The following is a 57,671-nucleotide window of genomic DNA, read 5'->3' as shown; positions in this document are numbered from 1 at the left end:
ATGAGCATATCCTGTTCACTGAAACGCCATTCATCAACATTCTGAATGTCTGCCCTGAGCTGTATGATCGCACCATCGTGCTCAATGGCGTATCTAAAGCCTACTCGATGACCGGCTGGCGGATTGGTTACGCCGCAGGCCCGGCTCAGTTGATTGGCGCGATGAAGAAGATTCAGTCTCAGAGCACCTCCAACCCGACGTCGATCTCTCAGGTTGCCGCGCAGGTTGCACTGGATGGTGATCAGGAGTGTGTGAAAGAGATGGTTAAGGCGTTCAAACAGCGTCATGACTTCGTGGTTGAAAAACTCAACGAGATCGACGGGGTCGATTGTATTCCGGCTGACGGGACATTCTACGCCTTCCCAAGTTTTCAACAGATCATCGATAAAGATGATCGCTTTGCAAACGACATTGATCTGGCTGAGTTCCTGCTTCTTGAAGCCGGTGTTGCACTGGTACCGGGATCAGCGTTTGGCGCACCGGGAAATATGCGCCTCTCTTTCGCCACCTCAATGGAAATACTGGCCGATGCCATCAGCCGGATCAAAGCCGCGCTGGAAAAATAAAGCTATCGCTAAACAAAAAGCCGGGCAAAGCCCGGTTTTTTTTATGCTGATCACAGATACCCTGAGCAACAGCAACACCGGTCATGCTCCGGTAAGCAAAAAACTTTAATCTAAACGACATTGCATTTCATTCAGTGGGAACTATAATTGCTTTTCCACTCATGAGACGACCGGTCTAATTAACATGAACCGCCCGAAGCGCAATGAACACAACCGAGAAAGGATTCTGCAAACAGGCATGGAGCTATTCAATCGGAAAGGCTATCACGGCACCGGCCTGAAAGAGATTCTCGATACCTGCCAGGTGCCGAAAGGCTCTTTTTATAACTACTTCGAAAGTAAAGAGCAGTTTGCTGTAGAAGTGCTGGAATACAGCCATCAGCTTGAAGATGCAAAATGGGAAAAACGGACCAACGCCATCGAAGGTAATCTTCTTGAGCGATTCCGCCTTGCGATCGACCAGTTCATCGCTGATTATGAGAATGACCCTGATTCGACAGGCTGTTTATTAACCAACCTGATGGGTGAGGTAGGTAACGCCAGTAACTCATTTCGCGAGATTATCAGTCTGTCCTGTAACCGCGTGATCGACTGCATCGAAGAGAGTTTTAAGGAGGGCCAGTTACAGGGCTGCTTCCGCAATGACCTTTCCGCGAGGGCACTGGCACAACTGTTCTGGGATAGCTGGCAAGGCGCACTGCTACGCACCAAAGTTGAAGCTTCAACCACCCCTCTGCGAGAAGTGGCCGACGTTATTTATACACTGTATGCACCATTGGATAATCCTGAGACTAAGGATGGAGATAATAATGAAATTTAAACAGTTCTTGCCCCCTACACTCCTCAGCCTGATATTGACCTGTACACCTGCTGTACATGCTCAGGGACTTCCCGCTGAGGTAATCCACGTACAGAGCAAATCACTCACCCATATGATCGAAGCGGTCGGTGGTCTGAGTGGCAACGAATCAATTATCCTGCGACCAGAACAGAGCGGCAGTGTTGAGAAGGTTCTTTTCACCGAGGGTTCCACCGTTAAGTCGGGTGAGACGCTGATCGTACTTGAGTCATCCCTGTACAAAGCTCAGCTTCAGGAAAGTAAGGCCCGTGTTAATCTGAGCCGTATCGCCTACAACCGGGCAGCCAGTCTGGTTAAGAAAAAAGTAGGTTCACAACAGGATATGGATTCCTCCCTGGCTCAGCTTCAGGTGGATCAGGCGCAACAGCAGGTGGCTCAGACTCAGCTGGATAAAATGACTATCAAGGCCCCGTTTGACGGCGTTATCGGACTGCGAAAATTCAGCCCTGGGGACTATGTCACCGTTGGCCAGGATCTGGTGGAGCTGACCGATATCGCAACCATGAAAGTGGACTTTAAGGTGCCGGAAAATCAGTTGGCTAATATCCATAACGGGCAGCAGATTAAGGTACAGGTTGACGCACTGCCGGGTGAAACATTCAATGGTGCCATCTACGCCATCGCCCCCAGCATCGACGAGCGCAGCCACAATATCGCTATCCGCGCCAGAATCGAGAACCGTGACAACCTGCTGCGTCCGGGCCTGTTCGCCCGCATTCAGATTATCACCAGCACCAATGACAACGCGGTGATGGTGCCTGAAGAGGCGATTATCCCCCAGAACAACAGCTTCTTCGTTATGACTGTCAACGATGGAAAAATAGCGATGTCCCCGGTTAAACTGGGCCTGCGTCGCGAAGGTGAGGTGAATATTCTCGAGGGTCTTGAAACAGGCCAGGTGATCGTAACGGCCGGGCAGATCAAGCTATTCCCAGGCTCGCCTGTCACACCTGTTTTTGTTGATGGTACAGAACAACCCGCGCAGCCTTCGGCTGAACAACCGGGAGCCTGAATATGATCCTTTCTGAAATCAGTATCAAACGACCGGTACTGGCGACTGTTATGAGTCTGCTGATATTACTGGTCGGCGCAGTATCTTACGATCGCCTGACGGTTCGGGAATATCCGAAGATTGATGTACCGGTGGTGACCGTTGAAACCAACTACCCGGGTGCCAGCTCATCGATTATAGAAACGCAGGTAACTCAGATTATTGAGGATTCACTGTCAGGCATCGAAGGGGTCGATTACATCAGTTCGGTTAGCCGCTCGGGGAAAAGCCAGATCACGGTCACCTTTAAGCTGACCCGTGACCCTGACGATGCGGCCAGTGATGTCCGTGACCGGGTTGGCCGGGTGCGGGGCGCCCTGCCCGATGATGTAGAAGAACCCATCACAGCGAAAACCGAAGCGGACGCGCAACCGGTGTTCTGGCTGGCACTCTCCTCCGACAATCACAGTATGATGGAGATCTCACAGATTGCCGATAAGATGGTTAAAGACCCTTTGCAAACGGTAGATGGCGTTGCCAACGTTATGCTGTTCGGTGACCGCCGCTTTGCCATGCGCATCTGGCTGGACCCTGCACGTATGGCGGCTTATCAGGTTATTCCACAGGATATTGAGAACGCTTTGCGCAGTCAGAACGTAGAGATTCCTGCCGGTCGTATTGAGAGCGATCAACGGGAGTTCAGTGTCCTGGCGAAAACCGACCTGAACACCGTCGGACAGTTTGAAGATATCATCATCCGTAATGACAACAACTATGCGGTCAGAGTCCGTGATGTTGCCCGGGTGGAGATCGCCCCGGAGGATGAACGTCGCAAATCACGTTTCAAAGGCAAATCAGCTGTCGCCCTCGGGGTGGTGAAGCAATCAACCGCCAACCCGCTGGATGTATCAAACGGTATTCAGGAGCGTCTGCCGCAGATTACAGCCGCGCTGCCGGAAGGGGTGAATGTCGAAATCGCTTATGACTCCTCGATCTTTATCTCAGAGTCGATCAAGTCTGTGTTCAAAACTATTTTTGAAGCCAGCGTACTGGTTATCGCGGTTATCTTTTTCTTCCTGAGAAACCTGCGGGCAACCCTGATTCCTGTGATAACGATCCCGTTGTCACTGATCGGCAGTTTTGCCCTGATGCTGGCGATGGGCTTCAGTATCAACACCCTGACTCTGCTGGCGATGGTGCTGGCGATCGGTCTGGTGGTCGATGATGCCATCGTTATGCTGGAAAATATCTACCGCCATGTTGAGGAGGGTTTATCGCCTATCCAGGCGGCTTTTAAAGGCAGTAAAGAGATCGGCTTTGCGGTCATTGCCACCACCCTGACACTGGTCGCGGTGTTTGCACCGGTAGCCTTTACACCGGGACGAACCGGCAAGCTGTTCACTGAGTTTGCCCTGACGCTGGCTGGCGGTGTGCTGGTGTCCGGCTTTATCGCCCTGTCGCTGTCACCGATGATGTGCTCACGCCTGCTACATCATGAGAAACGCCACAGCGCGATCTTCAATCTCATTGAAGGCTGGATTCTGGGTCTCACCAACGGCTATCAGTCACTGCTGAAGAAGGTACTGCGCTCACGTCTGTTGGCGGTATTGATTATGGCGGTCAGCCTGGGTGGTGCCGGCCTGCTGTACACTAAGTTACCGCAGGAGCTGGCGCCTGTGGAGGACCGGGGTACAATTCTGGCGATGTCGATCTCTCCCGATGGCGCATCGGTCGATTATGTCGACCGCTATGCCAAACAGGTTGAGGGAATGATTGCCAAACAACCCAGCGGCAATCGCTACTTTACCATCGTCGGCTTCCCGACTGAAACCAACTCGATGACCTTCCTTGGCCTGAAGCCCTGGGACGAACGGACACAGAAGCAGCAGAGTATTGTTGCCGAGCTGACACCCCAGCTGTTTGGCGGCGTCACCGGTACCATGTCATTTGCCATGAATCCGCCCTCCCTGGGACAAAGCTTTGTCTCCCGGCCAGTGGAGTTCATCATCAAGTCGAATACCGATTATGCTGAGCTGAAAACCATTTCTGACCAGTTGATGGCACGGATCTTAAAGAACCCTGGGTTTGTGCAACCCGATATCGACCTGAAGCTTAATAAACCCGAGCTGTCACTGAATGTGAACCGGGATAAAGCATCAGAGATGGGCCTGGATATCAACCTGATCGGACGCAGTATCGAAACCTATATGGCGAGCCGTAATGTCACCCGCTTTAAGAAAGAGGGGGAACAGTACGACGTTATCCTGCAGGTTGAACCCAGCCAGCGTCGCAGCCCCAGCGATCTGAGCAATCTGTATCTGCGCACCAACGACAACACGATGGTGCAGCTGAGCTCGGTGGTGGACATTAACGAGAGTGTCGCGCCTAAGGAGCTGAACCACTTCGATAAAATGAAATCAGTTAAGTTTCAGGCGATTCTGGCACCCGGCTACAGTCTGAAACAGGCGCTGGATTTTCTTGAGCAACAGATGGCAGAGATCAGCCCGGAAACCCTGTACGACTTTGGCGGACAGTCACGGGAGTTTAAAGAGTCTGGTAGCGGCCTGATGGTCACTGCTATATTAGCGCTGATCTTCACCTTTCTGGTGCTGGCAGCACAGTTTGAAAGCTTCCGTAATCCGATGATCATTATGCTCTCGGTCCCCCCGGCGCTGTTTGGTGGTCTCTTTGCACTGTACTTCTCCGGCGGCAGCCTGAGCATCTACAGCCAGATCGGTCTGATCACCCTGATCGGTCTGATCACTAAACACGGTATTCTGATTGTAGAGTTTGCCAACCAGCTGCAGGATCAGGGACGCGAGCTGCAAGAGGCTATTATTGAATCGGCAACCATGCGTCTGCGCCCTATTCTGATGACCACCGGCGCCATGGTGCTGGGTACCGTACCGCTGGCAGTCGCCTTTGGAGCCGGTGCCGAGAGCCGGCAGCAGATAGGCTGGGTAATTGTCGGTGGTTTGACCTTTGGTACCCTGTTAACCTTATTTATAGTACCAACGGTTTACAGCTATCTGGGACGGCGTCTGTTCAAAAAAGTAGAGCCGGACTATCAACTAATGGAACAAGGATCAGAGCAGTGAAAGCAACTCAACGTACAATACACCGTACTCTGCTGGCGACCGCCATCAGTTGTGCCCTGATTGCTCCCCAGGTAAACGCCGGAGCACTGACAGAGATCTATCAGCAGGCCCTCGATCAGGATCCACAACTGAAGGCCGCTGAGGCGGGTGCCAAAGCGGGTGAAGAAGCCCTGCCACAAGGCCGGGCTGGATTGCTGCCGAGCATTTCACTGACCGGCAATACCACCTGGATCGAAGCGGAAAACGCTGATTACAACAATCACGGTTATACCGTCAGCCTGAGTCAGCCACTGTTTTCCGCAGCTTCCTGGTTTACCTATAAGCAGGGAGAGGCGCAATCTGAAGCGGCCAGTCTGCAGTTTGATCAGGCCCAGCAAGCTCTGATTCTGCGGGTCGTGAACAGTTACCTCAGTGTCCTGAGAGCACAGACTGCCCTGGAAACCGCGCAGGCTCAGGAACGGGCGATCAAACGCCGTCTGGACCAGGTTAACGCCCAGTTTGAAGTCGGTCTGATCGCCATTACCGACGTTCAGGAAGCTCAGGCAACCTATGACAATGCCAAGGTTGCCAGAATCCTGGCCGAGGGTGATCTGGACAACAGTTTCCAGGAACTCGAGCGGCTCACAGGCGAGCCTGTCGGCAGCATCGATCCCCTCTCCAAAGAGTACCCGATTGAGAATATCAGCCCAATCGATCCTCAGGCCTGGATTGAAAAAGCACAAGCTGGCAACCTGTCACTGAAAGTCGCCCAGGCAAATACTGAAGCGGCACGACGTCAATCGCAGGCGGCCGCCAGTGGCCACCTGCCAACCCTGTCGCTGACCGCCAGTTATGATCGGGATAAAGGTAAGCCTACCGGCAATGACAACTGGGAAGACACCAACCAGATCGGTCTGACGCTATCAGTACCGATCTTCTCCGGTGGTGCCACCAGCTCGAAAAGTCGTCAGGCTGAATACGGCTTTGCTCAGGCCCGTTATACACAGGACGATACCCTGCGTGCCGTGATTCAGGAGACCCGCAACCTGCTGCGCAACCTGCAGACCAATGTCCTCAGTGTAGCGGCCCGCAAACAGAGCATTCTCTCCAGCGAGACCGCCCTGAAAGCAACGGAAGAGGGCTTTAACGTGGGCACCCGAAATGTTGTCGATGTGCTGCAGGCCGAACAGCAACTCTATTCAGCCAGACGGGATTATGCCAACGCCCGCTTCGATTACATCCAGAACCTGTTCAGTTTTAAACAGCAGGTGGGCACGCTGAGCCCGGATGATATCCTCGGCCTGGATCAGTGGATGCAGGCCAATTAAAGCGCAATAAGGGCAGTACATCTGACAGGGGACTCTCTTCCCCTAATCCCCCGCTGAATGCAACGCAAAAAAGGCTGATGTGATGACACATCAGCCTTTTTTATTCCTCTATTGCAAAAAGCAAAGAGACACTCAGTCAGTAACCACGATCTCATTTAACCCATTTTTTACTGCTGACTGATAAAGCTTATTGCTCTTTTTCATCGCCTTAAGGAAATCATCCACCTCTTTTAACCAGTCGATCTCTCCTTTTGGTACAGCATAAGCATAATAGGTTTTTGCCAGTGGTATTTTCGGTGCCATCAGCACCGCCCACTGCGTCAGCGAAGCCATCCGCTTACCATAGGGGTAATCGGTCATAAACACATCGGCCCTGCCGCTCAGCACCTCCTGTTCACGGGCTTTAAAACTATCAACAACGGAGACACTGGCATACTTAAAAGTCTGTTTCACTACCGGTTCCATATAGGTGCCTTTCTGCACCACGACCACCACACCGGTCCTGTCAATATCCTCCCAGCGGTTGATCCCGGTATTATCCTTAGTGCCGACGGCATAGATTCCACTGGCCAGATAGGGTTGTGAAAACTCCATAAAGGGCTTGCGACTGTCTCTGATACCCACACCATGCATCGCGATGTCACAGGCGTCATTTTTCAGATTACTCACCAGCTTAGAAAAGGAGCTTTCTACGAACTGTAACCCGACCCCCATCGAGTCGGCCAGTTCATGGGCCATATCGATGTCGATCCCTTCCAACTGCCCGGTGCGGGGGTTACGATAGCTGATGGCAAAGTAATCAGGCCAGATACAGACCCGGATCTGACCTGCCTGGATAATTTTTTCAGAACGTTCGCTGGCGCTGGCACTGTTAATTGAGATCGTCAGCAGCGATAATGCGATAAAGAGCATGATTTTAGGGTTAAACGGCATCATTTTTTATCTCCGGGTTTGCTGTCAGGGGTCAATTAACTTCAATGTTCTGATTCATTTCAAGTCTGCAACTGATATATGATCATTTTTCTTCCGCTTCTTTGATGCGAGTTGTAATTTTATGCGTAGTACTAATCAAAAGAAGCCTCCCTCTTTCGCCAGATGGGTCTATGGGGGGGTGTTAGCCACCACCCTGCTGTTTATTGTTGTTCTCTGGTTTAGCTTTATGCAGAGCATTGAAGAACGCACTGAGCGTTCTGCTCTCTATACACGCATGATTGAAGGCACCGTTACCCGAACCCTGGAAGGACTCGAGGTCAGCCTGGTGTCACTGTCCGATGACTTGCTGGATGGCGATCTGGGAAAGGGACATACAGCAAGAATCCGCGACAAAGCACTAAAAATCCTGAAGTTTGCCCCTCAGCTGAGGCAGATTGTAGTGATCAAGGGGCGCGATACCCTGATGGACACTCAGACAACCTCACCAGAAAATATTAATCTGAATATTTTAGGACTGGATCAGTCTGTCCGCAGCACCTATTCATTAGGGTTAATCATAGGCAACACCCTTAAAGGTCGATTTCTCCCAGCGCAAGGCACCTTCCCCGATGAAGCCAGTTTGCGGGAACTTATCCCCATCGCCATTGAAACCGACTCCCGACAGGGAGAAAGGTTACTCATTATTGCGACCTTTAATCCCAGCTATCTTACCCGCTATATCAGCGACCTCGATCTGGAAAAAAGCGACTGTGTATACCTGACGGATCTCGAGGGTAACACCCTGCTGCAAAAAGGATTATACGGGCCGAACCGCTCCTATGTTATTCAGCACCTGAAAGCTGTTTTATCGGAAGGCGCAGATGAACACTGGGTCAATAACACTTTCGGGACCCTCCCCCTCAACACCACAGCGATCCGCTTACTGACCAAGTATCCCCTCGCAGTTGCCATCGTGGTTAACCATCAGGGCTCTTTTTTCCTCTGGCTGCAACAGAAACTCAGTCTGCTGCTCATCCTGCTCATATCAAACATTATCCTGATTGTGGGGGCACTGTTTGTGGTTCGTAACGGCCACAGAGCGATGGAGATGAAAGCAGAGGTTGCACTGCTCTCCGAGGTGGTTGAACACAGCCCTACCGTTATCGTCATCACCGACCCGGATGGCACAATCGAATACGTTAACAGTTGCTTTGAAAAGATCACCGGTTATCGCAAAGATGAGGTTATCGGACGCAACCCACGGATTCTCAAATCCGGAGAGACCTCTGATACTGAATACACAAAAATGTGGCAAACGCTATCAACGGGGGGGACCTGGCAGGGTGAATTTCATAATAAGCACAAGGATGGCAGCTTATACTGGGAGCGCTCCTCTATCGGCCCTCTCATCAATGAGGAGGGAGAGATCACCCATTATATTGCCCTGAAGCAACCGATCACCGAAGAGAAAAAAGCGCAGGAAAAACTCAGGCTGGCCTCTGCTGTATTCAGTGTTGCAGCAGAAGCAATAATGGTGACAGATCAGCATAACCGTATTCAGATGGTTAATGAGTCCTTCGAGCAGATCACCGGATACAGCGAATCAGAAGTCCGGGGTAAAACCCCCTCGATTCTGAAATCTGACTTACATCCAAGCAGTTTTTATCAGGACATGAACCATCAGCTGGAAGCAACTCATGCCTGGGAGGGAGAGATCTGGAACAAGCGAAAAAACGGAGAGATCTATCCCCAATGGCTGACAATCTCCTGCCGCTTCAACCCCGCTGGCGAACAAGAGGGCTATGTTGCGCTGTTCAGTGATATCACCCAGCGAAAGCAGGATGAAGCGATCATTATCCAACAGGCGAATTATGATACCCTGACCGGCCTGTGCAACCGCCATCTGTTTGAAGACCGCTTAAAACAGGCTCTTGCACTGTCCGACCGCAGCCAGACAAAAACCGCCCTGCTCTATATAGACCTTGACCGCTTTAAGTATGTCAACGATACATTTGGCCATTTTGCCGGGGACCTGTTACTGAAACAGGTTGCCGGGCGGTTAACTTCCTGTATCCGCAGAACCGATACGGTCGCGCGCCTGGGGGGTGACGAGTTCGCGGTAGTGATTACCGAATTAACCCGCATCGCATCCATCGAAGAGATTGCCCAGAAAATCCTGCACAGCCTTGTACAAACTTATCAGCTTGAAAACAATGAGGCCTATATCTCCTGCAGTATCGGTATCGCAATCTATCCCGATAATGCGGCAACCCCGGAACGCCTGCTACTGAATGCCGATAACGCTATGTATAAGGCAAAACAAAGAGGTCGCAACACCCGGGAGTATTTTAACCAGCAGCTGAACGAAGACTCACTGCGCCGCAGCCAGCTGGAGCAGGATCTGTTTAAAGCACTGGAAAGAGATGAGTTCTACCTTCTATACCAACCCATATGGTCCATCGATGGCGAGCGCATTGAATCGGTAGAAGCGCTGATCCGCTGGCAACACCCTGAACGGGGCACGGTTTCTCCCCATGAGTTTATTGCCATCGCTGAGGAATCAGTTCTGATTCACGCGATTGGCAAATGGGTGATCCACGAAGCTTGTCAGTTTGCCCGTGAACTTTCGGATAGCTGTAAACATGCGCCCAAAGTAAGTATCAATATCTCCAGCTCTCAGTTTCTCAGAGGGGATGTGGAGGAACAGCTGACACAGGAAATAACAGCCCTGAAACTAAAGGGTTCCGATCTGATCATTGAAATTACTGAAAGCATTCTGTTACTTGAAGAGCAAAAGATCTATCAGCAACTGGAGTCGATCGTTTCGATGGGGGTGGATATCGCCGTCGATGATTTTGGTACCGGCTATTCATCACTCAGCTATCTGAAAAAATACCCGGTTCAGCGACTGAAAATTGATAAGTCATTTATTGATGACCTCGAGTCCAATCAGGATACTCAGTCACTGGTCTCAGGCATGATCTCCCTGGCCAGCTCCCTGTCCCTGAAAACAGTCGTTGAAGGGGTCGAAACACAGAGTCAGCTTGATCTGCTGAAGCAGTTTGGTACACCCATGATTCAGGGCTATCTGCTGGCCAGGCCGATGACCGGTGATACGCTGTTAACCCTGCTGCAAAAACAAACCACAACACCAGCCGGAAAATAACACCAGCGCCTGCGGGGCGGTTTCTTCGGCTATCCAGGCTGGACAAACGACGCCCCGATAATGATATTTTTAATCTATTTTCTTTTTTCCAGATTATCCCGGATCACATCCAGACGCTCTTTCAACTCTTCATCATCCTGCATCTGATCAAGTTCAACTGAATGAGAGGTGGTGTGAGACTCGGCACGCTCCAGAGCGCCGCTCAGCGCTCTAAGACTTTGCGTGATCGATTCATAGGTCTTGCGATCTAACGTTTCCAGCTTATCCAGCGCATCGACCGCTTGCGCCATCAATGCTGGCAGTGTTTCCAGAATAGTCGTTTCAATCGATTTCTCTTCCAGTACAGACTGCAACCGGGTTCGGTCAGTCAGCCAGTGTGCGAGCTGTTCCCGCTCATCCTGAGTCAGTGCCGCAGCGACATGGGGAGCGACCCGGTCAACCTGCGCGTTAAACGATGTCACCACCAACCGCTTCTCTTCGCCAGTATCGGGATCATTGAAGACCCGAACACAGTTGATAGTTTCGCCAACCGTAATAAATTCCATCCTTACCTCGTTGTCTGGTATCTGTTATTGGTACTCATTATCGACGGGTTAAAAAATCACTTCGGCTGAAAACAACACCACCGTTATCACGCGATGGCGCTATCCTGTTTCAGCTTAACCCTGTTTTAGCTTAGCATTTGACGCTCTGGCTTGCTTATGGCTGGTTTATGAGTCAGATAAGCAGTTTTGCCAACCCAAGGAAGGAAAAAAAACCGATAGCATCGGTAAACGTGGTCAGCACCACGCTGCCCGCCACAGCGGGATCAATAGACATCCGTTGCAACAGTAACGGAATAAAGATTCCCCCGATAACACCGGTGACCAGCACGATCATTAACGCCATGCCAAACACGACACCCAGCATCGGATCACCAAACCAGTAAAGCGCGATGGCCGCCACCGCCAGCGCCCAGACCAGGCCATTAAGAAACACTACAGAGGCTTCGTGGGCGATCAGTTGCGGGATATTGCTTCGGCCAATCTGGTTAAGTGCCAGACCTCGGGTCACAATTGTCAGTGTCTGTGATCCTGCCACCCCGCCCATACTGGCCACCACCGGCATCAGCACTGCCAGCGCAATCAGTTGTTCAATCACCGCTTCAAACAAACCGATCACCCAGGCTGCAACAAACGCAGTAATCAGGTTGATCCCCAGCCAGTACCCCCGCTTATACGCGTTGGTTAATACCGGGGAAAACATATCGGCATTACTTTCCAGACCCGCCGAGCGCAATAGTTTATCGTCGGCCTGCTCCTGAATCACATCAACTACATCATCAATCGTGATGCGCCCCAATAAGCGATAGTTGTGGTCAACCACCGGCGCAGACAGCAGATCACAGTCGACAAATATGCGGGCTACCCGCTCCTGACTGGCGTCCACCGGAATCGCCTGAAAGCTCTCATCCAGAATATCGGCGACCAGCGTGTCGGGAGGCAATGAGACAACTTCACTGAGCGGTAGTACCCCCAACAGCTTATTGGTTCGGTCTACCACCATCAGACTATCCAGCTGCTCGGGCATTTCACCCTCTTTGTTGCGCAGCAAACGCAGATAGCGCAGCACGGAAAGCACCGAGACATCGGCTCTGACCGCGGTCGCATCGGTGTCCATCAGGCCACCCGCGGTGTTATCCGGATAATGTTTAACGCTGTTATAGCGACGCTTGCGCAGCTCATCCATTGCTGCAATCATCGCATTAATAACGGTACCGGGAAGATCTTCATCGATATCAGCCAGCTCATCCGGCTGCAGCAGGAACAGACTCTCTAACAAAGCCTCTTGCGGAGTATTATCGATGAGAAACTGACGCACTTTACCGTGAATGCTTTTAAGCACCCCGGCTCGCTTCTGCACATCAAGGCAGGCCCATATAACTGAGCGATTTTCCGGAGTAGACGCCTCAATAAGCCGGGCTGTTTCGCTACTGCTGACTTCGGCCAGCAGGTTATTCAGCGTAACATCGTCTTGTCGCTCGATCGCTTCATGGATCTGATCGATGCGCAGATTAACCTGAGACATACCCTACTCCTGATTGATAAGCTCCCTGAACGATCCAGTACGGTCGCAGCGTGTTATGGATACCCATAAACACCCGTCTGAATACTTTACTCCGCAACCCGTTGAAAAGAACGCTATATTTCAATCATTGATATTTTAATCATCTTGCGGTCTCAGTCCAGAATAGAAAGTCAGGCAAGCTATCAGTTAACAGGCTGTATCGGATAACCCGCCAGACAGATCGCCCGTCCATGGTCATGTACTTCCACCAGGGCTTTATGAAGGCTTTTAACGGCGTTATCGTAATCGGTTTCCTCAACCACAAACTGCATATCCACCTGTCGCATCGACTGGTGAATCGCCAGCACACTGATATTGCCTTCTGCGATAGCGGATACCGCTTTAGCCAGAATACCCGGCACCTCCATATCACTGCCGATGGCCGAAGCGATCGCCACTTTTTTCTGATCCAGTTCTGCCTCAGGAAACCTTTCGGCCAATGCTGAACGAATCCGCTTGACCGTTTTCAGATTGGTCGCCAGATAGTGGGTGATGGTGTTGGCATTAACATCCTTAGACACAATATGCGCGCGAAAACGCTTAATCAGCGCCAGAATTTCCCGGTCATAATCTTCGAGACTGCCCGCCATATCCTGATCAAACAGCTCCAGCGCATAGACCCCTTTGCAACCGGCGATTATCTCAACCCGGGGAGTATCGCTGACATAATCTCCGGTAATCAGGGTGCCGGTATGTTCCGGCTCAAAGGTGTTTTTCACCCGTAACGGAACATTGTGCTGCCGCAAACCTTTCGCAGCCTTCGGGTGGATCGCCTCCATCCCCAGATTGGCTAGCTGATCAGCCACATCATAGTTGGTGCGCCCTATCGGCACCGCATTATCCTCACCGACCAGACGCGGATCAGCACTACTAAGGTGAAACTCTTTGTGAATAACCGCTTCCCGGGCCTGGGTCAGCACCGCCAGACGGCTGAACGTCATCTCGCTGTAGCCGCGATCAAATGAGGACATAAGACCATCTTCACTGTGGGCATAACCGGTCACCACCGGTAACTGTCGATTCAGATCAATCGACTGGAACGCAGAGCGAATACGATCATCCAGTGACATATGCCGATCAGTATCCCAGCCCGTCAGGTCGACATAGCAGGCATTGACACCATCACGCTTCAGCAGCTCAACCATATTCCAGGCGCTGTGGGCTTCACCAATACTGGCGAGCATCTCACGAACGGTGGCCAGGTGGGCATCCAGTGCAAAATGACCATGCATACACAGGCTGTGCAGATCTGTAAGACAGTTCTGGGCATCCTGTAACCGCTCATCAATAAAATTATTCGCTCTGATCAACAGCTCACCTTTACCGAACAGCTGCAGATTCAGATCGTACATCTCACATTTAAGCTGTTCCAGCGCCTGAAGCCAGCTTTTATCTTCCATACTGCTGGCAAACAGGCCGTAAACGCCCGGCTGACCGCTCTTCTTGTGCTCCAGCAGCTTATCCGTTATTCCGCCATAGGCTGAGACAACAAACACTCGCTGATAGAGTGTGTCAGGATTAGAGGGTTTAAAAATAATATTATCCCGGACCGACACATAATCAGACATCGATGTGCCGCCGATCTTTTCTATAGTGTGCATAACTCTCAAATTTTCAGTTTATAAGATGATTGCAACAGTAACTGCCGCTCAAAAGTGAAGCCGCTCAAAGCGGCTCGCAGTTCATTCGGCAGGCGGAACTGCCGAAATATTTTCACGGCTGCAGATATATTCCGGACGGGGAGGCTGATCACAAAACGGCGCAACAACCCGGTTACTCATGGCGTTATAAACAAAAAACACATTAGAACGCGGTTCCGGGGTAATATTTCCGTTTGAACCGTGCATCACATTACAATCAAAAACGATGACACTGCCGGGTTTGCATCTGGCGCTCACTATCCCACCGGATTGAGCCATCTGCTTTAGCTGATCATCAGAAGGCACGCCATATTCCTGCTTTTTCAAGGAGGACTGAAAGTGATTTTCAGGCGTTTCTCCGGCACAGGCGGCATACTGCTGATGGGAACCGGGAATCAGCATTAACGGACCGTTATAGTCAAAATTTTCCGTTAATGTAATCGACATACTCAGTGCCCGCATCCGGGGCATCCCATCCTCTACATGCCAGGTTTCAAAGTCTGAGTGCCAATAGAACTCTTTACCCCGAAATCCCGGCTTATAGTTAAGGCGGGACTGATGGATATACACCTCATCATTGAGAATATACCGTGCCAGTTCTGCCAGGCGCGGATCGGCCGCCAGCTTCCTGAACAGAGGGCTGTTTTCATGTACCCGAAACACCGAGCGCACTTCGCCGCTTTCCGGCTCGGTAATGGTTTCGCCCGACTGTTTCACTTCTGTATCATTGCGTAACCGTTCCAGCTCCTGTTGAAACAGGTTGACTTCAACCGCTGAAAACATATCCTCCAGCACCATAAACCCCTGCTCGGCATAGTCATTTATCTGCTGATCAGAGATGGGCGCAACCCGCCCCTTAGGCGCGTAGACCGTTGGATCCTGGCGCTGGGTAATACGATGAACACCCTGTCGTGAGGGGTAAAGGTCTTCACACTCTGGTTCACCCGCCATAAACATTCCTCTCATATTCATAATCAAGCCGTCACTGTTTCCGCATTCAGCTCATATGCACCTTCCGCGTTATGAACCTCTTTACCGTTCAGGGGCGGATTAAAAACACAGGCCATCTGCATCTCTTCAAACGCCCGTAAGATATGCTTATCATTTTTATCAAGAATATAGAGCGTACCCGGTTTAATCGGATATTTCTTTCCTTCAGGTACCGTTTCAACCTCACCCTCACCCGATATACAGTAGACCGATTCCAGATGGTTCTGATAATGCATGCCAAAATCAGCATACTTATAGATGGTGGTGATGTGAAATGAGAATCCCATATTGTCATCTTTCAGCAGCATCCGGGTGCTTTCCCAGTTACCATCGGGAGATACAATTCGACGATTACTCTGCTCGGCTGTTGCTAAATCACGTACAATCATTTTGTTTCCTTAATATTCAGTTTTTAGTTGCTTCTGCATCTGACGCGGGCTTCAGGGTGATGACCATATCCTCACTGCCGGAGACGGTAACCACCTCATCAGCCGGAATCAGCATGCTTTGCGCCGACTTCAGCCGATAGGGCCGGGACCGGGACATCACCCGAATCAATCCCGACCCACTGAGGCAGTGAAGCCTGTAGAGACACCGCTGTGGCCTCTCGGGGAGCAATACCCGCTCCCCTCTCCAGATATGAATCAGATCCTGCTCGGCCATGTTTAGCTGGCCATAGAAACCTGATCAAAATACTTTTTCTGCTCGGGGAAGCTATCCTCTTTGGCACACACCTCACGGATTGCACTCTCCAGAATATCAACACCGGCGGCCAGGTTTTCCATACTGATAACCAGCGGACAGAACAGCTTGATGACCTGGTCATCGGCACCGCTGGTTTCGATGATCAGGCCTTTCTGGAACGCCCGGGTCGTAATCTTGTCGGCCAGCTCTCCGCTGACACAATTGATACCCTGGAACATGCCCCGGCCCCGGGTTGAGAAATTACCATCACCATACTGTTCAACAAACTGCTCCAGCCGCTCTTTGATGTAGCGCCCTTTGCTCTGGATATCGGTGGCAAAAGCATCGTCAGACCAGTAATGGTCAATCGCAGCCTTAGCAGTAACAAACGCGAAGTTATTACCACGGAAAGTACCGTTGTGTTCACCCGGCTTCCACTGATCCAGCTCTGGACTAAAGAGTACAACGGCGAAAGGCAGACCGTAGCCCCCCAGGGATTTAGACAGGGTGACGATATCCGGCTTAATCCCGGCCTCTTCAAAGCTGAAATAGGTACCGGTTCGACCACAACCGGCCTGAATATCATCAACAATCAGCAACACCTCATGTTTACGACACACTTTTTCCAGCTGTTGCAGCCACTCCACAGAGGCAACATTGATCCCCCCTTCACCCTGAACCGTTTCCACAATCACAGCGGCGGGCTTATCGATACCGCTGCTGGAATCTGTCAGTACTTTATCCAGATACACGGTAGTGTCGATGTCATCTCCCAGATAACCATCGAACGGCATCCGGCTGACACCGCTCAGACTAACGCCGGCAGCGCCACGATGGTGAGAGTTACCGGTCGCCGCCAGAGCGCCCATAGTGACGCCGTGGAAACCATTGGTAAAACTGATTACATTTTCACGACCGGTGACATTTCGTGCCAGCTTCAGCGCTGCCTCCACCGCATTGGTTCCGGTCGGTCCGGTAAACTGCATCACATAATCCAGATCTCTCGGTTTAAGGATTTTTTCATTAAACGCCTCGAGAAACTCACCTTTCGCTTTAGTATGCAGATCCAGGCCGTGAGTGATGCCATCTGCGTGGATATATTCCAACAGTTTCTCTTTGAACAAGGGGTTGTTATGACCATAGTTCAGGGTGCCGGCTCCGGCGAGAAAATCAAGATAGCGGTTACCATCTTCATCATAGAGGTATTCACCCTGGGCCTTGTTAAAGACACGGGGAAACGAACGTGCATAGGACTGAACTTCTGATTCAATCTGTTCAAAAATTTTCATAACAATACTCATATTTATTAAGAATTAAGGGACAACTTATATAGAACTACGAAATATTAACGATGGAGTGGACCGATACGGACCAGGAACTCTGAAGCGTGCTGATCGTTAAAGTGCTCTGCACGATCAAACATCAGCGCTCTTTCGAGGGGGGCATTACACTGCTTAGACAGACGTGTAAACAACGCCCATGAGGGGGCGTTATCCTCTGTGATTGTTGTCTCAACATGTGACACCGAACGGTTTCCATCTGATGCCAGAAGCTGCAGCAACATCCGTGTTGCCAGCCCACATCCACGGGCTTTTGAGGAAACTGCGACCTGCCAGACAAACAACGTGCCTGATGACTGAGGTTTATGATAGCCACTGATAAAACCAACTACCTGGCCCTCATATTCAGCCAGTATTGAGGTCTCTGAAAAATGGCTGCACTGCAACAGGTTGCAGTAACAGGAGTTACTGTCGAGTTCTGGAATGTTATTGATAAGGTGATTCACTGCAAAGCCATCGGCAGCGGTAGGGGTGCGTAAAATTACGCTTGAGATATCCATTGTTCCTCTAATATTTAGAATTGCATTTATTTAGCTTTACTAATTACTTTTATATTATAAAACATACTAAGCCACGTTAAACAACCTATGAAAACGGTTATTAGCGAGTAATAACTGAAATAAATACTTAGAAATACAAATTATCCCCTCTGCATAGCGGTCTCTTTCTAGAAAACACAGATAAAACTCCGTAGAATAGCCAACCAAAATCGTTTCAGGACAGCCCATGGAAAACAGCCAGAAAGCGCTGGTATTACTGCGCCAGATCATCCGCTCAACCGATATGCAGGATAAGGATATCAGCCGCAGCACCGGACTGACGCCACCACAACTGATGGTGATGCAGACCCTGCGGGAAAATACTCAGTTAACCACGGGTGAGCTGGCAAAGGAGATGGTTCTGACTCAGGCAACGGTCACCAGCATTCTGGACCGACTGGAAAGAAAGGAGCTGATAGCCCGGGAACGGGGCATAGAGGACAAACGGAAAGTCTGGGTCAGCCTGACGGAAAAAGGGGTTGAGCTGATGAAAGGCGCCCCGACAACCCAGCAGGATATTTTTGTCCGGAACTTTGAGGATATGCAGAACTGGGAACAGTCGATGATCGTCTCCAGCCTGGAACGGATCGCTTTCATGCTCAACGCTCAGCATCTGGATGCAGCACCACTATTGGATATCGGCGAACTGGACCGCTCCCAGCAGGAGTATTCAAAAAACTGATCGACCCGCAAAGCCCGCAGCAACCGATGCAGCCCGGCAACGATCAGTGAATCACAGGCCCTGCACCGTCATCCTCCGGCGGCAGCGGATGACCACTACTGTCACTGCCAAGCACACCCTGCTCTACAGCCAGCTCCAGCAATTGAGAGACCACCATCTGAGTCAGATGAGCGCTGACAATCATGCCCGCGGGCGGGTCTCCTTCAAACATCTCCTCATCCACCATGCCATCCCCGCGCAAGCCTAATAGCAACGGATTTTCCTCGACCAGCGGGGCAATATCGTCAGGAGCAAACAGGGAGTGCTCGGAAGCAACCTGCAGCGCCAGGGCGTAAGCATTCTGTGGCTCATCATTAAGCCGCTGTGCATAGGCAGATTCGGCACCGTTCATCACCCGGGTCAGCAGACTCTCCCCCGGCAATAGCAGATTCTCTCGCGCAACCTCAGAGACACTGTAATCCACTTTCGCTGCCAGCGGCTCTGGCAATTTCAGCTCCTCAGCATCGATCATCAGCCGCCCCTCTCCGTCCACTGACAACCAGCCATGCTCCAGAGCAACATCAACCAGTCCCTCCATCATCGCCGCGACAATATTGGCACAGATAATCATGCCTACACTGGGGTTATCACGCTCACTTTCACTGGCGATAAGATTACCCCGGCGCGCAGCCAGCAAAGTCGGATCTTCAGCGACTATCGGCGCCAGCTCATCTGCGCTGAGATAAAGGCGCTCATTGCAGATTTTCTCTGCTGAGGTATAGGGATAGCGGCCATCATCCTGCTCCATCAGCTGCAGATAATCGGCTCTGACCTGCTCTATCAGCCGGGTTAATAACTGACTCATATTTGTCTCCGCTCTGCAGCCAACTACAGATTCAACTATATTATCAACTTTAGCCGGTCTTCAACAAAACAGGCCAGTGAAAAAACTCTATTAATGTTTATACAATCACAGCCGAAGCAGTATTAAGAGGCAGGAATCCTCAGTAACGGGCCGGATTTCATACCTCTGCGGATCAACACAATGAGAGGATGAATCATGTTTAGTCAGGCACCCTGGAGCACGTTTACTGGCGAAGAGGATGAAGAGGGCAGCATCTATATACTATCCGACAATTAAAGCGACGGCTCAAAGCCCGGATTAATGATAGGTTAGCCCGATCGGGCTAATCAGGATGCGCTGCTGGTCAAAACAGTTACGCAGCTCAGACAGCGGCTGTAACGCATAATCGACCGGGTCCACCGGAAGATCATACCAGTCCAGGGTTGACACCCGGGTCATAAGGTCGTATTCGCCAATCAGAGCATCCAGATAGATCATCACCGCTTCAATACGGGGCTCCATATCCAGTGATTCCGGCAAATCATGCATGTAGATGTCCAGATGGTAGCGCCCCGATTCGACCCGATAACCAAACCAGAACTCATCTAACTGAAACTGCTCATCACCAAAATTCACCGTGGCAGGCACCGGATCATAGCGATTATTAAACGCAACGAAACGCACACCACCAATATCCGGTGCTGCACCCACAAGCGTTAATACTGAAGTAATCGATTCGGGATAACCATCGCAGCCGAAAATCATCTCAACATTGCCCTCACCCTCTTCACGCTCGAAGTGAAAGGTCAGGTTGGCGTCGATACTTCTCAGGCTTTTGCTGTATTCCAGCAGCAATGATTCGTTTTCAAACTGATTTTCAGACTCACTGGTCAGCAGCCGGTCAATGGTCTGCTCTACCTGCTGCCAGAAATTCTGGATTTTATCGCTCGACTCAATCATGTACGGGGAACAACCACTCCTGTCTGCCCCTGATATTTACCATCACGGTCTCTGTATGAGGTCTCACACACCTCATCAGCTCCCAGAAACAGCATCTGAGCAACCCCCTCATTGGCGTAAATCTTCGCCGGCAGCGGCGTCGTATTGGAAAACTCCAGTGTTACATGCCCCTCCCACTCAGGCTCAAGCGGTGTGACGTTAACGATAATACCGCAGCGGGCATAGGTGCTCTTGCCCAGACAGATCGTCAGCACATCGCGGGGAATGCGAAAATACTCAACCGTGCGCGCCAGCGCAAATGAGTTGGGCGGAATGATACAAACATCAGACTTCACATCAACAAAACTACCATCATCGAAGTTCTTTGGATCGACAATAGATGAGTTGATGTTAGTGAAAATTTTAAATTCATCGGCACAACGAACATCGTAACCATAACTGGATGTACCATAGGAGATCAGCCGATCGTCACCCCGACGACGTACCTGACCCGGTTCAAACGGTTCGATCATGCGCTGTTCAATTGAAGTGCGGCGAATCCAGCTGTCTGATTTGATACCCATCTTTTCAGTTCCAGTTCTCTGTTATTTTGTGCGGCCGCACATAATATCGTTTTTGCTAAAAAAAAACCGCATTTTCAGAAAAAAAATGCGGTCGGTGACTGATACAGGGTTGCTGCCGAATCAGTCCTGACTGATCGAGATATTCGGCATCGACTGCTGTACGCCACTCCGGTTTTGCAGTGCTTCAACTACCTGACGGGCCGTAGAACGATAGATCAGTGACTCCGGGCCCTGAGGATCGGCAACCAGAGTAGGCTTACCCCCATCAACGGCCTCTCGGATAGACATTTTTAGTGGCAACTGCCCCAGCAACGGCGCGTCATAAGCACGGGACAGATCTAAACCACCGCCACTACCAAAGATCGCTTCGGCATGACCGCATTCACTGCAGATATGTACACTCATATTTTCGACAATTCCCAGAACCGGAATATCGACCTTACGAAACATCTCAATCCCCTTGCGGGCATCCAGAAGCGCAATATCCTGGGGTGTTGTTACAATCACGGCGCCACTGACCGGTACCTTCTGCGAGATAGTCAGCTGGATATCCCCGGTGCCCGGCGGCATATCGACAAACAGAAAATCCAGATCGCCCCATTCGGTCTGTGTCAGCAGCTGCTGCAAAGCACCACTGGCCATCGGCCCGCGCCATACCATCGGTTGTGCATCATCAATCAGAAAGGCAATAGACATCACCTCCAGACCATGCGCCCTGACCGGCTTCATCGCGTTTTCACCCGCTGGCTCCGGCCGGGTTGTCGGCGCAACCCCCAGCATCGTACCCATACTCGGGCCATAGATATCCGCATCGAGAATACCGACACGGTAGCCTTCAGCAGCCATCGCCAATGCCAGATTCACCGTCGTTGTCGATTTACCCACGCCCCCTTTACCGGAAGCGACAGCAACAATATTCTTTATATTTTGCATCAAATAACACCTTAGCCTGTGGCTTTGCTATGCATATAGATACTATTAACCAACCATATTAGTCAGGTATTATGCATGAAGCGGCGGAAAAGTTCCACGAGCAGAAACCCGATGCACAGCATGGTGCCACAATTTCAGCTCTGTTGCTTACTCTTTATAGGCTTCAATCTTAAAGGCATCCATCGTATATCCTGAGGTTCCCATCTGATGAATGGTGGTTTCAACACTGAGCTTACCTACAACCCAGATAGCATCGTAAAGGTTCTCTACATTAACGCCCGGCTCAAAGGTCACATGAATAATCTGATTCGAAGGCGGTGGCGGGACATGAATACAAGCGCCAAAATAGGGTACCAGAAAGAACTCAGTGACACTCTGCCCCTCCTCCACCAGCGGCACAACAAACCCGGGGATACGGATCATCTTACCATCCATCTCCTTAACAACCGGCGCAGAACTCAGCGCTTCCATCATCGCTTTGAGTTTTATTTCAGCCATAGGGTCATAATCATCCAGTGATGAGAACTGACTGGTATCAAAAACAGCCAGCGGCGAGTAATCTTCTGGCATCAACAGATCCCAGTCGATCTTCTCAACCGTCTCCCCCTGAACCGTTTCACCCCGCACCGGGGCGAGACAGGCAGCCACCAGAATACACACCAAAACAACCAGTCTAGCTAACATTTATCATCTCACTCAGTTACAAACGCACCGTCATACCATCTGCCAGGCTGTATCGATAGGCTGTATAACCGGGTATCAAACCACACAGAAGGCCGGTAACAAAGACTAACAACAGCAGTTTTAACTCATAGAGTCCGGGTAAGCTCAGTTCTAAATAGAGCCCCAGGTAGCTCTCAATGAGCGGAATGCAGATCGCCAGACCACCGTAGAGAAACAGCATCGCCAACACAATACCTGCAAGCGTCAGACCGCCGGTCTCCAGTACTAATAATAAGCAGACCTGCCAGGGTCTGACGCCAACCGACCGCAAAATCGCCATCTCCCGACGACGCTCAGCCAAACTGGTCATCAATACCGTCAGCATACCGAACAGTCCCGTCGCGACAACAAACCCAGAGATGACTAACAGGGTACTTTCAACCACCCCCAACATCCCCCAGAGCTCCTGAAGCGCTACGCCTGGCAAAATCGCCTGTAACGCTTCCTTACGATAGTTATTAACCGATCGCTGCAGTTGGAAAGTCGACAGCTTTGACTTCAGCCCCACCAGCATCGCAGTAATCTGTTTTGGCTCCAGCTTTCGCTCTGCCAGAGGTGCTGTCCCTCCTGAGCCTGGTATATAGGTGCCCGACTGCCAATCGATATGGATCGCTTCTATCGCCGCAAGACTCACATGCAGTGTCCGATCCAGCGGCGTCCCGGTCGGTTTCAGGATGCCCACAACAGTAAAAGGCTGATCCTCGTGTTTGCTGAAGCTGGTACTGCCAATACCATGACTGATGATAACTTTCTGACCTAGCTGATACCCCAGTGTTTGCGCGACTTCTGCCCCCAATACCACATCATGCAGCGCAACAAACGGATGCCCGTCACGAAAAGCCAGAGGGTGTTTACGTCCATAGCGGTAGTACTTAAAGTAGTCCCCGGTGGTCCCCAGCACCCGGTAGCCCCGATGAGAGTCGCCCAGCGATATGGGAATCGTCCATGCCACGGAAGGCTGAGAGGCGATCTCCTGATAACTCTTCCAACTGATATTATTGGTGGCATTACCTATGCAAAATACCGAGTAGAGCAATAACTGCACCGACCCGGAACGGGCGCCGATAATCAGATCTGTACCCGAGATAGTCGAGCTGAAACTGTGCTTCGCTTCCGTTCGTATTTTTTCGACGCCGAGCAATAGTGCAACGCTGACAGCGATAGAGATCATCGTCATGATAGCCGTCACGCGCCGGTTATAAAGGCTTCGCAGAGCCAGCATCAAAACAACTCTCACATCAACTCCTTTGCATGATTAAGATCACGCAATGAAATAACCTGGCTGAAATGCGTTTCCAGTGAACTGTCGTGACTAACAAACACCAGGGTGCTTTCAGACAGATCACATTCACGAATCAACAGTTCAAGAAACGCGTTGCGGCTATCACTGTCCAGAGCAGAGGTTGGCTCATCTGCGATCACCAGTTCAGGACTGCCAATCAATGCTCTGGCAGCAGCAACCCGTTGTTGCTGACCAATACTGAGCCGTGTCACCCCTCGACGGTGCAACGAATCACGGGGGATTCCCAGATGTTCAAGCAGCTGTGTCGCAGCGTTCTCGAGTGATCCATAGCGCTCCGTGGCCCGTGCATTGCGCGCCACCGAAAAACGACAGGGCAGCATCACATTTTCCAGCACCGAAAGGTAAGGCAGCAGGTTAAACTGCTGAAATATCAGTCCAATATGATCAGCTCTGAAATTATCCCGCCAGGCACTCCCCTGGCTATGCAAGGCCTGTCCCAATACGCAGACACGACCCTGCAAAGGGGTATGTATGCCAGCAATCAGGTTGAGCAGTGTACTTTTACCACTTCCTGAAGGTCCTTTGACAAATACCCGCTCTGCAGCGGCAATGTTCAGCACAGGAATATCCAGAACCGGCTGGCCCTCAGGCCAGCCAAAGACCACCTTATCCAGCTCAATAACAGCGTTCTTCATATCATCCATTGGTTAAAAGTTTAACCATCTGTTTTCATCATCCAGCTGCTGATAGCTCTGTCCGGCCGGACCAATTAACTGCACCTGAAGCTGATGCATCTGTGGATAATACTGAAACAGCTCAACGGAAAAACCCTTCAGCAATGCTGGAGACCCACAGTGAAACCGGTATGACAACATAAAGTCGCTGTGATTATTTCCATCATGGTCATGACCAGCGTCATGATCGTGATCTGCCTCATGGTCGTGATCCGCTTCATGGTCGTGATCCGCTTCATGATCATCATGGCTGTCCATCATAGTCGTTTCAACGTCCGCCAGCGCAGTATGACAGGCAGAACCTTCTGGAAAGCCAAATAACTGCTCGGTTTTTTTCAACTGTGCAAGGACTGAGGCCAGTGCCTGCTGCTGTTGCTCATCCGCAGGCGCATGCTCAAACCCAAGAATATTAGCTGCTGGAGATTTAATCTCAATTTGCAACTCACCGCCTTCTAAAACCACCATCATGCTTGCTTTACCGTGCTCATGACTTTCATACTGGCGCTCAATCCCCTCAGCGACTACAACCGGCGCCGCCAGTAATAGCAATACTCCACCCAACAGTTTCATCCGTCAAACCCTCAATATTTACGAAAGCCAGCATGTTACAATATAACATATCATAAATACAATAAACGCCGCTCCCATAGACAGAAGCCCCCATGAAAAGGAGTACCGGCACTTTTTGTGTTGAGCAATGAACAAAGCCCGACATCCGGGCAGCAGTGAACAACTGAAGAGAGATAAAACGGAGGAAAACCGGGCCGGAAAAGGCCCGGTGTATATCCAGGAGTCTAGCCTGAAGCCAGCATTTGTTCAGCAAGCAGTTTTGCCGCCGGATAGTTGGTTTTACCACTGCCCAGCAATGGGATCTCAGCAACCCGGAATACCTTCGCCGGCAGCATCAGCGGCGGCACCCCCTGACTCGCAAGATGACTTCTGAAACTTTGCGGATCGATATCTGCATCCACCAGCAACACAACCTGTTCACCTTTGCGCTCATCCGGCAGATTAATGGCCACCAGTGCGGACTCATCATCCACAAGATGCTTTCTGACCTCCTGCTCAACCGCCCCCAGGCTGACCATCTCACCGCCCAGCTTGGCAAACCGTGAATAGCGATCAACAATCGTCAGGAAACCATCATCATCCAGGTGGCCTTTATCGCCGCTTTTATACCAGCGCAGGCCATCCATTTCGACAATCACCTCGGCGGTTTTCTCCGGATTATTCAGATAGCCTTTCATAATCTGGGTGCCTCCGATCAGAATCAGACCATCTTCCCCGGTTGGCAGCTCCTCAAGAGTTACCGGATCGACGATACGGAAAGTCGACCCCGGCAGCGCCAGCCCTACGGTACCAGGACGGGTACCCACCTGCACAAACCAACCATCAACAGACAGATGGTCGGGCAGATTTACACTGGCAACCGGCGTCGTTTCAGTCGAACCATACCCCTCAATAACCGGCACTCTGAAACGGGCTTCGAACGCCTGCTGCACCGCAGGATCGAGTCGCTCGGCACCGGCAACCGCAACACGGATCGATTGAAACATCAAAGGGTGAAGTTTTTTACTGCGCGTATAGAGGCGCAGAAAAGTGGAGGTGGCACAGATCATCGTTGCCCGGTACTTAGCCACCCCTTTGCCGATGTTCACAGCATCAGTGGGGTCTGGATGACACACCACAGGCAAACCCTCTATCAAAGGCATAAAGGTGGTCACTGTCAGGCCGAAAGCGTGAAACAGTGGCAGCGTCGCCATAATGCAATCATCTTCACGGACATTCAACACATCGGCTATCTGGCGCAGGTTGGCCAGAATATTCCGGTGACTGAGCATCACCCCTTTAGGTGCACCTTCACTACCGGAGGAGAATAAAATGGCGGCGGTATCATCCACCCTGGTACCTGCCCCCAGCCACCCCTGCAACAGAGTAGCGGGCACCACACTCAACAGAAACATTGTTACCAGGGCTTCCGCTTTACCTATGCCCGCCTTCAGGTCCTCCATGTAAATCACCTGGCGCCCCTCAAACAGCGCCTCGGTGCTGACTCCCCGGGCCTTCAGTTTAGAGACAAATTTATGGGCGGTGAGAATAGTTTCCACCTCGCCCTGCTCCAGCGCGGCCAACTGAGCAGACTCACTGGCGGTAAAATTGATATTCACCAGTGTCCGACCGGCAAACAGCCCCGCCAGGTTAGCGATCGCACCGGCACTGGAGGTTGGCAGCAACACACCCAAACGCTGCCCAGGCGTCTGTTTCAAGCGCTGACTGAAAAGCACCACGGCGGTCAGCAGGCGTCGATAACTCAGCGGCTCCCCCTGCACATCGCTGATCGCCATATCGGACATGGCACTTTTTGCCGTGCGAATAAAACTCTGTGGCAGCGGCTGAAAAGTCTGGGTATATCGCTCCCAGGTATGAATCGACAGCTCAGCGACTTTCTTTTTCACCTCTGAGGCGCTGCTGCTCACCGGCATCGGCTGGCCATAGGCGACAATCACATCACGCTTCAGACCGCCCCGGCGAATCATCTTCATTTTATCAGTGGAACGGGAGAAACGGCTGCCCCATAATCCACGCAGATAGAAAGGTACAATCACCCCTTCGGCCTCTTCACAGGCCCGTTCAAAACCCTTTTTAAACTCGCCAATCTGACCAGTGTGACTGATCGCACCTTCGGGAAACAGGCAGACCACATGTCCAGCGCTGATCAGCTCGCCAACCGCCTGCAATGCATCCCGGCTATGACCACTGGAGATCGGAATCACCCGATACATCGATAAAAACCATTTCAGGTACCAGCGCTCGTAGATTGAGCGTTCCATGACAAAGTGGATATGACGCGGGCAAGCCATCTGAATCATCGCCCAGTCCAGCCAACTGATATGGTTACCCAGCAACAACACCCCCTGGCCCGAACGCGGCAGATTCTCAAAGCCCAGCACCTGAAGGTTGTATTTACGCTTAATCAGACCAGCCACCAGCACCCGCACCAGTGCCTGAGGCAACATCCGGATAGCAAACAACGCCCCCACAACCCCCAACAGTGCAAGCAACCAGAGCAGCCAGAGGCCATCAATCCCAGCCCAGGCAAACAGTACCGTCAGTGACAGAAAACCCAGCATCGCGATGTTCTGAATAAAGTTGCTGCCCGCCAGCACTTTACCGGTCTCACCCCGACCAGCGTTAAACTGAATCAGCGCCTGCAACGGTACATTCAACAGCGCACCGCTCAGGCCGATAAGAAAAAACACCACTCCCTGCCAGAACACTGAAGCAGCCTGCGGCAGTAACACCAGCCCGGCGGCCACACCCGCCGCCCCCAGTGGAATCAGGCCAATATTGATATAATGCGGCGACCAGCGTCCGGCCAGCACCGAACCGGCCATAATACCAACACCTGCCAGCGCCATGGTCCCCTGGATGATAAAGGTGTTGTGGATACCATGGTGGCTTTCAGCCACCGCAGGAAAGACCGCCAGCATCACCTGACTAATCGACCAGAACAGCGCCACCCCAATGATTGAAAGCCAGATGGTTTGGTTATGGTAGATCATCGAGAGATTGCGGCTCAGCGTCTTACCGCTACGGTAGGCCCGCCAGTCATAGTGAACCTGATGGTCAGTATCGCGGGTTTGCGGCAACCGGTATGCCAGTATCAGCTCAAACACCGAGCCTATCACCAGCAACCAGCCTAACGGGGCGATCAGCTCCAGGCTCTGTCCGGGTGATAGCTGAAACGCCCCGTTTACACGGATCTCAAACAGCAACGAAAATACCGCGATACCTGACAGAATCGCGACCATGGTCACCGCCTGAACCCAGCCGTTACCTTCGGTAATATTCTCTTCCCCCACCAGCTCACGGATAAAGCCATATTTAGCCGGTGAATAGAAGGCACTTTGCAGCGCCAGAATAAAGGTCAGCGCGAAGGCTGCGATAAACCAACCCTGAAAATAGCACAGGGTTATCAGCAGCGTTGCGCCAACCGCAGCCCAGGCGGAATATTTCATCACCCGGTTTTTCGGATATTTATCTGCCAGGAACCCCGCAGGGGTAAACAACATAATGAACGGCAACAAAATCAGTCCATTGACCACTGCCGTCAGAACGATCTGCAGATCACCGTCATACGCTTTGAACAGCGTGTTCTGAATAATGATCTTATGACCCAGATCGACAAAGGCATTGATAAAGGCGATGGCAATAAACGCCAGAAAGCCATTGATGCGAAGAAGTGCTGACATCCTACTCTCCCTGATAGAACGAATAAGCAACGGTAAATGCCGGTGACACGACCATTGGTGCTGAACAGATAGCGTTGAGCATAATACAACCTCCCGATAAAATGATCGCTAAAGTATCTTTTTATCGTTAACGCAACACCAACTGCGCGCAAAAAGTATCAATTAATAATACCCAGGGTGGATATTTGCAGATCTGAGAGATTCAAACCCGTTACTAACTTACTTCCTTGTCAGATATACCCCACACTCCAGATGATGGGTATAGGGAAACTGATCAAATAGCGCAAAACGCTGCAGGTCATGGGTCAGGGTCAACTGCTTCAGATTCTGCTGCAGTGTTTCCGGGTTGCAGGAGATATAGACAATATTATCGTATTCAGCGACCTGCTTAACGGTTTCATCATCCAGACCACTACGTGGTGGGTCCACCAGAACAGTACTGAAATTATAATCAGCCAGATTAACACCACTCTGCTTCAGACGACGAAACTCGCGCACCCCCTGCAATGCCTGGGAAAACTCCTCGCTGGACATCCGCAGGATTTTCACATTATCAACCTGGTTAGCGGCAATATTATATTGCGCCGCATCCACAGAGACTTTAGCGATCTCAGTGGCAATCACCTTATCGAAGTTTTCTGCAAGCGCCATGGTAAAGTTGCCGTTACCACAGTACAGTTCCACCAGATCGCCACCGGCGTCACGGGTAACATCCACAGCCCATTCCAGCATCTTAACGCACACCCCGCCATTGGGCTGAGTAAAACTGTTTTCAACCTGCTTGTAGATCAGCTCCCGGCCATCGACCCGCATTTTCTCCAGCGCATAATCCTGATCGAGAACGATCTTGGTTTTACGGCTACGACCGATAAAGTGGATACCGAAATGCTGTTTGAGTTTCCGGGCTTCCTCAATCCAGGCGTCATCAAGGGGCTTATGATATAGCAGGCTGACGATCAGTTCACCCGACAGGGTGCTGAGAAAATCGACCTGAAACAGGCGGCGACGCAGCAGTTCATTGGGGCGCAAATAGTCCAGCAGTTTAAACATCACCTGCTGAATCGGTTCTGATACCATAGGGCAGGATTCAAGCCGGTTGTGCTGATGCTTGTCCCCCGGCTTAAACATCACATAGTAAAGATCATCACCTTCGTGCCACACCCGAAACTCGGCGCGCTGGCGATAGGCGGTTGTGGCCGACTCAAACAGCTCAATGCCGGGTAGATTAAAGTCAGCAAACTGCTGTTCGATGTCAGTTTTTTTTTCGCTCAGCTGAGCATCATACTGGGACGGATCAACAACAGGCAGCGCCATCTAAACCTCGGAATATAGAATCAAAACAGGCCGCGCATTCTATCAGCCTGCCCCGGTCACTCCAAGCTTTCACTGCATATAGCAACCGGTTCAGAAGCCATTCCCGGTTCCGGAATAAAGTTGTGCAGCAAAATCTTCAGACATCTGCTGCCAACGGGGAAGCTTATTCTGCAGCCCAAGACGGGTCACGTACTTCTCACTGATCTGGCTACTGATACGACAATCATTCACATTAACCACATCAGGCAGAATAGAGTCTGCCAGATGCACGGCGGTTAACGGGGTAAACTTTTCACTGGAGGTAGCATTTGGATTAGAGTGATAAAGCACCGCCTCAACCACTTCCGGCGGCAGGTTCCACAGCCCCAGCATATAGGCCCCCACCTCCATATGTGTGACCCCCAGGCGAAGTTTTTCGATGGCATAAAGAGGGTGATTCAACAGTGCAGCTTCCTGAAGTACCTCACTGTAATGCTCCGCTTCACGGGTTGCGATCACCAGCATACCGATATCCTGAAGCAGGGCAGCCAGAAACGCCTTATCGGCTATATCTGCACTCACCCGCTGTTCGCGACAGATCGCCCGGGCAAACCGACCAACCACCATGCAGCGATCGAAGAGGTTTTCGAACGAAAATCCAGACCAGTTTCTATCCTGCGGATAGTGCTCAAATATGCGCGACACCAGAAACAGATCCCGAATCTGCCTGACCCCCAGAATCACCACCGCATCTTTGATTTTAAAAACCTTACTACTGAGGGCAAAAAAAGCAGAATTCACCAATTGCAGGATTTTCGCACTCATCGCCGGATCCCGCTCGATGATAGCAGCGATATCCGCAGCCCCAGTGGTATCAGAAGCCAGCGCATCATTAAGCGCAACATACACGCCCGGCAGGGATGGCAACCTTTCAATCGCACCGACGTACTCCCTGACCACCGGCTTATTACTCGACTGAATCAGACGCAGACTCTGTCCGACTTCATGAAACAGCTCGGTAACCCCCGAAGTGAACAGCAGCGAACGGTGACAAAGCTCTGACGCTTTGGCCACCTGATGATTCTGCAGGCCGTCATTCAGCATAATCCGGATAACCCCCGGATATTTGGCGACCACTTTGCGCAACCAGTTATAACGAAACTCAAAATCGTCCTGACTCAGCTGAACAACAATCACCTGATAATCCTGGCGCCCAAGCATCTCCATCGCCTGTTCGGGTACCTTAGCCAGATTGATACTAACCCGGCCCTTCAGCTCTGCCGGCACATTGTTCAGATCAGCCAGCGGCTTACCGAGCCAGAGCACCGCAACTTTATCTTCCTTAAGAATATATTCGAACATGACCCTCCATCTCCTCAATAGAGTGGCTACCCCCACTCGTCTCCTTTACGTGCCATCTCCGGATCTGCGATCCGGGTGGAAACAGATCTGTGTTGTACCGCATCGTTCACTCAATTTAACCCATCACTGCAGCTACCTGCGACGCTCTCAAGGCGGCCCTCAAATCGTCTGCACAAGCTGATAAACATACCTTAGTATTTTTCATATCAGACGCGGAAGGTGCTGCCGGTAAAGGTTACAGTATAGCTGTTAAATTACACCGTTAAGGCAACAACAATTATGCGACAAACCGTTACAGACTACTTTGTTCCTGCAACGTAACAAGTGTTCCTTAACAGGTTGTAGCGTTATTTGAAAAAGCTGTCTACCGATTGTTACCCAGTATAGTTAACTTAAACCAGTGGGTTTGAATCATCACCGGATAAAAAAGATCGCCCTACCTTGCTGTAATTTCAGTCATTTAAGAGTAAAATTGCGCGCTTATCTCTGCAACCTAGACCTGCTCCGAATCATGACTGATAAACAACGTAAGATTCTTGTCACCAGCGCTCTGCCCTATGCCAATGGCCCGATCCATCTGGGTCATCTGGTAGAGTACATCCAGACCGACATCTGGACCCGCTTCCAGAACCAGCGCGGCAACCACTGCACTTATGTGTGTGCAGATGATGCCCATGGCACGCCTATTATGCTGAAGGCAGACCAGATGGGGATTACGCCCGAAGCCCTGATCAGCCAGGTAAGCCAGGAGCACCAGCGCGATTTCGCAGGCTTTATGGTGGGGTTTGATAACTACTACTCCACCCATTCAGAGGAGAACAAGTATTTTGCCTCGCTGATCTATACCCGTCTGCGTGATGGCGGTCATATCGCTAAGAAGACTATCACCCAGGCGTACGATCCTGAGAAAGAGATGTTCCTGCCAGATCGTTTCGTTAAGGGTGACTGCCCGAAATGTGGCGCCCAGGATCAGTATGGAGACTCCTGTGAGGTCTGCGGTGCAACCTACAGCCCGGTTGAGCTGAAAAATGCCTATTCCGCCGTCTCCGGTGCCAAACCCATTGAAAAAGAATCTGAGCACTACTTCTTCAAACTGGCAGATTTTGAGAACACCCTGCGCAACTGGGTCGACAGCTGTGTGCAGGAGCAGATGATTCATAAACTCAATGAGTGGTTTGAATCGGGTCTGCAGAACTGGGATATCTCCCGTGACGCGCCCTACTGGGGCTTTGAAATTCCCGATGCCCCGGGCAAATATTTCTACGTCTGGCTGGATGCCCCTATCGGCTATATGGCCAGCTTTAAAAACTGGTGCGAAAAAAATTCTGTCGATTTTGATGAATACTGGAACGAAGCCTCCGATACCGAGCTATATCACTTTATCGGTAAGGATATCGCCTACTTCCACACCCTGTTCTGGCCTGCCATGCTGGAAGGGGCCGGTTTCCGTAAACCGACCAAAGTATTCTGTCATGGATTCCTGACGGTTAACGGTCAGAAGATGTCCAAATCCCGTGGCACCTTTATTATGGCGGAAACCTATCTGAAGCATCTGCGTCCGGAATATCTTCGCTACTACTTCGCCGCCAAGCTGGGTTCCGGTATCGATGATATCGACCTGAGCCTGGATGATTTCCGTATGCGGGTGAATGCTGATCTGGTTAACAAGGTGGTTAATATCGCCTCCCGCTGCGCTGGCTTTATCCATAAGAAGTTTGCCGGCGATCTTGGCTCTATACCTGAACCCTTCAAAATAAAAGATGCAATAAATGCTGGAGAAAAGATAGCAGCTGCATACGAAAACCGTGAATACGCGAAAGCAATGCGAATTATCATGAGTATTGCTGACCAAGCAAACCGATACATAGATGAAAAAGAGCCTTGGGTTATTGCCAAACAAGAAGGGCGAGAAAAAGAATTACAAGGCATTTGCAACACTGGTATAAACTACTTCCGTACGATAATTACCTACCTTGCACCTGTACTTCCGCAAGTAGCTGAAGACGTTAAGAAATTCCTTAATCTAGAAACCCTCGAGTGGAATCACCAACCTCTCTTCAATCACAAGATCAACAAGTTTAAACCGCTGATGCAGCGCATCGAGGAAGATACCATCAGCGCGATGATCGAAGACAGCAAAGCCACACTGGCAGCGATCGCGGCGACAACCCCCTCCGCGCCATCAGCAGAAGAGACAGAGCTGCAGAAAAATCCGGTAGCCGATGAGGTCACATTTGATGACTTTGCCAAACTCGATCTGCGGGTTGCCCGCATCGCCAGGGCTGAGCATGTCAAAGGCGCCGATAAACTGCTTCAACTGACACTGGATCTGGGCGGAGAAACCCGCAACGTCTTTGCCGGCATCAAATCCGCTTATAATCCAGAAGATCTGGAAGGTAAGCTGACCGTGATGGTGGCAAACCTGGCCCCGCGGAAGATGAAGTTCGGCATGTCAGAGGGAATGGTGCTGGCGGCTGGCCCCGGCGGAAAAGATCTGTGGATTCTAGAGCCCCATGAAGGGGCACAACCGGGCATGCGGATTATGTAAACTGGCATTCATAATGCTTAGATATCATCCCGATACGTTATAATTCAAAGGCACTGTAAGGTGCCTTTTTTATTAAGGAAAAGATATGGCACAGGAAATTGAACGCAAGTTTCTCGTGAATATGGATAAAGTTGACCTGCCAGAACAGGGCCTGACCATCTGTCAGGGCTATATCCAGACCACCGATAAAACCACCGTACGTATCCGCATCATGGGTGATAAAGCGTTTCTCACCCTCAAGGGAGAAACCAAAGGGATCTCCCGCAGTGAGTTTGAATATGAGGTTCCGGTCACCGATGCCCGGCAGATGCTGGATGAGCTATGTAAAGGCCCGGTAGTGGATAAGACCCGCTATCTCATCAGCCACAAAAACCACCTCTGGGAGCTGGATATCTTTGCCGGGGACAATGAGGGGCTGATCGTCGCAGAGGTCGAGCTGGACAGTGAAGATGAACAACCTGAACTGCCCGACTGGGTGACCGAAGAGGTCACTGGCGATAGACGCTACTACAACTCTAACCTGCTCACCCACCCTTTCAAAAACTGGTAGACCGATGACCTCACTGCACCCGTTTGAACACCTCACACCCAGCTTTATTCAGGACGCCATTGAAAGCCTGGGATATCTCTGTGATGGGCGGGTGTTCGGTCTTAACAGCTACGAAAATCGTGTCTATCAGGTCGGCATAGATGAAAGCGAGCCTATGATCGCCAAGTTTTATCGTCCGAACCGCTGGAGCAGAGAGCAGATTCTGGAGGAACACCAGTTCTGCTTTGAACTGATCGCACAGGAGCTGCCGGTGGTTGCCCCCCTGATTCGCGAAGGTGAAAGTTTGTTTACCTATGGCGACTTTATGTTTGCCCTGTTTCCCCGCAAGGGCGGTCACGCGCCCGAACTGGACAACATGGATAACCTGTTTACGCTGGGGCGGATGCTCGGCCGGATCCACACCATCGGTGCCAGCCAGCCTTTCATCCATCGCCCAGAGATTGATATCGCCAGTTACGGCCATGAAAGCGTACAACTGATCAGCGAGCAGTTCATCCCGGCGGAACTGAAGACCTCCTACGACACCCTGACAACGGACCTCCTCAGGCTGATGGAGGAAAACTGGCAGATCTGTGAACCAATCAACCGGATACGGGTGCATGGCGACTGCCATATCGGCAATATGCTCTGGCGGGATGACGCTCCCCATTTTGTTGATTTTGATGATGCCCGCATGGCACCAGCGATTCAGGATATCTGGATGCTACTGTCAGGCGAACGGGAGAGTCAGCAAGCACAGCTATTGGAAATCATTGAGGGATACAGCGAATTTTGTGATTTCAACCCCGCCCAGTTAAGACTCACCGAAACCCTGCGCACCCTGCGGATCATGAACTACGCCGCCTGGATCGCCCGCCGCTGGGAAGACCCCGCTTTCCCCCATAACTTCCCCTGGTTCAACAGCGTACGCTATTGGAGCGAACATATCCTGGAACTCAGAGAGCAACTGTTCGCCCTGCAGGAAGCGCCGCTGCAGCTGTATAATTAGCAAGCGTTGATCGTTGTTCAGGATGGACTGAAGACTGCCCCGATATATCAATTTTTACTGTGGGAGCGGCTTCCAGCCGCGAATGAAAATAGTCATATCATGCTCGCGGCTGGAAGCCGCTCCAACAGATATTAAGCAGGCTTTGCCGAGCAATGAGCCAGTCACATCCTTTGCAACGTTCTACATCTAGCCAACTAACCGATTTTGAACCACTGCCCACAGCTCTCTACCCCAAACACCCCATCCCGCTCTTCGGCCAGATCCACCAATTGATAGAAGACATTGCGGTTTAACCGGCCTTCCATGCCATAACGCACCATCAGGTAGGGAGAGGGTTCATCCGTGTCCGGATCGATCTCTACCCGTAACGGGTGCTCTGCGGAAGCGATAACAACATCATCGGTGGATGAGGTAAACACCAGTTCCTGCCCTGACTCCCCCTCACGAACCTCCAGCGCGGTAAAAAAGAAAGGCACATCCTCAACCTGGATGCCGACCTTCTCAACCGGAGTCACCAGAAAATAGCGCTCTCCTTCACGCCACAGGATAGAAGAAAATAACTTCACCATGGCGGCCCTTTTGATCTCACCACCTTCATGTATCCAACGACCATCACGGGTGATCTGCATATCCAGATCACCACTGAACTCCGGAGTCCAGAGGTGTACCGGAGGCAAAGAACGGGGTTCTCGATGGTCTGTATCCAGTTGCTGTTGTATCGATTTTAAATCCGCTTTTTTCTCACTCACACTGCCCCCTTAACGCTTGGTCTTACTGATATCTATAGTGTATTTCAAGCGACATTAAATCGGCTCATATTAACTGCAAAAAATTTCACCTTATAACTTAAACACATGAAAGGCATTCATTGTTAGAATAGTTCGTACTTAAAGAGAAGTACTGGCAGCCAGAACACTGTCGCGCCACCGAGAACACACATTACGGGACCCCAGATGAGCCACTCACGACTGAAACAGAAATTCGCCGACCCAACACGCGGCGTCTATTTTATTGGCACCACCCCGCCGAAATCTTCTGTTTCGATGGAGCAGCTATCTGAGATCGGTAATAAACTGCTGGAACGTCTGCAGCAGATCGACTATGACGGTGTCATCGTCTATGACATTCAGGACGAAAGCAGCCGGATCGACAAGCCCCGTCCATTCCCGTTTATGAACACCCATGATCCCCGGGATTACTCAACCATATTGAGGGAGAAATCAGGCCGTCCGGTGATCACCTATAAAAGCGTCTCTCAGCACAACAAAGATGACTTTAATGAGTGGCTCGACAAGGCCTGGTGCCCCCATGGCGTACGGGACATCGTTCTGGTCGGCAGTCCCTCCGCTGATGGCGATATCAAGCTCACTCTGCCACAAGCCTACACGGCATTGAAGGAACACAGCCTTGATTTCAATCTGGGTGGGGTGACGATCGCTGAGCGTCATGCCAGCAAAGGCAATGAGCACCTGCGACTGCTGGAAAAAAGTGCACAGGGGTGCGAGTTTTTTGTTTCTCAGGCGGTTTACAACCCGCAGGCCACTATCGATCTGCTAAGCTCCTATGCCCGGGAGTGCAAAGAACGGGGTGTCGCACCGAAACGGATTATCCTCACCTTTACGCCTTGCGGCAGTGCAAAGACACTTGAATTTATGGAGTGGCTGGGTATCTCAGTGCCACAGGCGACCCGTCACCGGATTCTTGATGCCCATAACCCACTGGCTGAATCGATCCGCATCTGCCGCAACAACCTGGATCAGATCCTGGAAGCCTGCGGTAACCTGGGTATCCCTCTGGGTCTGAATATTGAAAGCCTGACCAACCGCAAAGAGGAGATCGATGCCGCGATCCGGCTTTATAAACTGCTCAAAGCCACGCTCGATCTGAAGCTGGCAGAACTGGAACTATAATAGAGCCAATGACTCTGGCAAAAAGCCCGCGATGAATGCGGGCTTTTTTGATTATTCCTTATCGGCTGCAACAGCATCTTCGAGCTCTGCCTGAGGATGCTTCAATGCTTCAAGTGCTGCACTCATCTCTTTATACTTACCAGGTGCCCAGACAATTTTCCGCTGAGCGAAATCGATGTTGTAGCCGCCTCCGCCGAGAATGTCCATACCGAGAAGCCCGTCAAATGGTTGCGGACCACTGGTTTCAATCACTGCTGTGGATTTGTTTTCAATGCGGTAGGGCCCCAGTTCGATCCGGTCGAACACCACCCGTTCGGTTTTGATCAGTCCGCCTCCGGCAACCTGCGCATAACTGGAATCACGACTGGTAGTATTCAGTGAGCTGACACCGTCGCGGTGAAGCACAGTCATACTGGCACCCGTATCCAGCAGCAGATTGAGGCTGGCTTTTCGGCCTCGCCAGACAACATTGACCGGCACCAGCACCTGATTGCCCATAATTCTGACTGGTGTTGTCATGTTCGCCAGCGTTCTTTCCAGCTCACGTATCTGCTGCTTCCTGCGATACTCCTCACTAATCTGTTGACGACTTTGCTCACTGGCCAGTTGTTCTTCAACGGTCATCCGTACCGTCTCAACCTGCTGGCTCTGGTGCCGGAACTGGGGGGGAATTTTATGGGGACTATCGACGTAAACTTTGCGCCCACTGGCATCGATGTAATGCAGAATCTCTGCTGATGCGAATGGAGACAGCGCAGCTGCCGCCCACAGAAGAATAGATAAAAACCTGATTGATCGGTACATAACGTTCGCTCCCTGTTTTTGCTTCACCGGCGTCCTACCGACGTGAGAAAGTTAGTTCCAGAACTGATAAACGCCATTTAACAGGAAAACCGCAACAATCGCCAGAAACAGCAGCATAAAACGGATCATGAGGCAGTATTTGCAAACCTTTTTACGCTTCGGTAACGCCATATCAGCCTCCCGCCAGCTTTACGGTAAAGCCCTGTTGCTCCAGCAGCTGTTTGAGTTTTTCCCGATGATCACCCTGTATCTCGATAATCCCATCTTTCAGCGAACCACCCGTGCCACACTGCTGTTTGAGCTTTTTAGCCAGATCTTTCAACGCTTTCTCCGCCAGAGGTACGCCGCTGATGGTGGTAACCCCTTTGCCTTTTCTGCCTGCGGTTTCGCGACGAATCCGAACAACGCCATCCAGACTGGAAAGTCGTTCCTGGTCTGCCAACTGATCACACACACAGTGATCAACAGATTCTTTACACGCAGGGCACAGCGCCCCTTTTTCAGTAGAAAATACCAGATTACTTAGCTGATCACGCATCGACACAACGAGACACCCTATGGTTACAGTTTGCAGTTAATTGACTGACATACCGCCTATCTGACGGGACAGATAGGCGGCGTAATTGTCTGTCATTCCTCCGATAAAATCGAGTACCCGCATATAGGATTGATACAACGGCCATTGCGGATCGGGGCTGTGTATCCCCATCAGGCTAATGATTTTCTGACTACGATAACTCAGTTGGTCACTGCTCTGTGTATGCTGCTCGTAGGCCGCTGCACAGAATGAATCCAGCAGGCCTCCCAAGGTACTGTAGGCTCCCACCTCCAGTTCTGCTTTACGGTTGTCCGGAAATACCCTCTCACGGGCCAGCTTTTTGGCTTTTTCCAGTCCTTCCCGCACACCGGCATCGCCATCGGCGAGCAGCTCTCCGCGGTATTCACCCGTCATAATCAGCGGCAGGTTCGCCATAAATGCCGCGACGGTCGATTCAACCATGTTTTCCATCGCCATACCGCGCAGTGCGGATATTTTCCGTCGGGCTGACGCCTGAGTAAAAAAGATCTCGTCTTCGTAGTTAAGGTCACCGCAGATCTGCAACATGATCGGTTTAATATCATCAAAACCGAGAATGTTCAGCTCTATCGCATCCTCCAGATCCAGAATCGCATAACAGATATCATCGGCGGCTTCGACGAGGTAAGTCAGCGGGTGGCGACACCAGTAGTCGTCCCCCAGCTTAACCAACCCCAGTTCCCGCCCCAGTGCGTTGAGAATCTCCCGCTCGGTGCCAAAACTGCTGAATTTGCCTTTTTTACCTGCCCGTTCCACTGTCCAGGGATATTTCAGCAGCGTCCCCAGTGTCGGGTAGGTCAGCCTCAGTCCCCCATCGAACAGATTATTTTCAATCCGGGTCACCACTCTGAACCCCTGAGCATTGCCTTCAAAAGTCTGCAGATCCAGTAGTTCCGCCGCGGATAGCTCTTCAAGATAGTGTCTGGGGGCTTTGTGTTTAAACCAGTCCCGGATAGCATACTCTCCGGCATGCCCAAAGGGAGGGTTACCAATATCATGGGCCAGACAGGCTGATTGCACGATAGTGCCGAGATCGTGGGGACTGATCCATGGGGGTAACTGATCCTGCAACAACTCCCCCACCCGAATCCCCAGACTGCGTCCCAGGCTCCCCACTTCGATACTGTGGGTCAGGCGGGTATGGATATGATCATTCAGCGATAGCGGGTGTACCTGGGTTTTGCGGCCCAGTCGCCGAAAGGCACTGGAGAAAATTATCCGGTCATGGTCTTTATGAAAATGACTTCGCCCAACCTCTTCGGGCGTCAGGTTCTCATGACCATAGCGTTTCGTTGTCAGAAGTTTGTCCCACTCCATTATTACGATCCATCAGATTCTGTTTGCTCCAGTGTGCGGTATCAGACCAGGCAAATCAATCGCTACTGATAACGGCAGAGAGAAGATCAGCACTGCTTACTTTCCGGTTCATCAGGCACAACCAGAGAAATATCATGCCTGGTGAAGATGAAACAGCTGTCACAGTGACGGCACTGGTAGATCTCGGCTATCGGTTTCTTTAACAGAGACTTCAGACCCGGATGCGGTTCAGTGTCAAACTTCGATTCGATCAGAAACTGGCAATCCCGACAGTGTGGTTGCATATATCCCCCCCAGAGCTATAGCAGACAACCATCAGTATAGATCTATTGCCGATTATAACATCAAACATTCATACCAAAACCAGACAACAACCGTACTAATAATCTAGGATTTCTCTTAAATATCAATACTATGACATAAATATACCGTTTAGATTTTAAACAAATATAGTTATAACCTCTTATTCTGTTTTACAGGTCGCGACCAGGAAACGTTTCACTAATCCATTGATAATGCGACAATTTGCCACATTCAGATCTTCATCAGGATCGGTGACAATTCATTGCAGAGGAAACATCCACAGATGGCCCAGCCTGTAGCCAAAAATAGTAAACCACAATACCTGTATCTGGCCTTGTTGGGGGGATTCATTCTGGCAATATGGCTGGGCTCAACACTGTTCGGTCTGCCCTCTGTGCAAGCACCTGGGATAGCCAGCGATTGTGATCTGAACCAGCAGAGCTGCACGGTCGATATGGGCGAAGTCAGCCTGACTGTGGATATTCAACCCCGGCCTGTTCGCTCGATGACACCGCTGAACTACCGGGTCAGCATCGACGGAACCAGCGCCAGCAAAGTGATCATCAATCTGCAGGGCAGTGAAATGTATATGGGCATCAATCAGACTCAACTAACCCCTGTTGAAAGCAGCCCCGGGAATTTCAGTGGTCAGGGTGAATTAGCCGTCTGCACCACTGGCGAGATGTTATGGCGACTGACTGTCTCGGCAGAAACCGCTGCCGGACCGATCAATACATGGTTTGAATTCAGAGCAAAATAATGGCAAGCAATCTGACAACACTACGCAACCTGTTACTTCTGACGCTGGCCCTGCTTGCAGGCATCGTCACCGCTTATATGCTGTCGCCGCAAAGCGGTTCTCCGGGTCAGCCGATGTTGAAAACTCTGGGCGGGGATTTCACCCTGCAAGGGGTCGATGGCAACGTTTCCCTGCACGATTTTAAAGGTAAAGTGGTCCTCATCTATATCGGTTATACCCATTGCCCGGATGTTTGCCCAACCTCTCTGGCGGTGATATCACAGGCGATGAAAAACCTGGATACCGATCAGCGGGATCAGGTTCAACCCATCTTTATCAGTGTGGATCCTGATCGCGACACCCCCGAAAAACTGGCTGAATACAGCGCGTTCTTCTACCCCTCTATTATTGGCGTTACCGGCAGTCGGGAAAAAATTGATCAGGTGGTTTCCCAGTATGGTGCATTTTACCGCATCGTCGATATGAAGGATTCAGCGATGGGCTATGCCGTTGATCACTCCTCGCGGATCTACCTGATCAATAAGCAGGGTGAACTGAGCAGCACTGTGGCCCACGGTACACCACCTGAAAAACTGATGACTGAGATAAAAACACTGCTTTAACAACCAACAAAGCACTCAGGCTTTGAACACAGGATGTTATCAGCAATTCCCCTATCACTAGAACTGTTATGGATAAAAACGCTATGAAAAAGCTTATTACGCTGGTTGCCGCGCTGACACTTTCAGCTTCCGCTTTTGCCGAGGTCAAGGTTGACCACCCCTATGCCCGTGCTGTGCCACCGGGGCAACCTAACAGTGCCGCTTTTATGACGCTGACGAACAACAGCGATACAGAGGTCTCTCTGGTTTCGGCGTCCTCCTCAGTTGCCAAAGTTGCCGAGTTGCATACCCACACTCAGGAGAACGGGGTGATGAAAATGCGCAGGATTCCTGAGATAACCCTGCAGGCCAATGAGCAGGTAGAACTCAAACCCGGAGGCCTTCATGTTATGTTGATAGGCCTGAAGCAGAACCTGGCTAAAGATCAGACCATTGACCTGACACTGAATTTCAGCGATGGCAGCTCAGAGAAGCTGGATATTAAGGTGATGGATGTCATGTCTGGTATGGGTAATATGCAGATGCATAACGGGATGAAAAAACAAACACCCTGAAACTGAAACCTGATATCTGAAAGAAGAAAACCGGCATCATCCGCCGGTTTTTTTTTATTTTCCATCCAGTGAAAACTGATCGGCGCTGAGCGGTGCCGTACCATAATAGTGTTGCAACGCCTTGATCAGAGTGGCTGGACGCTCTGGAATACCATCAACAAGGTAGCGCTTCACCTGCGACAGCACAGCATTCTTGAACTGCTCACTGGCACCGATATCGCTGCCTAGATTATCGGCACTAAAATGAAACTTATGGCCTGCAGCCTGCGACAGCAGCCACTCCAGCGCCTGCGGTATGACCTCAACCTTCTCAAACTCGGCCTGCTCTTCAGCGGTTCGGCCATCAGGCTTATACCAGTAACCAAAATCGACCAGTTGACGGCGCTGCTCGCCGGCAACACACCAGTGGCTGATCTCATGCAGCGCACTGGCAAAGAAGCCGTGGGCAAAAATCACCCGGTGTTTGGGATGTCGGGCATCGGCTGGCAGATAGATCGGTTCGTCCTCTCCTTTGACCAGCTCAGTATTCAATGTTTCGCTGAACAGTCCGTTAAAAAGACCGATCAGGCTTTCAGGGGTCGGTTGTGTCATTTTGTCGCTAATCTTACTGCTGATATTTAACCCAGGTTTGCTGATTCAGCCACCAACTATCGCCACTGTTATGGTCAATACGGGCGGCAACATATCCTTTGACATCGTTGTTAGCCGGTAACAACTGTATATCGTAGGAAGAGATTGATGGCGTCTGCTCCTCTTCAAGAGGCTGCCAGCTATTAGCGGCAGAGATCCAGCTCTCGCCCGAAAAGCGATTGTAACGAATCATCACCCACTGCCCTTTCGCGGTATAGCAACTGGCCAGTTTAAATGGATCGCCACCGCCCAGCTCCGGCGCAATCTGCTGTAACTCAGTTAACTGCTGATCCAGCCGTTGCATCATTTCCGGCAAGCCAGGATCTGGCTGTGCTGCCTGAGGTTTTACAACAGCCGAACGTTTAACCTCCTGCGCCAGCACCTGAAACTGGGTCAGTAACAACTGCACACGCTCAGCAACAGAGCTGTTCTGTACTTTGAGTTCGAGAAACTGCTCCTGCAACAGCGTGATACGTCCATTCAACTGATCGAACTGTGCAGACTGATCCAGGGTGTCCGGTGGAGAGCCCGCCTGCTGCTCAGCCGAAGGCGACTCAGCAGATGAACTAGCATCCGGCTGGACATTCGCGGCATTACAGCCAGCCAGTGTGGATATGCTCAGAAGGGCCAATAAAGCGACTCGGTTCACAAACTTCTCCTTCTCATTTGTGCGCTCATTCTAGCGGATGGACAGGCTGAGTAGAACCGCTTTTCCCCTGACATGGAAAGATTCGCTGACGGAGGATAAAACAAATCAACCGTACTGCGCAGAGCTGGCTATGCAGGCCACATAATCTCAGGTAATTAGAAGTTAAGTAAAATATACAAGAGCATTGCTAAGCTAGTCGATTGCAGCCGTCTGACTACCGGACTTCCCGGTGTTCTCGACCCAGTTAATCGTTAGCGCTTCTCCCTTAACCCCACCGGAAAAGCTAAAAGCCAGAAAAGGATTTTCAGCGATGGCGGTACTGAGATTTGCAGCAAAAACGGGTTTCCCTTCATGCATCACTTTAATCTCGCGCAAAAACTTAGCCGCAATCGACTTGCCGGTCTTTTTATCGGTGCGCTGTCCATCCTCCATACTATGGCGAACCTTCAGCTTGACCTGAGTGATACCGTTCTGCACATGGGCGTTAACGTTAATCATATCAGCCATCATTACTCCCCCTGTCTGACCTTAGCTCCCGCGTCGTCAACCTTCACACCCTCCGTTGGTCACTTTCGTTTCCTGCGAGGCGCTCATTAGCTGGCCACCCGCTTTAACTACCGCCGTAATACTGGATGACTCACGCATCCGGATGCGGGTCGACACCGACGGCTCGGTGCCATTCGGGATAATAAACTGTGCCACCAATGGGTGGAGGTTGGCTTCAACAAACAGGCTGATGGACTCAACATTGTCCAGAGACGTTTTGACTGTCACCGGCACCATCGCCCCATCGGCTGCGATGGCCGGCGCTTTCACAATAACCTGATCACTGACAACAGGCACGCCACCCAGCAACAGTTTCACGGCAAATACCTGGCTTTGTGCAGCAAAAGCACTCTTATTCCACGCCATTGCCAAACGCGGCATCAGTGCCCCAACACCCACCAAAGCCCCACCATTGATGATCGCCTTTACAATGGCACGCCGATTCAACATTGTTTCAGCCCTCTATACTTCGCTACTCTTGCCTATCCTGCCCTGACTTTGGGCAAGATAACACGCCTCCACGGGTTTCTCATTAATATGAGACAATATAAATCTATTGAACACAGGCGCCTGACCTCTTCTGACAACCTCAACAGAAAACAGTAACAGGTGGCCCCTGCTCAGCGATGTTGCCACTGTGGTTTTCGCTTATGAATGAAGGCATCAATCCCCTCAGCAGCATCGTGGGTAAGCATATTTTCCGTCATCACCCGACTGCATTCGATGTAAGCCTGCTCCAGAGGCTTATCTATCTGACGGGCATAGGCCAGCTTACCGATAGAGATCGCCTTACGTGAGCTGGCAGCTATTTTAGTGGCCACCTCCCCGGCTTTTTGTCCCACAGATGATTCAGGAACGACCCAGTTCAGCAGGCCTATTTCAGCCGCTTTTTCGGCACTGATCATATCACCCAGCAGCAACATCTCCATCGCATGCTTCTTACTCACGGCACGACTCAGAGCCACCATCGGCGTCGAACAAAACAGACCGATATTAACCCCGGGCGTTGCAAAACGTGCGGTTTCACTGGCCACCGCCAGGTCACAACTGGCGACCAGTTGACAACCCGCCGCCGTCGCGACACCGTGAACCTGTGCAATCACCGGAACCGGAAGATTGACGATTCGCTGCATCAGCGTTGAGCAGGTTTCAAAGGTGCACTGATAATAGCTTTCCTCTCCCTCTCCCAACATCTGCTTCAAATCATGGCCGGAGCAGAATCCACGGCCACTGCCCCGCAAAATAACAACACGAACAGAGATATCTTCAGCGATCGCATCAAATGCGGCGATGAGGGCTTGCATCAACTCCATAGAGAGAGAGTTGTATGCATCAGGGCGGTTTAGTGTCAGTGTGCAGATACCATCAGCATCCTCACGGATCAATAGGGTGTCACTCATAGCGGCCTCAGTTATTGTTTTATGTTAGAACAAACGCTAAAGCAAAACCGGCAAAAAATAAAGGATATCCCCTATTGTTAGACTAAAAGCGAAGTAGGCAGGCTTGCAGGGCTTACTGACGCAACTGTTTAGCCAGAAACCGGTCCAGTTGATTGGCAAACAGCTGACGATCCTGCTGGTTTAGTTTGGCGGGACCTCCGGTGTCAATGCCAGAACTGCGAAGCTGATCCATAAAGTCACGCATATTCAGTCGCTGGCGAATATTTTCAGGGGTATAGAACTCTCCCCGGGGATTCAGTGCATGTGCCCCCTTTTCCAGCACCTCGGAAGCCAGCGGAATATCGGCCGTAATCACCAGATCTCCCGCATTGCACTTCTGCACAATATAGTTATCCGCGACATCAAACCCGGCAGGCACCTGCACCGCACTGATAAAAACAGACGGGGGCGTTGATAAAAACTGATTAGCAACCAGAACCGTTTTAATACCCAAACGGTGTGCCGCGCGAAACAGAATCTCCTTCACCACATTAGGACAGGCATCCGCATCAACCCAGATATTCATAGACGGGTCCGGGTGTGGTCAGAGTGAGAGAATGTCGATCATCTCCGCCATCTCTTTCGCCGGAGCGCTAAAGCCCTTGTCAGGGTCACTGATACCATGCGCAAAGCCGCGTTGCAGCCCCTTAAAATCAAACAGCTCAGTATCGACAAGGTGGGAGGGAACCACATGTCTCAATGAGCGGAACATGGTTTCAATACGTCCCGGATGATGTTTATCCCAGTCCTGCAACATCTCTTTAACTACCTGACGCTGCAGGCCATCCTGCGAGCCGCACAGATTACAGGGGATAATGGGGAATCCACGCATCCCGGCATAAGCCGCGATATCTTTCTCACGGGCATAGGCCAGCGGACGGATCACCATATTCTTGCCATCATCGCTCACCAGCTTCGGTGGCATCGATTTCAGCTTGCCCCCATAGAACATGTTGAGAAAGAAGGTTTCCAGAATGTCATCACGGTGATGGCCCAGGGCGATCTTGTTGGCCCCGATCTGTTCGGCAAAGCCATACAGCGTGCCGCGACGCAGACGGGAACATAATGCACAGGTGGTTTTACCCTCTGGCACCAGCTCTTTAACAACCGAATATGTATCTCTTTCGACAATATGAAACGGCACACCTATCTGAGTCAGATACTCAGGCAGCACGTGTTCGGGAAAGCCTGGCTGCTTCTGATCCAGGTTAACGGCAACAAGGTCAAAACGGATCGGGGCACTCTTCTGAAGATTCATCAGAATATCCAGCATGGCAAAAGAGTCTTTACCACCGGACAGACACACCATCACCTTATCGCCATCTTCGATCATATTAAAATCTTCGATTGCGCGGCCAGTTTCCCGACGCAGGCGTTTTTGCAGTTTGTTCAGCCGGGTTTTCTGTTGTTTTGCCAGTTCTTCGCTCATATACACTTTCTGGAAGCAGTTTAAAAAGGCGGCGATTATAGCGGATAACAACAAAATAATCAGCCTGCAAATCCGCTGCGTTCAAAACTGATCGCAGCGGACAAACAGACGGATTAGCTTAGTCACGCAGAGCGGAGATCTCTGCCTGATCTTCGCTGGTCAGGATTGACTCACGATCAAGATTCAGAACAGTCAACAACTCACCCATTGCATTCAGAACCCTGAACTGAGTCATGATACGATCTTTATCAGCTTTGAGAAGCTCTTTACGCGCTTCAAACAGTTCATTCTCTGCATCCAGCAGGTCAACCAGAGTGCGGCGCCCCAGCTTAAATTGCTGCTTGTATGCATCCAGCGTTTTCTCAGCTTCAATCACATGCGCTTCCAGGAACTCCATCTGACGTTCCAGCAACTGGTAGGCGTTCCAGGACAGGCTCATACCTTCAGCTACTTCCCGCTGTGCCCGGTCACGAATTGCACTGGCTTCCATCAACTGGTAGTACGCTTCTTTCTGACGGTAGCTGTCTGCATTACCGTTAAACAGGTTGTAACGCATCCGGATCATCGCTGTCAGATCATTATTATATCCAGCGGCTCCATCAAGATTATTATTCCAGGTGCCTCCCAGTTCCAGCCGAACATCCGGATGAAAATCTGAATCCCGGGTCTTCAACTGAGCAACCGCGGCATCCACATCAAATTGTGCAGACAACAGTGTCGGATGTACTTTACCGGCTCTTTCAAGCGCCTGCTCATAGGAGACCGGCATATACTGATCAACCGCTGCGGGTTTCACCAGCCCGATCGCTTCCTGTCCGACAACCTTGTAGTAGCGGGCTTTCGCATCAAGAACATTATTATCGGTCGCCAGGTAGTTAGAGTGCGCCCTGCTCAACCGACCCTTAACCTGCGACAGATCGGAAGCTGATCCAAGCCCGTGTTCTGAACGCTTACGAATACCATCAAGAATCTCTATATGGGATTCCAGGTTGGCCGCCGCCAGAACAGACGCTTCCTCAGCATTAATCACTGTCATGTAAGCGTCAGCTACTTCCAGCGTGGTATTCTCTGCCACACTCCACAGCTGATACCGCTGAGCTTCAGCCTCTGCGGTTGTCCGGTCATTATCATTTTTAGTCCGCAGACCATCGTACAACAACTGACTCATGGTCAATGACGCTTCGCCACGCTCCAGATCGACATAATCGGAGCTACCGGTTGCTGCACGGGTAGATGGACTATTGGTCCACTCTCCACCCCAGCCCAGCGCGGCATCGACTTTCGGTTTGTAGCCCGCTCTGGACACACCGATCTGCTCGATACGACTCAGATACTGACTTTTCACAATTGCGACGTCAGGTGAATTACCAATCGCAAATGATGTCGCTTCCACCAGAGTCTGCGATGAGACTGTGCCTGACCACGCGAGTAACGTCAGCGCACACACGCCAACCCTGTTTATCTTACCCATAGAACCGTTCCCCCCGGATAAAGTCCATCTTAACGTTATCGTTCTCGTAAAGCTTGTTGCTGCGCCTTGAAAATAGGCTTCAGCAAATAATCAAGTACACTCTTCTTACCCGTCATAATGTCGACAGTCGCCATCATGCCAGGAATAATTGGCAGGGAGTTGCCTCCTCGCCCAAGGTCTGTATTTTCAGTGCGTACCCTGATGAGGTAATAAAGGTTCCCCTTTTCATCTTCAATGGTATCTGCACTGATATGTTCCAGCGTACCTTTTAAACCACCATAGATTGAAAAATCATACGCTGTCAGCCGCACCACCGCACTCAGCCCAGGTCGCAGAAATGCTATATCCTTGGGCGAGATCTTTGCTTCGATCAGCAGATGATCTTCTGTCGGTACGATCTCAATCAGATCCATACCCGGTTGAATAACACCACCGATGGTATTCACTGAAATGGTTTTAATTGTGCCGTGCACTGGTGACACAACTGTTGTCCGGTCTACCCGGTCACGTAAACTCACCTGTGCTTCCGTTTTCTGATTCAGCTGAGCCAGGTTTTCATTCAGTTTCTGCTGGCTCTCACTGCGTGCATTTAACGCGATTTCACGACGTTTCGCAACCGATTCCTGAATACTTAGCTGCACTTTAGGCAATAGCAGCTTGGCCCCTTCAAGTTCCTGTTTGTAGCTATTCAGATCTCTTTCAAGCTTGATCAGTTCAATCTCAGGAACGACCCCCTGTTCCGCCAGCGGTCGTGTCATTTTCAGTTCACGCAGACTCAGTCGGTAGGAGCGGTCCAGGTGACTGATTTTAGACTCCAGCTCCTTCGCTTCCTGATCACCCTGCTGAATCTGCCGGCCAATAATCTCCAGTTGGTTAGTCAGATTACGCAGATACTCCTCCAGTTGAGACTGCTCCCGCTCTAACAGATCGGGATGGCGTTTCTGCCAGTCTTCATCCACTGAGATAGGCTTAGGCACAATCTTAACCTGCCCCTGCCAGTCACTGTTGACGGCCTCATCGCTGATCTGAATACTGGCAAGTTCTGCCCGGTGACGAGCTATCGATATTTCCAGATAGGCCTGCTCCTGAGCCTGCCCCCTGAAGTCCGATAAAAACCGCGTTTCATCCACACGCAGCAGAGGTTGGCCCGCTTCGACCTTATCCCCCTCTTTGACATACAGCTCTTTAAGAATCCCACCTTCGAGATACTGCACAACCTGAATCTGTTGTGAAGGGATCACACTCCCCTGTCCCCGGGTGATCTCATCCAGCTGCGCAAAATAGGCCCAGACGATGGCGACAATCACAAAACACACAACCCCCCAGAGGAGCACGCGTGAACTTCTCGGCGTATCCAGCAATACACTGGCCGCCGCATTATCAATAAAATCATGTAGTTCATCTGCAACCACGGTTTTGTCGCGCCGGGCTTCAGTCTTTGCGCTCAGTGCAGTATTTTCTTTCGAAGAGTTGTCTTCAGCAGAAACCGGCACCTGATCTGTGTGCATATCACCCATCAGGCCTGAGCCTCCCTTTTGGCTTTCTGTTGATTGACGCCTTCGCGTAACCAGTTAACGACTTCAGCCTTAGGACCATCTGCAACAAGACGCCCATTCTCCAGAACAATGATCCGGTCAACCACATCTAAGAGACTCGATTTATGGGTACTCAGAATAACGGTTTTGCTCTGATCGAGTAACTTAAGTTGATTCATCAGCCTCACTTCAGACTTTCTATCTAACTGACTGGTAGGTTCGTCCAACAGCAGTATGGGCGGGTCCATCACAATCGCCCGGGCTGCAGCAACAGACTGACGCTGCCCTCCCGATAGCTGTCTGCCACCCTCGCCCACCTGTCGCTCCAGCCCATCGGGATCATGGTTGGTAAATTCGGTTACTCCCCCCCACTCGGCGGCACGCAGCAGATTTTCGTCGCTGGTAAAGGGCGCTCCCATAACAATATTGTCACGGATACTGCCAAAGAAAAGGTGGCTTTCCTGAGTAATACTACCGATATTACGACGCAGATCTGCCGGGTGTAGCTGTGCGATATTGACACCATCGATCCGTACATCACCCGATGTTGGCTGGTACAATCCCAGTATCAGTTTTTCCAGCGAGCTTTTACCGGCACCAATTCCGCCAATCAGGGCAACCCGCTCCCCTGGACGGATAACAAAGCTAACCTCGTGCAGGGCGTAGCTTTGCTGTCCCGGATAGGCAAAGCAGACTTTATCAAACTCGATCTGCCCTTTCAGCTTAGGCCGACTGACATAACTTTTACCTTCTTCCTCTTCAACAGGCATATCCATTACATTATTAATCAGGCTCATTGATGCCTTAGCCTGATTATACCGGGTTGCCAGCAAAGAGAGTTGGGCCAGAGGCTGCACTGCACGTCCACTCAGCATCACCGAGGCAATAATCCCTCCCATACTCAACTCACCTGCAGCGACCAGATAGACACCCAGTACAACGATACCAACGGTCATCATCTGTTGCATAAAGCCGGAGAGTGTTGAAGCACCATTGGCCAGCTTACGGGTTTGGATATCATGCTGCCCCATCTTGCTGACAGCCTGTTCCCAGATCACCTGATACTGGCTCTGAGCACCATTAATTTTAACCGCCTCAATCCCCGTCAGTCCTTCAACCAGAGTGGCCTGTTTTTGCGAGGCAATCTTAGAAGTCAGCTCAATCTGTTTTGCCAGTGGCTTTTGAATATAGAGGCTATAACCTACCAGAACCACCATGACAAACAGTGGCACCAGGGCCAGCGGGCCACCCACTATCCATATCACCAACAAAAACAGCAGCGCAAAAGGCAGATCTATCAGCGCACCCAGTGTTGCAGAGGTAATAAATTCACGAATCGTTTCGAACGATTGCAGATTATTAGCGAAAGCCCCCACAGACAGAGGCCGGGCTTCCAGACGGATTCCCATCACTTTGGCAAATATTTTTGCTGATAATTGCAGATCAAGTTTTTTCCCCGCAACATCAATAAAATATGACCGCAGGTGTTTAAGAATCAGGTCAAAGACGAACACTAACCCAACACCGATCGCCAATACCCAGAGTGAATCGAATGCCAGATTGGGGACGATGCGATCATACACATTCATCACAAACAGCGGTGATGCCACAGCAAACAGGTTGATCAGCAAAGAGGCGAGCAGCACATCACGGTAAATCGGCAAAGCGCTGCGGAATGTACCCCAAAACCAGTGCCCTTCCCGGGTATTCAGAACATCGGGACTACGCTGATCAAACTGATACTTCTTGCGAATATAGAACAGGTGGCCTGAATAGATCTTCTCCAGCGCGTCGATGCCCAGTTCAACCTCACCATCACCACTCTCCGGCTGCAATATCCGGGCAGTACCCGCCTGATGATCGATAGACATCAAAACACAACAGCTATGATTCTTTAACAGCAGCACACAGGGCAGTAGCAACTCATGAATCTTTAGCAATCGCTGGTCAGCCAGTCGCGCAGATAAACCCGCACGCTCAGCTGCACGGGGAAACAGCTCCACTGTTAGACGGTTATTAACCAGAGGCAACCCGCTACTGAGAGAGTCTTCAGACGCAGGTGTGCCATAGTACTTACTCAAAAGCACCAGGGCATCCAGCAAAGGGTCAACAAATTGTTCCCGACTGCTGCCAAAAATCCAGTCTGATTGTGGTTGTGTCACTGTTATTTTTTGCCTCAATAAACAAATATTTAGCCGTAGCTATCTGTTTCAAACCCTGACATCAAACAGCTGTTCGATGCTATATGCTAAACAAAAAAACGGGCAGCTCCCTGGAGAGCCACCCGAGTCAGTTTCAGACAATCAGTTTAGACTGATCAATCAACTGATTCAGCAGGTCATTATTAGTTGCGCCCTGATCAATACTCAGATCGGTTTTGAGATCCTGGATGCTGACATTGTCCAGCACAATCTCCTGAACGACACTTCCTCCGGCGCTGTCCTTAACATTCAACACCGCCTGATTCGATGCGTTTTCAGTCAGACTCAGATAGGACTCAACAACCCCTCCCTGAGTTGCCAAACCAAGCGAATCCAACAGATCAGACAGATCCAGGGTGTCGTCTGCAACTGAAAAGTCGGTGATATGGTCTGTTGCAGGTGTACCTGCTATGCCCTCATCCCCACCATTCCAGTCAAAGAAGTCAGAACCACTTCCTCCCATCAGAAGATCATCGCCGGCACCACCCACCAGGATATCGTTGCCAATACCGCCGATCAGCGTATCGTCGCCATCAAGACCGATCAGTGCATCGTTACCATCAAGGCCATCGATAGTATCAGCTGCTGCAGATCCGACCAGACGATCATCTCCGCTACTGGCTGGGGACAAGCCGTCATTGGTCCCGTCACCGTCGCTGTCTGGTGTCAGATAGTCCGGTGTACCATTCGTTGCAACCGGAGTCTGACCTGCCGGCTCGTAGGCATCATCAAGCCCATCATGATCGGCATCAATTCCGGATGAGGTGATATAACCGGCATTCGTCTGTGCTTCGATATTATCAGCAATACCATCGTTATCACTGTCGATATCCAGGCTATTGATAATACCGTCACCATCGGCATCAGCGATGGTGGTTGTAACAGTAGTCACGCCAGAAAGTGTGAAATAGTAATCTACCCCAACAAATCCGCCGAAACTGTCACTTCCAGACCCAGTCTGGCCTGTGACAACAATCGATGGGACACCACCCACATCCACTACCGTTGCAGTAATACTGACATTCTGGAGAATCGGATGATAGGCATTATCCTGGAAACCAGTTGTCAGATTGCCTGTATTGGTAACGCCATTATCAAAGGATAAATTAAACCACTCATTGGTGTTGTTCAAATCCCCCTTAGCAAAAATATTACTGATGGTAACAGTATCGCCCACAGCTACGCCGTAAGCAGACATATCGATAGTCTGGGAGCCGGTTCCACCGTTTGCAGCAATATTAGCTGCAGGCGTTTCCAGACTGAAAGGAGTGGTCGTGGTTACAGTTGTTCCATTCGCATCTTCGACTGTATCCAGAATACCATCGTTATCATCGTCCACATCAATGCTATTGATAATGCCGTCACCATCTGTATCAATACCGCGGGATACATTCAGAGTAACAGTACCGGATGTAGTATCTCCATCGTTATCGGTTGAGGTAAAGGTGAAAACCTCCTGAACCTGGGTATCCATCACCAGATCCGCATCAGCAACATACTGATACTGCCCGGTGACAAAGTTCAGCGTCAGAGTCGCCCCCCCCGCTGTATCGATGGTAATCTCGTTCCCCGCAACACTGCTGCCGGAACTGAGATCGATCTGTCCAGTCCCGCCATTGGCAGCCGGATCATAAGTATAGGTAATACCATCCATCTCTATCTCAAGGAAGGCACCATCGTCAGCGCCAAAGCCATTATTTTCCAGAGAACCGAATATGCCGCCAATCACAGGTGGCTGAATAGTCGAGAGCAGCTCATTGGACAGCTGGCTGGAATCGGTAACAATGACTCCGTCCTTATCTGTTGAAGCAGCCCCATCGTATGCCAGCGGATCCAGTAGCGCCTGGTCGGCTGCCGTCAGTCCTGATCCAAATCCTACAGCATAGGAATCGATCGCATTGGAGGTCAGGAAGTTTTGCCATTGAGTGATTTCAGCACCGGTGATACCCGTAGTGTTTTCAGTCCCTCCTGCTGTTGTAGGCTTGCCATCAGAGAGGAAGTAGGAAACATTAGCGACTGAATAACCATCGCTGGCAACCAGTTTACCATCGGCAGCAAAGGCCGTTTGAGCGGTAGCCACGGCAACGTCGTAATCGGTGCCACCATTCGGCTCCAATACCGGATCACGGGAGCCGCTGGTACCATCGCCTATCAGCGCTTTTGCTTCATCAACTGTCAGCCATACTGACTGATAGGTTGAGTCTGCCCCAGAATCGAACGTCACCAGTTGAATCTTCACATCACCCATGGCGTCATAGGTATTAATCACCTCAAGAATCGAGGTGAGCAACAACTCCATCCGTTCAACCGTTGTAATGGTATTGCTGCCGGTTGCAGCATCCCACGCCATACTGCCGGAGGTGTCGATGACAAACATCAGGTTGGTGTTCTGTGGATCAATTACCAGGCTTTGATAGATATCGCCACTGACCGGCTGATCATCCTCAATGGTAATATTGATAGTGCCATTATCACTCACTGTTCCATCAGACACCTGGAAGCCCAGATCGAAGCTAAGACGGTTTTCACCCTGGCCCGGAGCATGGTCAACCGGCCCCAGAAGTGTGACAGCATAAGTTCCATCATCAGCGATACTGATCCTGATAACGTCGCTTCCGCCCGCACTACCGGTCAGCGTATGGCCATCACTGCTCAGAGCAAATGCGACCTGCTCTCCACCGGAAGAGAGCGGAGTACCATCAGAGGTAGTAACCGTTGTAATGCTGTTCAGTGAAGCGGTCAGGATATCACCGGTATCAATATCTGTTGCAGTATATGTCCCGGTAAACTCAGCAGCATTGGTAGTATCGCCCGGTACAGGCTGATTATCCACAACGCCCGCTGGCAAGCCCTCTTCAGATACCACGGCCGATTGAACAGAACTAATCTGAGGAGCATTGTTCAGCGCAATAACCGTAATATCAAGATTGGCTACCTGAGTTGCAGTGTCAACAACTGCACCGGAAGCGATCTCCTGTGAAGTCGCCGTAACCACGATATTATCGACCCGTGTTTGCCCCTCTGGCAGGTCAACATTCGCAGTATAACTGAGGTTATCCAGATTCCAGCTGGTTACATCAATCTCAGTATTACCTGCAGTTGCAGTAAAGCTGTTTGTGCCATCGGTCAGTACAGAACCTTCAGGAATAGCTGAGATAACGATACTGCTAAGTACTTCAGAACCATCGGTATCAACCAGAGCAGCATTAATAGCTGACAGCTTGATCGGTGAACCCTCATAGCCTTTATTGAGTTCTACCGGATAATAACCACCGTCACTGCCGGATGTCAGAATCAGATCCGAGTGCTGCCCCTGAGCAGCATCTACCGCATCAATACCGGTGTACATATTAACCGCAGCAGTATCGAATGGCTGACTGGCGCCGCCATTCACACTGACGTTAACCGACAGGTCACCTGCGCCAATATGGTTGTAGATATACATCTCGAAGGTGTAGTAGCCGGTTGATGCTGCGGTGAAGTCGCCATATGTGGATACAGTACCGGATCCCACCGCTGCAGTACCTACAGTTGACGTATCGTAGTCTCCATAGGCATCTCCGGTGGTATCAATCAATGTAGTACCACCAAGCTCTATGCGGAAAGCGTCATCAGAATAACCATTGAATGACAGGGTTGTACCCGCTTCAAGATAAATAACACCTGTAGTAACTTCAAGATTATCAACAGGGATATTATCCACACCATTACCGCCAGCGCGATAGGGCTGCGTTTCGACAGTCGTTGTGCCGCCTGTCAGACCATCAGCAATCGCTTCAATCGTATTACTATCGATTGTGGCCGGGCTAATTCCCACATTGGTATAAACCGTTTTAATTAAGCCTTCAGAAGCTGGAACGGTAATCAGATCAACAAGATCAACACCACCACTTGACTGTACACCATCCACTGTCAGTGTCGGAGCATCCGCTACCGGCGTAACATCAATGGTGAGTGTTGCAGGAGAGGTACTCCAGTTAACACCGTCGGATACACCGAAAGTAAAGCTGTCATAATCATTTAACTGATCACCTTCACCCGCAGCGTTATAGCTGTCATAACCGGAATCATTAAGGGCTGGTTCAAAGGTCAGCAAACCGATCTCGGTATTGCTTATCTCATTGCTACCGCCATTAAAGCTGGTCAGATTCGCAGCAGTAATCTCGACGCCATTGAAGAATAGCGTTCCATCAGTCGGCAGTGACTCAATCCGCACAGCCTGTAAACTGTTACCGGCATCTGCATCACTGAAACCGAAGTCTGCAGCACTAAACGTCAGTGTTGTATCTTCCAGAGTCGAAGCACTGCTGTTAACAGCATCAGGTATATGGTCATCATCAGTGATAGTACCTGTACCGGTTGCATTGCTGTTTGTAGTGGTACCGCCGGTAACCGTGGCTGTCAGATCGAAACTTTCAGGGCCTTCAACCAGAGCATCCTGCACGGTAGCAGAACGAACCTGAAGAGTTGTGTCGCCAGGCGCAAAGCTGAGATCACCCGTAACAGGCTCCCATAGGCTTGACCCCGTATTGAAGTATTCAAGAGCCGGACTGTAATCGGTGGTATCCGTCGCACTGCCAGTATCAACAGTCGCAACACTGAAACTGATTGGCTCAATACTAGGATTACTCAGACTGATAGTGAACTCCATCTGCCCGCCTTCACCCACACTCGGGCTGCTAACAGACAGAGTCGGAACGTCATTATCAGGTGTTCCAGGACCGCTTGGGTCGAACGGACCCGGGCCGGTGCCGTCATCCAGGATGGTACCGGTGGCGGTGCCATCGGCAATGGTGCTGCCCGCGGAGTTGTTGCTCAGGGTCGCGGTGAAGGTCTCGCCGCCTTCATAGATACCGTCCTGCGTAGTCTGCACGGTGAAGGTCTGGCTGGTGACACCCGGCGCAAAGGTCAGGGTGCCGCTGTTGCCAGTAAAGTCATTGGCTTCGGCGGTATCACCGGCCCCGATGCTGGTGGCAAAGTCGATGGTCTGGGCATCCGCCGCATCCCCGCTCCGGGTCACGGTGAAGGTCATCAGGCCACCCTCACTGACGCTCATGTCGCCAATGCTGAAGCTGGTGGTGTCGTTATCCG

General features: G+C 50.9%; 50 protein-coding genes (1 of these 50 running past the window's edge). 14 read left to right on the top strand and 36 right to left on the bottom strand.

Features of this window, described 5'->3' with window-relative positions; all coding sequences use genetic code 11:
• The 5 genes from JW499_RS17230 to JW499_RS17210 all read left to right on the top strand — a co-directional run.
• Positions 1–566: the 3' end of a pyridoxal phosphate-dependent aminotransferase gene (locus JW499_RS17230; RefSeq protein WP_205211743.1), read on the top strand. 616 nt of this gene lie to the left of the window's left edge; only the last 566 of its 1,182 coding nucleotides appear in the window; its start codon lies beyond the left edge, outside the window; the stop codon is at positions 564–566.
• Positions 567–750: 184 nt separating this feature from the next.
• Positions 751–1,386 (top strand): TetR/AcrR family transcriptional regulator, encoded by a 636-nt coding sequence (locus JW499_RS17225; protein ID WP_205211742.1) that lies wholly within the window; start codon positions 751–753, stop codon positions 1,384–1,386.
• Positions 1,376–2,437 carry an efflux RND transporter periplasmic adaptor subunit gene (locus JW499_RS17220; protein ID WP_232846487.1) on the top strand — a complete coding sequence of 354 codons (1,062 nt, stop codon included), beginning with the start codon at positions 1,376–1,378 and terminating at the stop codon, positions 2,435–2,437. Before JW499_RS17225 ends, JW499_RS17220 begins: the two co-directional genes overlap by 11 nt.
• A gap of 2 nt (positions 2,438–2,439) precedes the next feature.
• On the top strand, positions 2,440–5,514 hold the full coding sequence (locus tag JW499_RS17215) for an efflux RND transporter permease subunit (RefSeq protein ID WP_205211740.1): 3,075 nt from the start codon (positions 2,440–2,442) through the stop codon (positions 5,512–5,514).
• Positions 5,511–6,821 (top strand): TolC family outer membrane protein, encoded by a 1,311-nt coding sequence (locus JW499_RS17210; RefSeq protein ID WP_332874020.1) that lies wholly within the window; start codon positions 5,511–5,513, stop codon positions 6,819–6,821. The genes JW499_RS17215 and JW499_RS17210 overlap by 4 nt, the downstream gene beginning before the upstream one ends.
• Positions 6,822–6,953: 132 nt before the next feature.
• On the opposite strand, the gene JW499_RS17205 is transcribed toward JW499_RS17210, so the two are convergent.
• Positions 6,954–7,757, bottom strand: a complete 804-nt coding sequence (locus JW499_RS17205) for a substrate-binding periplasmic protein (protein WP_232846486.1) — start codon at positions 7,755–7,757, stop codon at positions 6,954–6,956.
• A 118-nt stretch (positions 7,758–7,875) separates the two neighbouring features.
• Between JW499_RS17205 and JW499_RS17200 the strand changes: the two genes are divergently transcribed.
• The gene (locus JW499_RS17200) at positions 7,876–10,899 is read left to right on the top strand and encodes an EAL domain-containing protein (protein WP_205211739.1); all 3,024 of its coding nucleotides are present in this window, start codon (positions 7,876–7,878) and stop codon (positions 10,897–10,899) included.
• Between the two features lie 74 nt (positions 10,900–10,973).
• Here JW499_RS17200 and JW499_RS17195 read toward each other — a convergent pair whose 3' ends face one another.
• The 8 genes from JW499_RS17195 to ectA form a co-directional block, all read right to left on the bottom strand.
• Complete coding sequence (locus JW499_RS17195; RefSeq protein WP_205211738.1) at positions 10,974–11,444, bottom strand: hypothetical protein; 471 nt, start codon at positions 11,442–11,444, stop codon at positions 10,974–10,976.
• 172 nt (positions 11,445–11,616) lie between these two features.
• Positions 11,617–12,966: a magnesium transporter gene (gene mgtE, locus JW499_RS17190; protein WP_205211737.1), complete on the bottom strand. Its 1,350-nt coding sequence runs from the start codon at positions 12,964–12,966 to the stop codon at positions 11,617–11,619.
• Positions 12,967–13,148: 182 nt separating this feature from the next.
• The gene (locus JW499_RS17185; protein ID WP_205211736.1) at positions 13,149–14,606 is read right to left on the bottom strand and encodes an aspartate kinase; all 1,458 of its coding nucleotides are present in this window, start codon (positions 14,604–14,606) and stop codon (positions 13,149–13,151) included.
• 81 nt (positions 14,607–14,687) lie between these two features.
• A complete protein-coding gene (gene thpD, locus JW499_RS17180) occupies positions 14,688–15,596 on the bottom strand; it encodes an ectoine hydroxylase (protein ID WP_232846485.1) in 909 nt (302 codons plus the stop codon).
• A gap of 23 nt (positions 15,597–15,619) precedes the next feature.
• Positions 15,620–16,024 carry an ectoine synthase gene (locus tag JW499_RS17175; RefSeq protein ID WP_091356119.1) on the bottom strand — a complete coding sequence of 135 codons (405 nt, stop codon included), beginning with the start codon at positions 16,022–16,024 and terminating at the stop codon, positions 15,620–15,622.
• Positions 16,025–16,040: 16 nt separating this feature from the next.
• On the bottom strand, positions 16,041–16,181 hold the full coding sequence (locus JW499_RS17170) for a hypothetical protein (protein ID WP_175483465.1): 141 nt from the start codon (positions 16,179–16,181) through the stop codon (positions 16,041–16,043).
• 119 nt (positions 16,182–16,300) lie between these two features.
• On the bottom strand, positions 16,301–17,608 hold the full coding sequence (gene ectB, locus JW499_RS17165) for a diaminobutyrate--2-oxoglutarate transaminase (protein ID WP_205211735.1): 1,308 nt from the start codon (positions 17,606–17,608) through the stop codon (positions 16,301–16,303).
• 56 nt (positions 17,609–17,664) lie between these two features.
• Complete coding sequence (ectA, locus tag JW499_RS17160; RefSeq protein ID WP_205211734.1) at positions 17,665–18,159, bottom strand: diaminobutyrate acetyltransferase; 495 nt, start codon at positions 18,157–18,159, stop codon at positions 17,665–17,667.
• Positions 18,160–18,385: 226 nt separating this feature from the next.
• On the opposite strand from ectA, the gene JW499_RS17155 reads away from it, so the two are divergent.
• A complete protein-coding gene (locus tag JW499_RS17155) occupies positions 18,386–18,880 on the top strand; it encodes a MarR family winged helix-turn-helix transcriptional regulator (RefSeq protein WP_091356128.1) in 495 nt (164 codons plus the stop codon).
• Between the two features lie 43 nt (positions 18,881–18,923).
• On the opposite strand, the gene JW499_RS17150 is transcribed toward JW499_RS17155, so the two are convergent.
• The 11 genes from JW499_RS17150 to JW499_RS17100 form a co-directional block, all read right to left on the bottom strand.
• Positions 18,924–19,724, bottom strand: a complete 801-nt coding sequence (locus JW499_RS17150; protein WP_205211733.1) for a hypothetical protein — start codon at positions 19,722–19,724, stop codon at positions 18,924–18,926.
• A 297-nt stretch (positions 19,725–20,021) separates the two neighbouring features.
• Positions 20,022–20,663, bottom strand: coding sequence for a hypothetical protein (locus JW499_RS17145; protein WP_205211732.1), 642 nt, complete (start codon positions 20,661–20,663; stop codon positions 20,022–20,024).
• Positions 20,660–21,226 (bottom strand): dCTP deaminase, encoded by a 567-nt coding sequence (gene dcd / locus JW499_RS17140; protein ID WP_091356140.1) that lies wholly within the window; start codon positions 21,224–21,226, stop codon positions 20,660–20,662. The genes JW499_RS17145 and dcd overlap by 4 nt, the downstream gene beginning before the upstream one ends.
• 120 nt (positions 21,227–21,346) lie before the next feature.
• Entirely contained in the window at positions 21,347–22,159 is an 813-nt protein-coding gene (gene apbC / locus JW499_RS17135) for an iron-sulfur cluster carrier protein ApbC (protein WP_408627317.1), read from the bottom strand.
• A 147-nt stretch (positions 22,160–22,306) separates the two neighbouring features.
• A complete protein-coding gene (locus JW499_RS17130) occupies positions 22,307–22,843 on the bottom strand; it encodes a DUF3299 domain-containing protein (RefSeq protein ID WP_205211730.1) in 537 nt (178 codons plus the stop codon).
• A 16-nt stretch (positions 22,844–22,859) separates the two neighbouring features.
• Positions 22,860–24,119, bottom strand: coding sequence for an ABC transporter permease (locus JW499_RS17125; protein ID WP_205211729.1), 1,260 nt, complete (start codon positions 24,117–24,119; stop codon positions 22,860–22,862).
• Positions 24,116–24,820, bottom strand: coding sequence for an ABC transporter ATP-binding protein (locus JW499_RS17120; protein WP_232846484.1), 705 nt, complete (start codon positions 24,818–24,820; stop codon positions 24,116–24,118). Before JW499_RS17120 ends, JW499_RS17125 begins: the two co-directional genes overlap by 4 nt.
• Before the next feature lie 12 nt (positions 24,821–24,832).
• Positions 24,833–25,429, bottom strand: coding sequence for a DUF2796 domain-containing protein (locus tag JW499_RS17115; RefSeq protein ID WP_205211727.1), 597 nt, complete (start codon positions 25,427–25,429; stop codon positions 24,833–24,835).
• 224 nt (positions 25,430–25,653) lie between these two features.
• A complete protein-coding gene (locus tag JW499_RS17110) occupies positions 25,654–29,112 on the bottom strand; it encodes an acyl-[ACP]--phospholipid O-acyltransferase (RefSeq protein ID WP_205211726.1) in 3,459 nt (1,152 codons plus the stop codon).
• Positions 29,113–29,331: 219 nt separating this feature from the next.
• Positions 29,332–30,426, bottom strand: a complete 1,095-nt coding sequence (gene trmA / locus JW499_RS17105) for a tRNA (uridine(54)-C5)-methyltransferase TrmA (RefSeq protein WP_205211725.1) — start codon at positions 30,424–30,426, stop codon at positions 29,332–29,334.
• 90 nt (positions 30,427–30,516) lie between these two features.
• A complete protein-coding gene (locus JW499_RS17100; RefSeq protein ID WP_205211724.1) occupies positions 30,517–31,767 on the bottom strand; it encodes an HDOD domain-containing protein in 1,251 nt (416 codons plus the stop codon).
• A gap of 511 nt (positions 31,768–32,278) precedes the next feature.
• Between JW499_RS17100 and metG the strand changes: the two genes are divergently transcribed.
• The 3 genes from metG to JW499_RS17085 all read left to right on the top strand — a co-directional run bounded on the left by metG (position 32,279) and on the right by JW499_RS17085 (position 35,853).
• Positions 32,279–34,315: a methionine--tRNA ligase gene (gene metG / locus JW499_RS17095; RefSeq protein WP_205211723.1), complete on the top strand. Its 2,037-nt coding sequence runs from the start codon at positions 32,279–32,281 to the stop codon at positions 34,313–34,315.
• An 85-nt stretch (positions 34,316–34,400) separates the two neighbouring features.
• On the top strand, positions 34,401–34,865 hold the full coding sequence (locus JW499_RS17090) for a CYTH domain-containing protein (protein ID WP_205211722.1): 465 nt from the start codon (positions 34,401–34,403) through the stop codon (positions 34,863–34,865).
• Between the two features lie 4 nt (positions 34,866–34,869).
• Positions 34,870–35,853 carry a serine/threonine protein kinase gene (locus JW499_RS17085; protein WP_205211721.1) on the top strand — a complete coding sequence of 328 codons (984 nt, stop codon included), beginning with the start codon at positions 34,870–34,872 and terminating at the stop codon, positions 35,851–35,853.
• Between the two features lie 194 nt (positions 35,854–36,047).
• On the opposite strand, the gene JW499_RS17080 is transcribed toward JW499_RS17085, so the two are convergent.
• On the bottom strand, positions 36,048–36,602 hold the full coding sequence (locus tag JW499_RS17080; protein WP_332874438.1) for a DUF1285 domain-containing protein: 555 nt from the start codon (positions 36,600–36,602) through the stop codon (positions 36,048–36,050).
• A gap of 204 nt (positions 36,603–36,806) precedes the next feature.
• Between JW499_RS17080 and JW499_RS17075 the strand changes: the two genes are divergently transcribed.
• Positions 36,807–37,763, top strand: a complete 957-nt coding sequence (locus JW499_RS17075; protein ID WP_205211720.1) for a methylenetetrahydrofolate reductase — start codon at positions 36,807–36,809, stop codon at positions 37,761–37,763.
• Positions 37,764–37,814: 51 nt separating this feature from the next.
• Here JW499_RS17075 and JW499_RS17070 read toward each other — a convergent pair whose 3' ends face one another.
• The 4 genes from JW499_RS17070 to JW499_RS17055 all read right to left on the bottom strand — a co-directional run bounded on the left by JW499_RS17070 (position 37,815) and on the right by JW499_RS17055 (position 40,745).
• Entirely contained in the window at positions 37,815–38,567 is a 753-nt protein-coding gene (locus tag JW499_RS17070; RefSeq protein WP_205211719.1) for a retropepsin-like aspartic protease, read from the bottom strand.
• Positions 38,568–38,739: 172 nt separating this feature from the next.
• Positions 38,740–39,105 (bottom strand): translation initiation factor Sui1, encoded by a 366-nt coding sequence (locus JW499_RS17065; protein WP_205211746.1) that lies wholly within the window; start codon positions 39,103–39,105, stop codon positions 38,740–38,742.
• A 36-nt stretch (positions 39,106–39,141) separates the two neighbouring features.
• Entirely contained in the window at positions 39,142–40,461 is a 1,320-nt protein-coding gene (locus JW499_RS17060) for a deoxyguanosinetriphosphate triphosphohydrolase (protein ID WP_205211718.1), read from the bottom strand.
• A gap of 86 nt (positions 40,462–40,547) precedes the next feature.
• The gene (locus JW499_RS17055; RefSeq protein WP_205211717.1) at positions 40,548–40,745 is read right to left on the bottom strand and encodes a hypothetical protein; all 198 of its coding nucleotides are present in this window, start codon (positions 40,743–40,745) and stop codon (positions 40,548–40,550) included.
• 302 nt (positions 40,746–41,047) lie between these two features.
• Here JW499_RS17055 and JW499_RS17050 point away from each other — a divergent pair, with 302 nt between their 5' ends.
• The 3 genes from JW499_RS17050 (at position 41,048) to JW499_RS17040 (ending at position 42,680) form a co-directional block, all read left to right on the top strand.
• The gene (locus JW499_RS17050; protein ID WP_205211716.1) at positions 41,048–41,524 is read left to right on the top strand and encodes a hypothetical protein; all 477 of its coding nucleotides are present in this window, start codon (positions 41,048–41,050) and stop codon (positions 41,522–41,524) included.
• A complete protein-coding gene (locus JW499_RS17045; protein WP_205211715.1) occupies positions 41,524–42,126 on the top strand; it encodes an SCO family protein in 603 nt (200 codons plus the stop codon). Before JW499_RS17050 ends, JW499_RS17045 begins: the two co-directional genes overlap by 1 nt.
• Positions 42,127–42,209: 83 nt before the next feature.
• Positions 42,210–42,680: a copper chaperone PCu(A)C gene (locus JW499_RS17040; RefSeq protein ID WP_205211714.1), complete on the top strand. Its 471-nt coding sequence runs from the start codon at positions 42,210–42,212 to the stop codon at positions 42,678–42,680.
• A gap of 54 nt (positions 42,681–42,734) precedes the next feature.
• Here JW499_RS17040 and JW499_RS17035 read toward each other — a convergent pair whose 3' ends face one another.
• From JW499_RS17035 to JW499_RS16985, 11 genes are all read right to left on the bottom strand, one after another.
• Positions 42,735–43,271, bottom strand: a complete 537-nt coding sequence (locus JW499_RS17035) for an elongation factor P hydroxylase (RefSeq protein ID WP_205211713.1) — start codon at positions 43,269–43,271, stop codon at positions 42,735–42,737.
• A gap of 13 nt (positions 43,272–43,284) precedes the next feature.
• Positions 43,285–43,959: a hypothetical protein gene (locus JW499_RS17030; RefSeq protein ID WP_205211712.1), complete on the bottom strand. Its 675-nt coding sequence runs from the start codon at positions 43,957–43,959 to the stop codon at positions 43,285–43,287.
• A gap of 192 nt (positions 43,960–44,151) precedes the next feature.
• Complete coding sequence (gene soxZ / locus JW499_RS17025; protein ID WP_232846483.1) at positions 44,152–44,469, bottom strand: thiosulfate oxidation carrier complex protein SoxZ; 318 nt, start codon at positions 44,467–44,469, stop codon at positions 44,152–44,154.
• A gap of 33 nt (positions 44,470–44,502) precedes the next feature.
• Positions 44,503–44,955 carry a thiosulfate oxidation carrier protein SoxY gene (gene soxY, locus JW499_RS17020; RefSeq protein WP_205211711.1) on the bottom strand — a complete coding sequence of 151 codons (453 nt, stop codon included), beginning with the start codon at positions 44,953–44,955 and terminating at the stop codon, positions 44,503–44,505.
• Between the two features lie 170 nt (positions 44,956–45,125).
• A complete protein-coding gene (locus JW499_RS17015; RefSeq protein ID WP_205211710.1) occupies positions 45,126–45,905 on the bottom strand; it encodes an enoyl-CoA hydratase in 780 nt (259 codons plus the stop codon).
• A 112-nt stretch (positions 45,906–46,017) separates the two neighbouring features.
• Positions 46,018–46,470, bottom strand: coding sequence for a YaiI/YqxD family protein (locus JW499_RS17010; protein WP_205211709.1), 453 nt, complete (start codon positions 46,468–46,470; stop codon positions 46,018–46,020).
• Between the two features lie 18 nt (positions 46,471–46,488).
• Positions 46,489–47,373 (bottom strand): tRNA 2-thiocytidine(32) synthetase TtcA, encoded by an 885-nt coding sequence (ttcA, locus tag JW499_RS17005; RefSeq protein ID WP_205211708.1) that lies wholly within the window; start codon positions 47,371–47,373, stop codon positions 46,489–46,491.
• 118 nt (positions 47,374–47,491) lie between these two features.
• Positions 47,492–48,844 (bottom strand): TolC family outer membrane protein, encoded by a 1,353-nt coding sequence (locus tag JW499_RS17000; protein WP_205211707.1) that lies wholly within the window; start codon positions 48,842–48,844, stop codon positions 47,492–47,494.
• 35 nt (positions 48,845–48,879) lie between these two features.
• Positions 48,880–50,361 (bottom strand): HlyD family type I secretion periplasmic adaptor subunit, encoded by a 1,482-nt coding sequence (locus JW499_RS16995; RefSeq protein WP_205211706.1) that lies wholly within the window; start codon positions 50,359–50,361, stop codon positions 48,880–48,882.
• Complete coding sequence (locus JW499_RS16990; RefSeq protein ID WP_205211705.1) at positions 50,361–52,541, bottom strand: type I secretion system permease/ATPase; 2,181 nt, start codon at positions 52,539–52,541, stop codon at positions 50,361–50,363. Before JW499_RS16990 ends, JW499_RS16995 begins: the two co-directional genes overlap by 1 nt.
• Positions 52,542–52,674: 133 nt before the next feature.
• Positions 52,675–57,671 (bottom strand): beta strand repeat-containing protein (locus JW499_RS16985; RefSeq protein ID WP_332874437.1); only part of this gene is annotated, 4,997 nt, incomplete at its 5' end.

This window comes from Amphritea pacifica (assembly GCF_016924145.1).
GTDB lineage: Bacteria > Pseudomonadota > Gammaproteobacteria > Pseudomonadales > Balneatricaceae > Amphritea > Amphritea pacifica.
Note: the sequence above shows the minus strand (reverse complement) of the source record. Positions and strands in the feature narration are given on the sequence as shown.

Coding starts and splice junctions, on each gene's coding strand:
- JW499_RS17225 (WP_205211742.1), top strand. CDS start 751: ATGAACCGCCCGAAGCGCAATGAACACAACCGAGAAAGGATTCTGCAA.
- JW499_RS17220 (WP_232846487.1), top strand. CDS start 1,376: ATGAAATTTAAACAGTTCTTGCCCCCTACACTCCTCAGCCTGATATTG.
- JW499_RS17215 (WP_205211740.1), top strand. CDS start 2,440: ATGATCCTTTCTGAAATCAGTATCAAACGACCGGTACTGGCGACTGTT.
- JW499_RS17205 (WP_232846486.1), bottom strand. CDS start 7,757: ATGATGCCGTTTAACCCTAAAATCATGCTCTTTATCGCATTATCGCTG.
- JW499_RS17200 (WP_205211739.1), top strand. CDS start 7,876: ATGCGTAGTACTAATCAAAAGAAGCCTCCCTCTTTCGCCAGATGGGTC.
- JW499_RS17195 (WP_205211738.1), bottom strand. CDS start 11,444: ATGGAATTTATTACGGTTGGCGAAACTATCAACTGTGTTCGGGTCTTC.
- mgtE (WP_205211737.1), bottom strand. CDS start 12,966: ATGTCTCAGGTTAATCTGCGCATCGATCAGATCCATGAAGCGATCGAG.
- JW499_RS17185 (WP_205211736.1), bottom strand. CDS start 14,606: ATGCACACTATAGAAAAGATCGGCGGCACATCGATGTCTGATTATGTG.
- thpD (WP_232846485.1), bottom strand. CDS start 15,596: ATGGCGGGTGAACCAGAGTGTGAAGACCTTTACCCCTCACGACAGGGT.
- JW499_RS17175 (WP_091356119.1), bottom strand. CDS start 16,024: ATGATTGTACGTGATTTAGCAACAGCCGAGCAGAGTAATCGTCGAATT.
- JW499_RS17170 (WP_175483465.1), bottom strand. CDS start 16,181: ATGTCCCGGTCCCGGCCCTATCGGCTGAAGTCGGCGCAAAGCATGCTG.
- ectB (WP_205211735.1), bottom strand. CDS start 17,608: ATGAAAATTTTTGAACAGATTGAATCAGAAGTTCAGTCCTATGCACGT.
- ectA (WP_205211734.1), bottom strand. CDS start 18,159: ATGGATATCTCAAGCGTAATTTTACGCACCCCTACCGCTGCCGATGGC.
- JW499_RS17155 (WP_091356128.1), top strand. CDS start 18,386: ATGGAAAACAGCCAGAAAGCGCTGGTATTACTGCGCCAGATCATCCGC.
- JW499_RS17150 (WP_205211733.1), bottom strand. CDS start 19,724: ATGAGTCAGTTATTAACCCGGCTGATAGAGCAGGTCAGAGCCGATTAT.
- JW499_RS17145 (WP_205211732.1), bottom strand. CDS start 20,663: ATGATTGAGTCGAGCGATAAAATCCAGAATTTCTGGCAGCAGGTAGAG.
- dcd (WP_091356140.1), bottom strand. CDS start 21,226: ATGGGTATCAAATCAGACAGCTGGATTCGCCGCACTTCAATTGAACAG.
- apbC (WP_408627317.1), bottom strand. CDS start 22,159: ATGCAAAATATAAAGAATATTGTTGCTGTCGCTTCCGGTAAAGGGGGC.
- JW499_RS17130 (WP_205211730.1), bottom strand. CDS start 22,843: ATGTTAGCTAGACTGGTTGTTTTGGTGTGTATTCTGGTGGCTGCCTGT.
- JW499_RS17120 (WP_232846484.1), bottom strand. CDS start 24,820: ATGAAGAACGCTGTTATTGAGCTGGATAAGGTGGTCTTTGGCTGGCCT.
- JW499_RS17115 (WP_205211727.1), bottom strand. CDS start 25,429: ATGAAACTGTTGGGTGGAGTATTGCTATTACTGGCGGCGCCGGTTGTA.
- JW499_RS17110 (WP_205211726.1), bottom strand. CDS start 29,112: ATGTCAGCACTTCTTCGCATCAATGGCTTTCTGGCGTTTATTGCCATC.
- trmA (WP_205211725.1), bottom strand. CDS start 30,426: ATGGCGCTGCCTGTTGTTGATCCGTCCCAGTATGATGCTCAGCTGAGC.
- JW499_RS17100 (WP_205211724.1), bottom strand. CDS start 31,767: ATGTTCGAATATATTCTTAAGGAAGATAAAGTTGCGGTGCTCTGGCTC.
- metG (WP_205211723.1), top strand. CDS start 32,279: ATGACTGATAAACAACGTAAGATTCTTGTCACCAGCGCTCTGCCCTAT.
- JW499_RS17090 (WP_205211722.1), top strand. CDS start 34,401: ATGGCACAGGAAATTGAACGCAAGTTTCTCGTGAATATGGATAAAGTT.
- JW499_RS17085 (WP_205211721.1), top strand. CDS start 34,870: ATGACCTCACTGCACCCGTTTGAACACCTCACACCCAGCTTTATTCAG.
- JW499_RS17075 (WP_205211720.1), top strand. CDS start 36,807: ATGAGCCACTCACGACTGAAACAGAAATTCGCCGACCCAACACGCGGC.
- JW499_RS17070 (WP_205211719.1), bottom strand. CDS start 38,567: ATGTACCGATCAATCAGGTTTTTATCTATTCTTCTGTGGGCGGCAGCT.
- JW499_RS17065 (WP_205211746.1), bottom strand. CDS start 39,105: ATGCGTGATCAGCTAAGTAATCTGGTATTTTCTACTGAAAAAGGGGCG.
- JW499_RS17060 (WP_205211718.1), bottom strand. CDS start 40,461: ATGGAGTGGGACAAACTTCTGACAACGAAACGCTATGGTCATGAGAAC.
- JW499_RS17055 (WP_205211717.1), bottom strand. CDS start 40,745: ATGCAACCACACTGTCGGGATTGCCAGTTTCTGATCGAATCGAAGTTT.
- JW499_RS17050 (WP_205211716.1), top strand. CDS start 41,048: ATGGCCCAGCCTGTAGCCAAAAATAGTAAACCACAATACCTGTATCTG.
- JW499_RS17045 (WP_205211715.1), top strand. CDS start 41,524: ATGGCAAGCAATCTGACAACACTACGCAACCTGTTACTTCTGACGCTG.
- JW499_RS17040 (WP_205211714.1), top strand. CDS start 42,210: ATGAAAAAGCTTATTACGCTGGTTGCCGCGCTGACACTTTCAGCTTCC.
- JW499_RS17035 (WP_205211713.1), bottom strand. CDS start 43,271: ATGACACAACCGACCCCTGAAAGCCTGATCGGTCTTTTTAACGGACTG.
- soxZ (WP_232846483.1), bottom strand. CDS start 44,469: ATGATGGCTGATATGATTAACGTTAACGCCCATGTGCAGAACGGTATC.
- soxY (WP_205211711.1), bottom strand. CDS start 44,955: ATGTTGAATCGGCGTGCCATTGTAAAGGCGATCATCAATGGTGGGGCT.
- JW499_RS17015 (WP_205211710.1), bottom strand. CDS start 45,905: ATGAGTGACACCCTATTGATCCGTGAGGATGCTGATGGTATCTGCACA.
- JW499_RS17010 (WP_205211709.1), bottom strand. CDS start 46,470: ATGAATATCTGGGTTGATGCGGATGCCTGTCCTAATGTGGTGAAGGAG.
- ttcA (WP_205211708.1), bottom strand. CDS start 47,373: ATGAGCGAAGAACTGGCAAAACAACAGAAAACCCGGCTGAACAAACTG.
- JW499_RS17000 (WP_205211707.1), bottom strand. CDS start 48,844: ATGGGTAAGATAAACAGGGTTGGCGTGTGTGCGCTGACGTTACTCGCG.
- JW499_RS16995 (WP_205211706.1), bottom strand. CDS start 50,361: ATGGGTGATATGCACACAGATCAGGTGCCGGTTTCTGCTGAAGACAAC.